53 protein-coding genes and 1 tRNA gene (1 of these 54 running past the window's edge) are annotated in these 57,671 nt (G+C 51.9%); 30 read left to right on the forward strand and 24 right to left on the reverse strand.

The window, feature by feature from the left end; translation table 11 throughout:
* Nucleotides 1–88 precede the first annotated feature (88 nt).
* From AACZ19_RS17535 to AACZ19_RS17560, 6 genes are all read left to right on the forward strand, one after another.
* The gene (locus tag AACZ19_RS17535; RefSeq protein WP_339635812.1) at nt 89–895 is read left to right on the forward strand and encodes a hypothetical protein; all 807 of its coding nucleotides are present in this window, start codon (nt 89–91) and stop codon (nt 893–895) included.
* A gap of 342 nt (nt 896–1,237) precedes the next feature.
* Entirely contained in the window at nt 1,238–1,921 is a 684-nt protein-coding gene (locus tag AACZ19_RS17540; RefSeq protein WP_339635813.1) for a MerR family DNA-binding protein, read from the forward strand.
* Entirely contained in the window at nt 1,918–2,607 is a 690-nt protein-coding gene (locus AACZ19_RS17545; RefSeq protein ID WP_339635814.1) for a cytochrome c biogenesis protein CcdA, read from the forward strand. The genes AACZ19_RS17540 and AACZ19_RS17545 overlap by 4 nt, the downstream gene beginning before the upstream one ends.
* A 13-nt stretch (nt 2,608–2,620) precedes the next feature.
* Nucleotides 2,621–5,071 carry a cation-translocating P-type ATPase gene (locus AACZ19_RS17550; protein ID WP_339635815.1) on the forward strand — a complete coding sequence of 817 codons (2,451 nt, stop codon included), beginning with the start codon at nt 2,621–2,623 and terminating at the stop codon, nt 5,069–5,071.
* Nucleotides 5,068–6,129 carry a lysylphosphatidylglycerol synthase transmembrane domain-containing protein gene (locus tag AACZ19_RS17555; protein ID WP_339635816.1) on the forward strand — a complete coding sequence of 354 codons (1,062 nt, stop codon included), beginning with the start codon at nt 5,068–5,070 and terminating at the stop codon, nt 6,127–6,129. Before AACZ19_RS17550 ends, AACZ19_RS17555 begins: the two co-directional genes overlap by 4 nt.
* A 211-nt stretch (nt 6,130–6,340) precedes the next feature.
* Complete coding sequence (locus tag AACZ19_RS17560) at nt 6,341–6,772, forward strand: hypothetical protein (RefSeq protein WP_339635817.1); 432 nt, start codon at nt 6,341–6,343, stop codon at nt 6,770–6,772.
* 119 nt (nt 6,773–6,891) lie between these two features.
* On the opposite strand, the gene AACZ19_RS17565 is transcribed toward AACZ19_RS17560, so the two are convergent.
* Nucleotides 6,892–7,788 (reverse strand): IS481 family transposase, encoded by an 897-nt coding sequence (locus tag AACZ19_RS17565; protein ID WP_339635819.1) that lies wholly within the window; start codon nt 7,786–7,788, stop codon nt 6,892–6,894.
* 65 nt (nt 7,789–7,853) lie between these two features.
* On the reverse strand, nt 7,854–9,149 hold the full coding sequence (locus tag AACZ19_RS17570) for a tyrosine-type recombinase/integrase (protein WP_339635820.1): 1,296 nt from the start codon (nt 9,147–9,149) through the stop codon (nt 7,854–7,856).
* A 461-nt stretch (nt 9,150–9,610) separates the two neighbouring features.
* Between AACZ19_RS17570 and AACZ19_RS17575 the strand changes: the two genes are divergently transcribed.
* A complete protein-coding gene (locus AACZ19_RS17575; protein ID WP_339635821.1) occupies nt 9,611–10,357 on the forward strand; it encodes a hypothetical protein in 747 nt (248 codons plus the stop codon).
* A gap of 47 nt (nt 10,358–10,404) precedes the next feature.
* Here AACZ19_RS17575 and fumC read toward each other — a convergent pair whose 3' ends face one another.
* From fumC to AACZ19_RS17595, 4 genes are all read right to left on the reverse strand, one after another.
* Nucleotides 10,405–11,793 carry a class II fumarate hydratase gene (gene fumC / locus AACZ19_RS17580; protein WP_339635822.1) on the reverse strand — a complete coding sequence of 463 codons (1,389 nt, stop codon included), beginning with the start codon at nt 11,791–11,793 and terminating at the stop codon, nt 10,405–10,407.
* 43 nt (nt 11,794–11,836) lie between these two features.
* The gene (locus tag AACZ19_RS17585; protein ID WP_339635823.1) at nt 11,837–12,010 is read right to left on the reverse strand and encodes a hypothetical protein; all 174 of its coding nucleotides are present in this window, start codon (nt 12,008–12,010) and stop codon (nt 11,837–11,839) included.
* Nucleotides 12,007–13,206, reverse strand: coding sequence for a GGDEF domain-containing protein (locus AACZ19_RS17590; RefSeq protein WP_339635824.1), 1,200 nt, complete (start codon nt 13,204–13,206; stop codon nt 12,007–12,009). Before AACZ19_RS17590 ends, AACZ19_RS17585 begins: the two co-directional genes overlap by 4 nt.
* A 96-nt stretch (nt 13,207–13,302) precedes the next feature.
* Nucleotides 13,303–14,073, reverse strand: a complete 771-nt coding sequence (locus tag AACZ19_RS17595) for an enoyl-CoA hydratase (RefSeq protein ID WP_339635825.1) — start codon at nt 14,071–14,073, stop codon at nt 13,303–13,305.
* Nucleotides 14,074–14,177: 104 nt separating this feature from the next.
* Here AACZ19_RS17595 and AACZ19_RS17600 point away from each other — a divergent pair, with 104 nt between their 5' ends.
* The gene (locus tag AACZ19_RS17600; protein WP_339635826.1) at nt 14,178–14,999 is read left to right on the forward strand and encodes a NifU family protein; all 822 of its coding nucleotides are present in this window, start codon (nt 14,178–14,180) and stop codon (nt 14,997–14,999) included.
* Between the two features lie 10 nt (nt 15,000–15,009).
* Here AACZ19_RS17600 and AACZ19_RS17605 read toward each other — a convergent pair whose 3' ends face one another.
* The gene (locus tag AACZ19_RS17605) at nt 15,010–16,851 is read right to left on the reverse strand and encodes an adenylate/guanylate cyclase domain-containing protein (protein ID WP_339635827.1); all 1,842 of its coding nucleotides are present in this window, start codon (nt 16,849–16,851) and stop codon (nt 15,010–15,012) included.
* Nucleotides 16,852–17,034: 183 nt separating this feature from the next.
* On the opposite strand from AACZ19_RS17605, the gene AACZ19_RS17610 reads away from it, so the two are divergent.
* The 3 genes from AACZ19_RS17610 (at nt 17,035) to ggt (ending at nt 19,533) form a co-directional block, all read left to right on the forward strand.
* The gene (locus AACZ19_RS17610; RefSeq protein WP_339635828.1) at nt 17,035–17,514 is read left to right on the forward strand and encodes a hypothetical protein; all 480 of its coding nucleotides are present in this window, start codon (nt 17,035–17,037) and stop codon (nt 17,512–17,514) included.
* A gap of 97 nt (nt 17,515–17,611) precedes the next feature.
* Complete coding sequence (locus AACZ19_RS17615) at nt 17,612–17,827, forward strand: DUF4170 domain-containing protein (protein WP_339635829.1); 216 nt, start codon at nt 17,612–17,614, stop codon at nt 17,825–17,827.
* 116 nt (nt 17,828–17,943) lie between these two features.
* Complete coding sequence (gene ggt / locus AACZ19_RS17620; protein ID WP_339635830.1) at nt 17,944–19,533, forward strand: gamma-glutamyltransferase; 1,590 nt, start codon at nt 17,944–17,946, stop codon at nt 19,531–19,533.
* An 8-nt stretch (nt 19,534–19,541) separates the two neighbouring features.
* On the opposite strand, the gene fbaA is transcribed toward ggt, so the two are convergent.
* Together fbaA and argS are read right to left on the reverse strand one after the other, a co-directional pair.
* Entirely contained in the window at nt 19,542–20,624 is a 1,083-nt protein-coding gene (gene fbaA, locus AACZ19_RS17625) for a class II fructose-bisphosphate aldolase (RefSeq protein ID WP_339635831.1), read from the reverse strand.
* A gap of 70 nt (nt 20,625–20,694) precedes the next feature.
* On the reverse strand, nt 20,695–22,464 hold the full coding sequence (argS, locus tag AACZ19_RS17630; RefSeq protein WP_339635832.1) for an arginine--tRNA ligase: 1,770 nt from the start codon (nt 22,462–22,464) through the stop codon (nt 20,695–20,697).
* Between the two features lie 302 nt (nt 22,465–22,766).
* Here argS and groES point away from each other — a divergent pair, with 302 nt between their 5' ends.
* Together groES and groL are read left to right on the forward strand one after the other, a co-directional pair.
* The gene (gene groES / locus AACZ19_RS17635; protein WP_293963646.1) at nt 22,767–23,054 is read left to right on the forward strand and encodes a co-chaperone GroES; all 288 of its coding nucleotides are present in this window, start codon (nt 22,767–22,769) and stop codon (nt 23,052–23,054) included.
* 30 nt (nt 23,055–23,084) lie between these two features.
* Nucleotides 23,085–24,734: a chaperonin GroEL gene (gene groL, locus AACZ19_RS17640; RefSeq protein WP_339635833.1), complete on the forward strand. Its 1,650-nt coding sequence runs from the start codon at nt 23,085–23,087 to the stop codon at nt 24,732–24,734.
* 90 nt (nt 24,735–24,824) lie between these two features.
* Here the strand turns inward: groL and AACZ19_RS17645 are convergent, their stop codons facing one another.
* The 5 genes from AACZ19_RS17645 to AACZ19_RS17665 all read right to left on the reverse strand — a co-directional run bounded on the left by AACZ19_RS17645 (nt 24,825) and on the right by AACZ19_RS17665 (nt 27,557).
* Nucleotides 24,825–25,448: a DUF938 domain-containing protein gene (locus tag AACZ19_RS17645; protein ID WP_339635834.1), complete on the reverse strand. Its 624-nt coding sequence runs from the start codon at nt 25,446–25,448 to the stop codon at nt 24,825–24,827.
* Nucleotides 25,445–25,924, reverse strand: a complete 480-nt coding sequence (locus AACZ19_RS17650) for a periplasmic heavy metal sensor (protein ID WP_339635835.1) — start codon at nt 25,922–25,924, stop codon at nt 25,445–25,447. Before AACZ19_RS17650 ends, AACZ19_RS17645 begins: the two co-directional genes overlap by 4 nt.
* Nucleotides 25,911–26,363 carry a hypothetical protein gene (locus tag AACZ19_RS17655; protein WP_339635836.1) on the reverse strand — a complete coding sequence of 151 codons (453 nt, stop codon included), beginning with the start codon at nt 26,361–26,363 and terminating at the stop codon, nt 25,911–25,913. The genes AACZ19_RS17650 and AACZ19_RS17655 overlap by 14 nt, the downstream gene beginning before the upstream one ends.
* On the reverse strand, nt 26,360–26,977 hold the full coding sequence (locus AACZ19_RS17660; RefSeq protein ID WP_339635837.1) for a sigma-70 family RNA polymerase sigma factor: 618 nt from the start codon (nt 26,975–26,977) through the stop codon (nt 26,360–26,362). Before AACZ19_RS17660 ends, AACZ19_RS17655 begins: the two co-directional genes overlap by 4 nt.
* A gap of 82 nt (nt 26,978–27,059) precedes the next feature.
* Nucleotides 27,060–27,557 carry a polymer-forming cytoskeletal protein gene (locus AACZ19_RS17665; protein ID WP_339635838.1) on the reverse strand — a complete coding sequence of 166 codons (498 nt, stop codon included), beginning with the start codon at nt 27,555–27,557 and terminating at the stop codon, nt 27,060–27,062.
* Between the two features lie 274 nt (nt 27,558–27,831).
* Here AACZ19_RS17665 and AACZ19_RS17670 point away from each other — a divergent pair, with 274 nt between their 5' ends.
* Nucleotides 27,832–28,035, forward strand: a complete 204-nt coding sequence (locus tag AACZ19_RS17670) for a DUF2842 domain-containing protein (protein WP_339635839.1) — start codon at nt 27,832–27,834, stop codon at nt 28,033–28,035.
* Nucleotides 28,036–28,363: 328 nt separating this feature from the next.
* Here AACZ19_RS17670 and AACZ19_RS17675 read toward each other — a convergent pair whose 3' ends face one another.
* On the reverse strand, nt 28,364–29,098 hold the full coding sequence (locus AACZ19_RS17675) for an alpha/beta hydrolase (RefSeq protein ID WP_339635840.1): 735 nt from the start codon (nt 29,096–29,098) through the stop codon (nt 28,364–28,366).
* Nucleotides 29,099–29,144: 46 nt separating this feature from the next.
* On the opposite strand from AACZ19_RS17675, the gene AACZ19_RS17680 reads away from it, so the two are divergent.
* From AACZ19_RS17680 to infC, 3 genes are all read left to right on the forward strand, one after another.
* Nucleotides 29,145–30,329, forward strand: a complete 1,185-nt coding sequence (locus AACZ19_RS17680) for a glycosyltransferase family 4 protein (RefSeq protein WP_339635841.1) — start codon at nt 29,145–29,147, stop codon at nt 30,327–30,329.
* Nucleotides 30,330–30,490: 161 nt separating this feature from the next.
* Nucleotides 30,491–32,422, forward strand: a complete 1,932-nt coding sequence (gene thrS, locus AACZ19_RS17685; protein WP_339635842.1) for a threonine--tRNA ligase — start codon at nt 30,491–30,493, stop codon at nt 32,420–32,422.
* 115 nt (nt 32,423–32,537) lie between these two features.
* A complete protein-coding gene (gene infC, locus AACZ19_RS17690) occupies nt 32,538–33,074 on the forward strand; it encodes a translation initiation factor IF-3 (RefSeq protein WP_339635874.1) in 537 nt (178 codons plus the stop codon).
* Between the two features lie 63 nt (nt 33,075–33,137).
* Here the strand turns inward: infC and AACZ19_RS17695 are convergent, their stop codons facing one another.
* Complete coding sequence (locus AACZ19_RS17695; RefSeq protein WP_339635843.1) at nt 33,138–34,097, reverse strand: hypothetical protein; 960 nt, start codon at nt 34,095–34,097, stop codon at nt 33,138–33,140.
* Nucleotides 34,098–34,214: 117 nt separating this feature from the next.
* Here AACZ19_RS17695 and AACZ19_RS17700 point away from each other — a divergent pair, with 117 nt between their 5' ends.
* The 7 genes from AACZ19_RS17700 (at nt 34,215) to lepA (ending at nt 40,904) form a co-directional block, all read left to right on the forward strand.
* A complete protein-coding gene (locus AACZ19_RS17700) occupies nt 34,215–34,400 on the forward strand; it encodes a hypothetical protein (RefSeq protein ID WP_339635844.1) in 186 nt (61 codons plus the stop codon).
* Nucleotides 34,381–34,578: a 50S ribosomal protein L35 gene (rpmI, locus tag AACZ19_RS17705; RefSeq protein ID WP_339635845.1), complete on the forward strand. Its 198-nt coding sequence runs from the start codon at nt 34,381–34,383 to the stop codon at nt 34,576–34,578. The genes AACZ19_RS17700 and rpmI overlap by 20 nt, the downstream gene beginning before the upstream one ends.
* 12 nt (nt 34,579–34,590) lie before the next feature.
* Entirely contained in the window at nt 34,591–34,953 is a 363-nt protein-coding gene (gene rplT, locus AACZ19_RS17710) for a 50S ribosomal protein L20 (RefSeq protein WP_339635846.1), read from the forward strand.
* A 92-nt stretch (nt 34,954–35,045) separates the two neighbouring features.
* The gene (gene pheS / locus AACZ19_RS17715) at nt 35,046–36,122 is read left to right on the forward strand and encodes a phenylalanine--tRNA ligase subunit alpha (protein ID WP_339635847.1); all 1,077 of its coding nucleotides are present in this window, start codon (nt 35,046–35,048) and stop codon (nt 36,120–36,122) included.
* Complete coding sequence (pheT, locus tag AACZ19_RS17720) at nt 36,119–38,521, forward strand: phenylalanine--tRNA ligase subunit beta (RefSeq protein ID WP_339635848.1); 2,403 nt, start codon at nt 36,119–36,121, stop codon at nt 38,519–38,521. Before pheS ends, pheT begins: the two co-directional genes overlap by 4 nt.
* A 66-nt stretch (nt 38,522–38,587) precedes the next feature.
* Nucleotides 38,588–39,025 carry a PaaI family thioesterase gene (locus AACZ19_RS17725; RefSeq protein WP_339635849.1) on the forward strand — a complete coding sequence of 146 codons (438 nt, stop codon included), beginning with the start codon at nt 38,588–38,590 and terminating at the stop codon, nt 39,023–39,025.
* Nucleotides 39,026–39,101: 76 nt separating this feature from the next.
* Nucleotides 39,102–40,904, forward strand: coding sequence for a translation elongation factor 4 (gene lepA, locus AACZ19_RS17730; protein ID WP_339635850.1), 1,803 nt, complete (start codon nt 39,102–39,104; stop codon nt 40,902–40,904).
* On the opposite strand, the gene AACZ19_RS17735 is transcribed toward lepA, so the two are convergent.
* Entirely contained in the window at nt 40,901–41,218 is a 318-nt protein-coding gene (locus AACZ19_RS17735) for a hypothetical protein (RefSeq protein ID WP_339635851.1), read from the reverse strand. The genes lepA and AACZ19_RS17735 overlap by 4 nt on opposite strands.
* Before the next feature lie 196 nt (nt 41,219–41,414).
* On the opposite strand from AACZ19_RS17735, the gene AACZ19_RS17740 reads away from it, so the two are divergent.
* A tRNA-Ser gene (locus AACZ19_RS17740) sits at nt 41,415–41,504 on the forward strand.
* 429 nt (nt 41,505–41,933) lie between these two features.
* Here the strand turns inward: AACZ19_RS17740 and AACZ19_RS17745 are convergent.
* The 3 genes from AACZ19_RS17745 to AACZ19_RS17755 are packed head-to-tail and all read right to left on the reverse strand — an operon-like array spanning nt 41,934 to nt 44,217.
* Nucleotides 41,934–43,526, reverse strand: coding sequence for a recombinase family protein (locus tag AACZ19_RS17745; protein WP_339635852.1), 1,593 nt, complete (start codon nt 43,524–43,526; stop codon nt 41,934–41,936).
* Nucleotides 43,523–43,939, reverse strand: a complete 417-nt coding sequence (locus AACZ19_RS17750; RefSeq protein WP_339635853.1) for a DUF2924 domain-containing protein — start codon at nt 43,937–43,939, stop codon at nt 43,523–43,525. Before AACZ19_RS17750 ends, AACZ19_RS17745 begins: the two co-directional genes overlap by 4 nt.
* A complete protein-coding gene (locus AACZ19_RS17755; RefSeq protein ID WP_339635854.1) occupies nt 43,936–44,217 on the reverse strand; it encodes a DUF3489 domain-containing protein in 282 nt (93 codons plus the stop codon). Before AACZ19_RS17755 ends, AACZ19_RS17750 begins: the two co-directional genes overlap by 4 nt.
* A gap of 199 nt (nt 44,218–44,416) precedes the next feature.
* Between AACZ19_RS17755 and AACZ19_RS17760 the strand changes: the two genes are divergently transcribed.
* From AACZ19_RS17760 to AACZ19_RS17770, 3 genes are read left to right on the forward strand one after another with little or no spacing between them, the layout of a single operon-like run.
* Nucleotides 44,417–45,694, forward strand: coding sequence for a DNA methyltransferase (locus AACZ19_RS17760; RefSeq protein WP_339635855.1), 1,278 nt, complete (start codon nt 44,417–44,419; stop codon nt 45,692–45,694).
* Nucleotides 45,691–46,263, forward strand: a complete 573-nt coding sequence (locus tag AACZ19_RS17765; RefSeq protein WP_339635856.1) for a DUF5681 domain-containing protein — start codon at nt 45,691–45,693, stop codon at nt 46,261–46,263. The genes AACZ19_RS17760 and AACZ19_RS17765 overlap by 4 nt, the downstream gene beginning before the upstream one ends.
* A complete protein-coding gene (locus tag AACZ19_RS17770) occupies nt 46,260–46,826 on the forward strand; it encodes a DUF5681 domain-containing protein (protein WP_339635857.1) in 567 nt (188 codons plus the stop codon). Before AACZ19_RS17765 ends, AACZ19_RS17770 begins: the two co-directional genes overlap by 4 nt.
* Before the next feature lie 162 nt (nt 46,827–46,988).
* Here the strand turns inward: AACZ19_RS17770 and AACZ19_RS17775 are convergent, their stop codons facing one another.
* Together AACZ19_RS17775 and AACZ19_RS17780 are read right to left on the reverse strand one after the other, a co-directional pair.
* The gene (locus AACZ19_RS17775) at nt 46,989–47,783 is read right to left on the reverse strand and encodes an enoyl-CoA hydratase (RefSeq protein WP_339635858.1); all 795 of its coding nucleotides are present in this window, start codon (nt 47,781–47,783) and stop codon (nt 46,989–46,991) included.
* A gap of 97 nt (nt 47,784–47,880) precedes the next feature.
* Nucleotides 47,881–51,222: a carboxyl transferase domain-containing protein gene (locus AACZ19_RS17780; protein ID WP_339635859.1), complete on the reverse strand. Its 3,342-nt coding sequence runs from the start codon at nt 51,220–51,222 to the stop codon at nt 47,881–47,883.
* Between the two features lie 255 nt (nt 51,223–51,477).
* Here AACZ19_RS17780 and AACZ19_RS17785 point away from each other — a divergent pair, with 255 nt between their 5' ends.
* Together AACZ19_RS17785 and AACZ19_RS17790 are read left to right on the forward strand one after the other, a co-directional pair.
* Nucleotides 51,478–52,176, forward strand: a complete 699-nt coding sequence (locus AACZ19_RS17785; protein ID WP_339635860.1) for a TetR/AcrR family transcriptional regulator — start codon at nt 51,478–51,480, stop codon at nt 52,174–52,176.
* Nucleotides 52,177–52,403: 227 nt separating this feature from the next.
* Nucleotides 52,404–54,740: a CoA transferase gene (locus AACZ19_RS17790; RefSeq protein ID WP_339635861.1), complete on the forward strand. Its 2,337-nt coding sequence runs from the start codon at nt 52,404–52,406 to the stop codon at nt 54,738–54,740.
* Nucleotides 54,741–54,867: 127 nt separating this feature from the next.
* On the opposite strand, the gene AACZ19_RS17795 is transcribed toward AACZ19_RS17790, so the two are convergent.
* Together AACZ19_RS17795 and AACZ19_RS17800 are read right to left on the reverse strand one after the other, a co-directional pair.
* On the reverse strand, nt 54,868–56,805 hold the full coding sequence (locus AACZ19_RS17795) for a TRAP transporter fused permease subunit (protein WP_339635862.1): 1,938 nt from the start codon (nt 56,803–56,805) through the stop codon (nt 54,868–54,870).
* Nucleotides 56,806–56,908: 103 nt separating this feature from the next.
* A protein-coding gene (locus tag AACZ19_RS17800) for a TAXI family TRAP transporter solute-binding subunit (RefSeq protein ID WP_339635863.1) crosses the window boundary here: on the reverse strand, nt 56,909–57,671 show its 3' portion. The gene runs 437 nt beyond the window's last position; the window shows 763 of its 1,200 coding nt (coding positions 438–1,200); the start codon falls outside the window, past its right edge — the gene reads right to left on this strand; it ends in the stop codon at nt 56,909–56,911.

Raw genomic sequence — 57,671 nt, forward strand, 5'->3', positions numbered from 1 at the left:
AAACACTCCTTAATTCACAACATCAATTTGGTGACATTGGTGCTGACGGGGAACACTTCCAGTTGTTGATCAAACCGACGATTATGTCATGTGGTTTCTCGCGGCAATGCATGAAGGATATCATTGCATTTCGGCAAGCAAGAGTGCTTTGGACGAATGGGGAGTAGCGGCTCGTGAAACAATTGCCGATGTTGGTGCAGTGAATAAAGCCCTTACATCCGGCATAAAGGTTGATAATCTCATTGCGATGGCAGACTGGCGAGCGATTAGATTTGCCTCAGGCATTGCCGACGTTGTTGCGGGACGGATCAACGGGAAAGATATTTATTTCCGGGCATCCCCTGCCCATATGAGCACATTGGCGATCAAAAGGCTGTTGGCGACGGGCCCCGTTGATACATATGAACAAATCCAGAAACTGGCGCTTTCGAATACATTTCAGGGTTTGTACGGTGAGAAAAAGCAGGCGCAAAGACTGCTGACACGGATTTTGCTTCTCTACAAAAACTTGGAAATTAGGGCACGCTTTCCAAATGCAACAATTCAGGATGCAGACGACATCCTTTCTTTTATTGGCGCTCCGCAAGAAATAGTGGAAACCGTAAGGGATTCCGTTTCCAGATACTTATCGAAACTTGATTGTCGAAGCTCCGGTAATCGCCGAAATAATAATCAAGCGCTTGATCTCGTGTGTCGGCAAAGTGACAACAGCTTTATATATTCGGATACGTCGCTATTCGGGCCAATTCCGAAATCAACGGTCAACAACGAAATATTTGCGCCTAACTCAAATGCACTCGACAATGTTAATGAAGATAACGCAAAACTTGCGTTCATCGATGGCAGAAAAGTCAATTTTCCAAGCCACGTTCAATATCATCTGGCTCGACAATGAAGACATAACGGCACCATTGGATGAACAACAGAATTTTCGGTCAAATTATCGGGATAGCTTCCGACATTTGATAAGCCAATAACAAGAAATTCGAGATCTTCACGCTTTACTCCAAAGCAGATCTGGTATCTCAGGAAGATAACTATTGATATTTGAGGAAATCGATACTTTTTCTATAATCCATTGCCATCCTCCTCGCCTCAAAATTGATCTAATCTATCTAATTTTTGCTCTAAACATGGGTTCAAAACCGGACCCGCCGGGCTTAAATCCTTCACCTTTCTACTATTCTCTTGACTCCGTACTATACTACGGAGTGCAAAGTCTGCATGGAGGAATAGCATGACACAATTCACTATCAGTCGCGCCGCGAAAGCGGCAAATGTCAATGTCGAGACCATCCGCTTTTACGAACGCAAGGGGCTGATTGTTCAACCGCCCAAGCCCGTTGACGGCGGTGCGCGTGAGTACGACCAAGGAACAGTCACCCGGATCCGTTTCATCCGCCAGGCCCAGGAAATCGGTTTCTCCCTGCAGGAGATATCCGAACTTCTGTCGCTACGGGCAGATCCCGGCGCCGACTGTGCCGACGTTCGTAGCCGAGCCGTCGAAAAAAGGGACGAAGTTCAGGAGAAACTCCGCCATTTGTCACAAATGCGTGACGCGCTCGATGAGTTGATTGCGAGTTGTCCCGGTGGGGGAGATGTTGTCGCCTGCACTATCCTCGACGCCATGGCACGGGGGACCCCATCCACAAGTCCGGAAATAACGAATGCCCGACAAACACCATTAGAAGGAACCAAAATCATGAAAACCACCATCCTGCACATCGATGGCATGCATTGCGATGGATGCGCACTTACCATAGAGGCCCTGTTGTCACGAACCCCCGGTGTCCGTAAGGCCGAAGCATCTTATGACGAGCGTCGTGTCCGCATTCTGCACGATCAAGCAGAAGCGCCAGTAGCAGATCTCCTGACGGCGATCGCCAAGGGTGGATTTAAAGGGAAGGTCACCGATCAATGATCGAGGCAAGTTTCATGGGGCTCGTCGCCATTCCCGCCGGACTTGGCTTGATCGGCTTCATCGAGCCCTGTTCGATCGGCTCCAGCCTCGTCTTCATCAAGTATCTTGAGGGCAAGAGCAGAACCGCAAAGCTCGTGGAGACGTTGTTGTTCGCACTGACGCGCGCGCTGTTCATCGGCTTGCTCGGTGTCCTCGCGGTACTGATAGGAACCGTATTTCTCGATCTGCAGCGAAGTGCCTGGTTACTTCTTGGAGCGAGCTATGTTTTGCTTGGTTTGCTGCTTGCAACGGGACGGGCGGGAGGCCTGATGGTATCTCTCGGCCCGAGTTTGCGACAGTTGAGCAACCGTGGCGGTTCCGTCGGGCTCGGGCTTCTGTTCGGCCTAAATATTCCTGCCTGTGCAGCGCCACTTCTTTTCGCGCTTCTCGCGGGCGCAGCAGCATCCGGGAGTACAAACGCGCTCAGCGGCTTCATTGCACTCGGAGTCTTCGGCTTTGCTTTGTCCCTGCCGCTGGTCGTAACGGTCCTGGTTCCGGGCGCCAAGAGCTTGCTCGATCGTTTAGCTGCGCTTTCGGGACGCTTTCCTGTCTTTGCCGGCTTGTTTCTCATAGGGCTCGGTGCCTGGTCGATCTGGTTTGGTCTTTTCGCGACCACCAGTCCGGACATCACTGCTCTACAATCATAAAGGTTCATTTATCATGGATATGACACCGGCCACCGACGCGAAACTGGAACTTTGGAACGAGGAACCCGCTGAAAATCCGGACAGGGCCCGCATTCGGGCGCGTATCGGCGGGCTGCATTGCTCGCTTTGCACCGGCACGATCGAAAAGGCTCTCGGCCGTCAGAAGGGTGTTGACAAGGTGGCGGTCAGCCTGACCCACGAACAGGCACTTGTTGAATTCGATCCCAAGGTAACGACCCCCGAAGCCCTGCTCCAGACATTGAAGGATATTGGTTATACTATTCACGATCCTAACAAGTTGCGCCCGTTCGAGGAAGAAGAGCAAGAACTGGTCAAGGAAGGACGCAGGTTCCTCATCGCAACAACCTTCAGCCTTCTGTCTATTGCACTGATAACCGACCCGGATGGCCCTCTGTCTCTGGTTTTGCCCGTTGTGGCCACGGTCAGCCTGGTCGCCTTTGTGTTCCTGGTGCTAAGGGCGCGGGGCGTTTGGCCGGCAATTGCTGGCGCAACCATTCTTGGAACTACAACAGCGGGACTTCTTGCGCTCAAAATTGCAGGGATGCTGATCGGTATTACGCCTTGGCTAGTGGCGGGTCTCGCCGCCGCGCTCGTTTTCGGAGTTGCACGGCATATTCTCATTATGGCACTTCAGGCGGTGCGCCGGGGAATACTCAATCAGCATGTCCTTCTTGAAGCGGGAGCTTTTGCAGGGTTGAGCGGCGGCCTGATCGGTCTTGTTCTCGACCGGCCAGGATATCCAACAGCCCCGTTCTTTGCCGTTGCCGTTATGGTCGTCACCTATCATATCTTTTCTGAGTGGCTATCGCTGATCGTCAAAACCCGTTCCTCGCAGGCGGTCAAACGTCTTCTGGATCTTCAGCCCGATATCGCCCGGATCGTCAGAGATGGCCGTGAAATTGACATTCCTATCGATGAAGTGACCCGCGGCGACCTGGTTCGCGTCAGGCCCGGCGAGCGTCTGCCCGTTGACGGTGAGGTCGTCGACGGTCGATCCACAGTTGACCAGTCACTCGTGACCGGAGAACCGATGCCAGTCGAACGACTGATCGGCGACACCGTAATCGGCGGCACGATCAACGGGAACGGAACGCTACTCATCCAAGTAACCGCCGTTGGTGCCGAGAGCTTCCTGCAGCGCGTGGCGCGTGAAGTCGAAGATGCCCGCGCCCTGAAGCCTGGTCTGCTCCATATCGTCGACCAGGTCCTGAGAATTTATACGCCCGCCGTGTTGACGATTTCAATTCTTGCCTTCGTCGGCTGGGCGGTTTTGCCGCAGATATTCGGCTTTCCGCCTGAACTGCAGCGCGCCGTGTTTGCAGGGTTGAGTGTGTTGGTTATGGGATATCCCTGCGCTGTCGGAATATCAGCGCCGTTGTCGATTGTGCGAAGTGCTGGCGAAGCTGCCGAACTGGGTATTCTGATGCGCACTGGGGAGGCATTTCAGGGCTATCGATTAGTTAAGCAGATTGCCTTTGACAAAACCGGCACGTTAACTGAGGGGAATCCGAAGGTCCACGAAATCGAAGCACTCTCGGATCACACGGACGAATTACTGATGATGACGGCAGCTGCCGAGGCGTCATCGGAACATCCTCTTGCTGCGGCTGTGGTTGAGGCGGCGTTCGATGCCGGATTGTCACCCCCCAGTGCAGAGTTCTTCGAGGCAATTCCCGGCAAAGGCGTTATTGCCCGGATCAATGATGCCGATGTCCTGGTGGGAAGCCCGCGTTTCATGATCGACCGCGGGATTGACCTGACGGCTCTCGAACCCCGCGTCACCGCATATGAGGAAATGGGCCGCACTGTCATCGTGACCTCCCGGGATGGCATACTTCTCGGTCTGCTCGCACTCGGTGATGCACTTCGTGAAGATGCTTTGAAGACGGTTAGCGAACTTCGTGCCGCAGGCGTGCGTACGATCCTCATCACGGGTGACAACCGGCGCAATGCTGAACGAGTTGCCCGGGAACTCGGGCTAGACGAGGTCCATGCAGAAATGCTTCCCGGCGAGAAAGCGGATATCATCCGGGAGTTGCAAAAGCAGGGCCGGACCGCGATGGTGGGTGACGGTATCAACGATGCTCCTGCATTGATGCAGGCCGACGTTGGCATCGCCATGGGATCGGGAACCAACGTTGCCATCGATGCCGCAGACATCATCATCCTCAATAACCGGATATACAATGTCGTCAAGGCACGCGAGATCAGCCGGCAAGGCTATCGAAAGATGCTGCAGAACGTTTCCCTTGCCTTCCTGTTTAATGGTATCGGCGTGCCTGTCGCCGCCAGCGGCCTACTCTATCCCGTCTGGGCAATGATTGCGATGGCGACCAGTGTAACGACCATCTTCACCAATTCCCTGTGGGGCCGCCCCCGCCTGTTCATAGACGCAATCCTCAGCGTCGGTCGGCCGCTTCCAGAGAATGAGGAACAAGCTTGAAAAACGAAAGGGCATCCGGCATTGAAAATCCACGCCGCGCCAGATGGCGTTGGTTCAACTGGTTGGGCAGCATCGTTGGGGTCGGCCTGATAGGATTTCTTTTCTGGCGCCTTGACTGGCGCCAGCTTTTTGGCATTCTTCTTTCTGCACGCCCTGAATATGTGTTTGCCACATTCATCACGATCACTCTGGAACAGGTTGTCCGAGCCTGGAAGTGGCGACAGATCCTTATACCCCTTCGCGCCATCAAAACATCACGACTTTTCGGGGCGACAATGGCTGGCTACCTCGCCAATCTGCTGCTTCCCCTCGGGCTCAGCCCTTTCGTGCGATCCTGGCTCGTTGCAAAGAAACAGGACCTTGCAATGAGCAGCGTGCTTGCCACCGTCGCTATTGACCGATTAGTAGACGGGATTGTATTCACTGCCCTTGTCATCATCGTGGTGCTCTTTGCCGTTATCCCCGACCCCGAAGGAAATATCGGATTCGGCTTGACAGTTGCTGCCGTAGGAAGCGCGCTGGCCATTCTCTGTGCGTTCATCCTGCTCGCGTGCCATAAACGTCAATCTTTATTTGGTGCCGGGTTCCTGATTACTCTCGCGGATCGTTTGCCGGGCCGACTGGCGGCTCGCGCGCGCTCGGCTGCAGTTACATTTGCCGATGGAATTGTCTGGCCACGCGAGCACTGGCGGAGCAACGTCATCATCCTTTCGAGCATCGTTATCAAGCTTCTTGCGGCATCGCATCTCTTGTGGGCGGGGCTCGCTTTTGACGTGCTTCTCGCACCCCTCGCCTATTTCGCCTTACTTGCTATCCTTGGCTTCATCGTTATTCTCGCCCAAGCTGCGAGAGTACCGGCGGGCTTTGTTGTCGGCGCCATATACGCTCTCAGTCTATTCGGAGTAAACGACGTAACTGCGTTTGCTATGGTTATGACGGTCATGGCGACAAACATACTGGCGGTTGCGGTATTCGGAAGCTGGGGCCTCTGGGTTCACGGCGTCGGCTTTGCGGAACTCAAAGGGCCGAAGAAGGTGGAAATTGATGCATCCCACTAAACACTCTGGTCGATTTACACGTATTGTGATCGCTGGTGCGTTCTTCCAAGGCGGTGCCGCTGCAGTCGATACGGGCACTATCATGGCGAGCCTCGTTCAAATTTTAACAGGGAGTTCCCTGGCTGTTGGCGTAACGGCGTCCATCGCCTGATACGGCTGGCTATTTCCACAAATCTTCGTCGCCTACATCGTCCGGGGCCGCCGTCGGCGCATGCTCTTTTATGCAATTGGCGCGTTCGGCCATGTTTTCTGCCTCGTCAGCGTCGCCACGGTTGTCCTGATTTCAACTCCGATGCCAAGTTCGATTTTGATCTTGACATTTTTCACCGCATGGGTCTTGTACGCGTTTATCAGTGGTATTCTTGCAACTCCCTACAACGATATCGTCGCCCGGTCAATTCCATCCAACCGCCGCAGCCGACTCCTTGCCTGGCGGTTCTTCGCGGGCGGGATTTTGGCACTCGGGGTCGCCATCGTTGCCGGTCAGGCCATCGGCGCGATGGCGTTCCCCGTTGGGCACGCAATAATCCTGTTTATGGGTGCCGGATTGTTGCTAATCTCCTCGGTTGTATTCATTTCAGCGGGTGAACCGCCAACGTCGGATTTACCTGAAGTGAACGGTTTTTTGGCGATTTCTCCATGATGGGCTGGACGTGTTCCGGCGCGATTACCACTTTCGTTTGTTCGTGATTGTAAGTTGGCTCAACGGCACTGTCATGATAGTGCTGTAATAGACACTGACTCATGGTACTCTTCGCAACCCTATTGTAGTTTTCCCCTGAGGGATTCATAGGGTGTTTTTCCGCCATGCGCGCCATGCGGCCTGACGAAGTTATAGAAGGCCTCCCATTCAGCGAGTTTGGCCTCCAGATCGACATCATCTTTGTATTTCATCAATTGATAGAACTTCTGCTGATCAGATCTGCGTGAACGTTCGACCTTGCCGTTCAACTGAGGCGTTCGGGCTTTGATATAGACGTGACGAATGCCGAGATCCTCAACGTGCCAATGGAATAGTGATTGGAATTCATGGCCTCGGTCGGTTCTGATTTGCTGGATCCTGAAGGGGAATTTCTGAATGATATAGGTGACGAAGTTGATGGCACTTTTCTGTGTGTGCCGTTCATAGATTTTCAAGGCGCGTACACGCGTTGCATCATCGATTGCTGTATATTGGTATCGTTTGATTTTCCTGCCGTCTTTAGCTTTGAATATCAGGAACTTGACATCCATCTGGATATGGTGGCCTGGCACCTGCTTTTCATATCTTTTGGTATGAACCTTGCGCCGCCCTACATTACGCGGCAATCGACTGACACCGTGTCGCTTCAATACTCTGGATATGGTTACATCAGAGACCTTCAGGTCATGATAGCGAGCCATGTACCACATGATCCGCATTGGGCCGAGATGATATTTTTTCCGCAGATATAAGATCTTTTCAACAATCTCATCGAAGGTACGGTTCGGATGGGTGCCTGGTATGGGTTTTCTATTAATGAGGCCGTTATCACCCTGCTCGCGATACAGCTGGCGCCATCGATAGAAGGTAGACTTTGGCACGCCATAATATCTGTAGGCTTTGGCGGCACTCCCGATTTCTTCAGCTCTTTCAATTACCCGTAGTTTACGTCTTATCTCACTTTCTTCATTGGTCATCGTCAAATCCTCCGTGCAATTAATTTTACACGAAGAGCCCCACAAATTCGTATATTTCTACAAGATCAATTTCTCAGATCATTATAGATTTCTTGTACTTCGTCAGATACTGATCGACGTGCATCTACTATCAAATGTGCATAACGTTCCGTAGTAGAGCTTCTTTTATGACCAAGATTCGCTCCTATCACTTTCAGCGGTAGACCTGCATTGATTGCGAAGGAAGCATATGCGTGTCTTAAATCGTGTATTCGAAAATCGTCCAATTCAGCCGTCCCAACTATTTTGGCCCAAGAGTGGGAAAGGTTTTGAATATACCCCTTTTTACATATTCGTGAGGAAGGAAAGACAAAGTTGACGTCACCTTTTATCTGTGCCCGTCGCCTTTTAAGTATCTGAATACATTCATCTGTGAGCACGATGACTTTTGGCTGGTTTACGCCTCCCGTTTTGTGGCGTATAGGCGGGAGAACCAGAAATCGTCGTTCGAAGTCGATTTCATTCCATCGCAAGGCCTGTATTTCACCGCGACGGGCTGCTGTGTAAGCAATTAGTTCGATGCAATCGACCTGACTTTGAGTGATCTCCTGGCGTTCCAGGAGTTTATCAATGGTATTGAAAAAGCACTGGGCTTGCTCTCGGGTTAAATATCGCTCTCGGGTGCCATCCTGTATTTTTCGAACCTGCCCACATGGGTTTGTTTTAATAAGTCCCCTGTACATGGCCCATCCAAAAAGAGCGGATAGGGATCTAATTGCATGCGCCGCGGCACCTCGGCCTCCTCTTACTGGACCACCTTTAGTCGAGGATGCATTTCCAGAGAGAGCAATTCCCCCAGTTTTCTTGCGACGAGATATTCCTTTCATTACATCGTTTTGGAACTTAGATAAATCGCTGGTTTTAAGTTCATCAATTAAGAATTTTCCCAACAAGGGCCGGGCATGGTTGTTTAAATTTCCCTTATCAACTTTCCAACTTGATGCTCGCTTATCCGGTTTATCGAGTGGGCCTTCGTCCAAGTAGAGATCGATCAATTTTGAAAGGGTAAGTGTATTTGTGTAGGCTCGTGCAGCCTTCTTCGCAGGTGAGATTCCTCTTGCATTATCACCAAGTATTTCTTTGGCTTTTTCCCTTGCATTATCAGGCGACCAAGGATCGCCGTGTTTTCCTATCGTGTACCAACAGTATTGCTTGCGTCGATTTCGATACCCTACCAGATAAACCTTTCTACCGCTTGGATATGCACATAAGCAAAACCCTTTAAGATCCGTGTCCCAAAGACGTGACCGATTTTGACCGTAACATTTGAAAGCATCTACGGACCGCTTTGAAATTCTGGCACGGTTTTTAACTTTCTGCATGTTATAGCTCCGTAAGTATTGGCAGAATTCGATGCTAGTAGTTCATTAATCCGCCTCAAGCGGTATAGCAAATAGCTAGCAAAAACGAGGAATTCGTATCCAAAGCAGCACATTTCTATCATTTTTACATTGGATTAGCATACGCAATAATTCATTGAAAATAAATATAAAAATAGAAAATATTTCGTGGTTTCAAGCACTTATGAAACTGACAGAATAAAGCTTCCCAAGCTTACGACGAGGGTTCGATTCCCTTCGCCCGCTCCAGTTCCGTCTAACCAACACTTTCTGAGAATTTTTTTGCTTTAAAAGTAGGTTGAAATTCGGCACAAATATTAGAGCAAGTTTCATTCCCAAGATTTTATCATCTTCATAGAAGCTTCCATGAATTAGATTTATTGAATAAAATGAAGCGCTCTTTTAAGGTGAAAGCGACCAAAATCCCATATCGGGAGTAAGAAATGACAAAAAATTTTATTAGTCTTACTAAGGACGAGCAGGTATCAGCACTTGCTGACGCGATGTATAGTTCAAGTGTGAACGCTGCAATCGATAGTATAAACAAAATCGAAATCAGCTTTGATGAATTTCCCGATATATTCGTAAGGTTGCTGGGAGAATCTCTGGCAGCTCAGATTTTGATTTTTTCGTCATTTATTGAAAACAAACTCTTTGAGTTGATTAAATTAAGACTCTTCGATTTGAAATCTAAGAGCGAAGAGCGTCGGATGTTCGCTGGTAATGGTCCATTTAGCAATTTTGAAGGTCGCATATTTCTTTCTTATCACCTAGGTTGGTTGACATCAAATCAAGCAAAAAAGTTAAACGCTTTCAGAAAAATGAGGAATGAATTCGCTCACAATGCTTTTAAAACGAATTTTGAAGACCCAAAAATACAAGGGTTTATAAAATCAATGGACTATGATTTAGAAGAATACTTGAGGCCAGCCCGAAGCAAATTAATTGAGGATGGAAGCGATTTATTTCTTAAAAAAGAAGATATTAGTATTGAGAGAGAGTTTTTAGCAAATTTAAGTATCTTGGCCTATAAAACATTCTTAGATTACTTGGTTTTACCTGCGGCTTTAGAGCACCGTGTATCTCCAAACGATATAGCGGGAGTTGACTTTGACGCGCAGCCAATTGTAACAAAAGAAATTATTCGCAAGCATTCAAAAGTACTTTTAGTTTTGCTGGGAAAAAACTAATTTTTGTAATCCAACATTAAAGTTTAGCCCGCTCCAATGCTTCTGCATTATTCACCCACCATATCTTCAGGCCGCACCCATTCGTCGAATTCCTCTGCGGTGAGGAGACCGAGTTTGATGGCGGCGTCTTTCAGGCTGCTATTCTCGGCATAGGCTTTCTTGGCGATTTTTGCCGCATTGTCATACCCGATATGGGGATTTAACGCCGTGACCAGCATCAGCGATTGCGCCATCAGTTCCGCGATACGTGGTCTATTGGCTTCTATTCCCGTAATGCAGTTATCCGTGAAACTTCTTAATGCATCACCGAGCAGTCGGATGGATTGCAGCACGTTATAGATAATGACGGGTTTGAACACGTTCAGCTCAAAATGTCCGTTTGATCCGGCGATCGTTACCGTGACGTGGTTCCCCATCACTTGCGCGGCAACCTGCGAGAGGGCTTCGCATTGCGTGGGATTCACCTTGCCCGGCATGATGGAGGAGCCGGGCTCATTCGCGGGCAAAATGAGCTCCCCTAGCCCGCTTCGGGGGCCACTTGCGAGGAAGCGAATATCATTGGCAATTTTCATGCAGCTTGTCGCGATAACATTCAGGACACCTGAAAGCTCGACCATTGCATCATGGGCGGCAATCGCCTCGAATTTGTTTTTAGCGCTGGTGAAAGGGAGGTCGGTAAGGTCGGATAAGGTTGTAACGAATGTATTCGCGAAGCCCGGCGCGGCATTCAGGCCCGTTCCGACCGCTGTTCCGCCTTGCGCAACTTCCATCACACGCGGAAGGCTGTCTTTCAGACGCGCCATCCCAAGCTCAATCTGACGGGCATAACCGGAAAATTCCTGCCCCAGTGTGATTGGCACGGCATCTTGTGCGTGGGTTCTGCCGATTTTTATAATATCCTTGAATTCAAAATATTTATCCGTGAGAGCCTGATGGCAATGATTGAGGGCGGGCAGGAGATGGTGGGAGACTTGCTCCGCCGCGGCGATGGACATGGCGGTTGGAAAGCTATCGTTCGAGCTTTGACCCAAATTGACGTGGTCATTGGGATGAACCGGCTTCTTCTGGCCGAGCGGCGATCCGAGAATTTCATTGGCGCGATTTGCAATCACTTCATTGGCGTTCATGTTGCTCTGGGTGCCAGAGCCTGTTTGCCAGATAACCAACGGAAAGTGGTCGATGAGCTCCGCGCTTATTACTTCATCCGCGGCCATAACAATGGCATCCGCCAGCCGGGCTTCAAGTTGTCCCAGAGTTTGGTTACTAAGGGCAGCGGCCTTTTTCTGTAGACCCAGCGCCCGAACGAGAGGCTGCGGTAACCGCTCTGTGCCGATCTTGAAATTTTCCAGCGACCGTTCTGTTTGCGCGCCCCAATAGCGATCCGCTGGAACAGCTATCTCACCCATGGTATCGGTCTCGATACGTGTTGACGTCATGATTTCCTCCAGTCAGGCAATTGGCAATGCTTATTGATATGGGTCATGATAAACCATAGAAAACAAGCATTTGCAGGCCAAGGTAAATACCAATGGCAATCAGGAAAAGATTCAAGGTGCGATCGGCAGCCTTGCCCATCTCTTTGAGTTTCTTGGCGAATAAAATCCGGGCGATAAACAGGATAATAAACGCAATGGAAAGAAGTTTGAGGATCATGTGGACGCGGCAAGCTCCTCTTGTGCCGTTTCTGCACCTGTTGCATCTGAGGATGAATATACCGCGATGTCATTGCCACCTTTCGATTTTACCGCATACATCTGGTTGTCCGCAATTTCGACAAGAGCGGACCAGTCACCAACATTGGCGCTTTGCCGATCGACGATGCCGAAGCTGGCTGTCACCATTTTTCCGTCGGGACGTGTCCCAAGACCGATATTGCGCAATCGCCGGATCGATTTCAACGCGCCCTCCGCATCCGTATATGGAAGAAGAATGACGAATTCCTCACCGCCCCAGCGGATCAGCACATCAGATCCGCGCGCGTTCCGGCGAATGTTTGCTGCGGCTGTGGAAAGAACACGGTCCCCCGCTTCATGGCCATATCGATCATTGACGGATTTAAAGCTGTCCAGATCCGCAAAGACAATAGAGAAGGGGGTGTTTTGCCGTTTGGATATTTTAAACTGGACATCGATAATCTCCTCCCCACTGTTCCGGCTGTAACATTGGGTTAATGTATCGATGGAGGCCTGATCGATAAGCAGGGACATGTAAAGTAACTGACTTATCGCGGCGAAAGCGCTTAGGACGGCTGTTGCGGTGAGGGTCAGCAGCATTCCGAGTTGAAGGTCAGGATCTGCATTTTCAGGCATCAGGATCAGAACCAGCATCTGGATCACGAAAAACAGGATGAGCGTGAGCACGGCTTCCTTGATCGTCAGCGGAAAGATCGCAATACAGCCGACGATTAGAAACGGGAATAAAGCGTACCCGGCGGCGACCAGGCTCGTGATGGAGAGAATATCCGTGACGTCCAGAAGCGGCTGATACATCGTTTGGAATGTCAGCAGGATGGCGAAAAAGATACCGAGTGCGCGATAGGCGTCGCGCATGGTTTCTCCGCTGCTGATGCCGAAGAAGAGGGCAAGGAAAAGGACCGCCATCAATACGCGCGTTATCCCGAGTGTGACGTAGGTCTCGGTATCGAAAGTCAACATATCCAGCAGGAAACCCAGCGGAAAAGCGACGACACACAGCAGGCTCAAAAACCGGATGCGGGATATAATTACACGCGCACGTCGGCGATTGAGTACCGGGGAGTGGCTTTGGTTGGAAATAAGACGCTCCAGACCTTCTGGCGACGCTGATTGCCGCCCGCTTCCGGAAAAAACGTCATATAAATAAACCAGCACTGACTGCCCACCCCTCGACCTGACCGATGGACCTTTCATAACAAATAAACTCTATGAAAGGTATCTATTTTGACCTTTCGGGGTTGCGCGCATTGGCTACCGCGGGCGATTGATGAATTTCTCCATCAGCCGTTTCGGCTCGTCACTCTCATAGGAACGCGCGAAGGCTTCAATGCCAAGCTGGATGCTGTCTCGAAGGGAGTTATTCTCCCAATCATTACATAGCTCTTTCTGGATCACCATGGCATTACGCCCGCCAGCCAGAATTTCAGAAACAACATTATCCACTTCCGCATCAAGTGAGTTGTCTTCAGTCAGCCGCTGAACAAGACCGGCTTCGCGCGCTTCGGCAGCGCTCATGCGTCGTCCAGTCAGCACAAGATCGCGGGCGAGGTTATACCCTATAATGCGCGGCAACAGTGCTGCGTCGATAACAGACGGAATCCCTACGCGGACTTCTGGCATGGCAAATTCAACACTTTTACAGGCGACGATCATGTCACAGGAGGCGGCGAATTCCATGCCCGCCCCGAGACAAAAGCCGTTTACCCGGGCAACAACAGGCGCGTGGAAATACCGGACCTTTTGACAGACGTGGTGCATGTTTGTGATGAATCTGCGGGCAGATGATGGATTTAACTCTGCCATTTCGGTGATATCCGCGCCGCCTATAAAGCTTTTGCTTCCGGCCCCGGTTACAATGAGAACGGCGATGTCCCTGTCTTTATCGAGGGCAGTGATCGTCTCGTTCAGCTCCCGGATAACAGTTGAATTCAGCGTATTGAGCTTTTGCTGGTTATCGATGGTCAGACGTGCAACTTTGCCTTCCGGTCGGTCCTGCAGTTCCGTGAGAATAAATTTCTCCATTGTTTTCTCCGTTATTATTATTAATTTACTACTGTATAGATGCTGATGCCATCGGCCTTAGCATGACAATCAGTCTTCACAATAGTGATAATAGAGACAAAAAAATGTTTATTCAGACAAAGCCAGGCGACAATGCGACCGAGCTGGAATTTTTCCCGGCCGAGACTGTTTATGAAAATGGTCCCCTCGAAGTCTCGCAAGAGGATGCGGCGAGCAAGTCGCCGCTTGCGCATCGGCTTTATGAGATTGACGGTGTCGCTGCCGTAACATTGAAATCGGAAAGTATCGTTGTCTCGAAGACGGATGCGCGGGACTGGTCGTCCCTCCGGACTGAAATTTTCGGAGCGATTGTCGCGCATTTTCAAAGTGGCGAGTCAGTGGTAAGTGAAAACACGGGTACTGAGGCCCCCGGCGAATTTGACGCAGAGATCATTGATCAGATCAAGGATTTGCTGGCAACACGGATTGTCACGGCGGTGACGCAGTCGGGCGGCGATGTCTCGTTCCACAGCTATAAGAATGGCAAGCTCTTCCTGAAATTCCAGGGGCCCGCTTTCTCCATGCTGACGGGCATCCAGAATATGCTGCGACACTATATTCCGGAAATCAACGCCGTCCTCGATTATCGTGAAGCGTTGCCAAAGCCAGGCTTGAAAACACCGGAAGGGATTGCTATCCGCAAGCTGCTTGAGGAAAAGGTCAATCCGTCAATCGCAGCACATGGCGGACGCATCACGCTTGTCGATCTGCAGAAGGACCGTGCCTATGTTCGTCTGGATGGCGGCTGTCAGGGTTGTGGGATGGCGGATGTGACGTTGAAACAGGGGGTTGCGGTTGAAATCCAGAATCTGGTTCCGTCGGTTACAGAGGTGCTGGACGTGACCGACCATGCAGACGGCACCAATCCCTACTATCAACCAGCCTAGCGCCATCACTTCAGGTCAATTGATAAATCGTCACCGGGTCCTGCCGACCCTTTAGCTGGTAGTCGCCAATTTTTGTCGCGTTGGTATCCGGTGCTGCGTTGTAGGTTGCGTCGGTCATCAGGGTGAAGACCTCATCCGTCTGGTCGGGGGAGAGGGTTTTGCCATATTGTTCCATTCGCTGGGCAATGTTAACGGTATCCCCTACCACAGTATAGTTTAGCCGGCCCGCCGCGCCAATATTGCCAACAACAAGCGGTCCGGTATGGATCCCAATTCGCATGTGAACGTCAGGAAGGCCATCATCGCGGCGTTTTTCGTTATCCGCGATAATGGCCTGCTTTATAGCCATAGCCGCACGACAGGCGCGTGCCGCATGATCTTCCTGTACTTCCGGCGCGCCCCAGAAAGCCATGACGGCATCGCCGATGAACTTGTCGACGGTTCCTCCCTCCGCTTCGATGCAGCTTGTGACCAGCTCAAAATGATGATTGAGGAAGTTCGCAACTTCTTCCGTTTCCATGCTTTCAGCCTGCGGGGTAAAACCCGCTATGTCCGTAAACATGACGGTTACGATCCGCTCTTCGGAATGAGCCTCTCCGCTTTCCATGAGTTTGCGAACGAGGGATTTCGGAACGTAGGTTTCGAACCAAGTCAAACCGCGAAGCATGGCATTGTAGGCGTCATTTGCCTCATTAACTTCGGTGAACCGGCTTCTGGGTAAGGATTTGACCGCTTGAAAATCGAGTTTTGAAATTTGCCTAGAGGCGTCCGATAGCATTAGGACGGGCCGGGAAATCCGCCGCCCGATAACGATTGCGACCACCGCACTTAACAGCATAATCACAAGGCCGGCAATTCCTGCAATAGCCAGGCGGCGAAGCTCTGCAGATACATCCTCATCCCGGATCCAGTAACCGATTGTGAAGGTTTTGTCCGCATACCCGTCAAGATGCTTGTAAATAAAGATATAGCCATTGCCATTTATTTGTAGATAGTGGCTCTCAAATGCAGTCGGATTTCCTAGAAGTTCAAGTTCGTCACGGTCTTCAGACCAGATTTCCTTAAGAATGGGATCCTCAATCTCTTCCAGTTTCGGAACGACATTATCTACGCTCAAGCCGTTCATGGGTCTGTTCATGCCCTGCTGCAAGAGTACGTGGTCATTCCCGTAAAGTATAAAGCGTTTTCCATTCGTGAGAGATTGTGCCGCATTCATTCGATTGTTGACCGTTGTCACCGTGATCGTCGCAATCAAGGCGCCGACAAATTGCCCGTCCCGGATGACGGGCTCACGAAAACTGAGAATGGTTTCCTGAAGTGTCGGCACATAAATGAGCTGCCCCCAGCTCCCTTTCTTCTGGCTGGAAATTTCTCTGATGGCTAGTCTTGCAACAGGATCCCTGCTTTCATCAAAGGTGATGATACGCTGGTGATCACGATTGGATGCCATGCCTTGCAAATTGGGGCCCACAAACGAGAGAGTGGAAATCTGCGGTGTTCCGGCAACCGCAGCCAAAAGGTAGTCTGTAAGTTGCTCGCGGTTATTTACGTCGAGCTGACCTTCGCTTATCGCCTTCGCGATGTACTGCGTCTGATATGCGGCGGGGTTGAGCAGTTCCGTCAGGTCGTTTTCAGCTGACTCCATTGCTGCGCTGGCTTTGTCGATCAGAAGGTCCCGTGTGTTGGTAAGGCCGGATGTGAGGCTGATACCCAGGACAATGACAACCGTAATGATAACCAATGTGCCGAAGCTGACGGCCAGAACAGTCGCGATTGGCAATGTCTTGACATGTTTTTGGGGGCTGGTCGAAATTGCACTTCTCCTGATCGAGGACCGATACTCCGATAGCATAGGCAGGCACTATATACAAAGTTAAACGCTATATGGGCCAGTAGACAAAGCCGTGCAAGTCGATATACTTCCTGCATGAATCTGGTTGTCGCGTTTGAAGCAATTTTGGTTGTTTGTTGCCTGATTTCTCTTAATCTGGCGCGGCAGTCTTTTTTTCCGGCAAGTCTTTTTTGGGCATTTGGCGTGGTCACAATCGGTGTCGCCGCGACATTGGGCGGATTCAAGTTCGCCGGTTTCAGCGGCGTGGAATCCTATCATACGATCGCGAAGCATTTTGCTGGATCTGTCGGCATTGCGTCTTTAGCTTTAGGGGCCATCGCAGGCTTGCTAGCAAACTTCTTTATTCGCTTCCACTGGTGGATACTGCTCGTTGTGATCTTATTGTTGTGCGGGGCACTATTGTTGGGTCATTGGCGGTTTCCGGCGCAAGTTCAACTCGGTCTGGTCGGGCTGATCCTTCTCGTTGGTTTGATCCGCCTTATATCATCTGGAATGCTCGCCATATATCTGTTGCTTGGGGTCGCCTGCCTCGTCTTGTCCGACATCGCCATCAGGTGGCTTGCCGTTAACACAGGAATGGCAGAGGTAAATATATACCATGTGCTGCTATCGCTTGCCGTTATTTCATTCGGACTGGCTGCATCGCGGGATAATTGGGAGTAGTATTTTATTATGTTGATTGGCGACATGTTGATTCTTTCTCGCATCTCGTTATAACCGGCCGACGGTGTGCGATCTATTTTGATCAAGAAAGGGTGTCATGGCAGAAGCAAATTCAAAAACGGCCAAGGAATTGTTTGTGGTTTTTGGCGGCAAGGTGACAGATACGCGGGGCCGGGATTTTGCTGATCCGGACAAACTGGATGTTCGCGGTTTTTTTGAAAACTACGACAGCGCCATGTCGGCATGGCGCGCCGCCAGCCAATCACAGGTGGATGACGCCTTTACGAAATATGTGATTGTTCGCCTCTGGTAATCAACAGACGTTTCCATACCGCGGAAAAGCTGTCGAAACATGCAGTGTAATTTTGCACAACTGCATGAGATGGCGTATTGTGAACCCTTCTGAATTTTATTGAAAACAGGTGTTCCGTGCGCGATTTTTTCCACCCCGGCCGTTCCGTAACCTATGGCTTGAACGGCGCCGTCGCTGCTTCCAGCATGCATGCTTCGCAGGTAGCTCTTGGCATCTTGAAATCAGGCGGTAACGCCATGGACGCCGCCATTGCCGCCTGTGCCGTGCAATGTGTTATTGATCCCATGCAGACTGGCATCGGCGGGGACTGTTTTGCACTCGTCGCGATGGGAGGCGGTAGCAAGGTCGAAGGACTAAATGGATCGGGCAAGGCGCCTGCCGCGTTGACCGCTGACTATCTTCTCTCCAACGGCATCAACAAAATGGACGCGACCAGCGCCCATTCAGTGACTATTCCCGGCGCCATCGACGCCTGGGTGCGGCTGCACGAAAAGTATGGTAGCATGGAATTTGCGGATATTCTCAAGCCTGCCATTGATTGCGCGGAGAACGGCTTTGTTGTGACGGACCGTACCTCAGTCGATTGGAAGATGGGCACAGCAAAGCTCCTAAACAACGAGGCGGCAAGCGAGATATTCCTTAAGAATGGCAAGCCGCCAGCAGCCGGAACGACTTGGCGTTTGCCGAAGTTGGCCGCAACTTTGAAAACTATTGCTAAAAACGGGCGTGCTGCTTTTTATGAAGGGGATATCGCCGCGCAAATGACCGAGGCTCTGAAAGCCGCCGGGGGATTGCACGAGGCAGCGGATTTCGCCGAGACTGGCGCCGATTTCGTGGCACCAATTCATAGTGAATATCACGGACATACAGTTCACCAGATTCCCCCGAGTGGTCAGGGAATTACGGCCCTTATCATGCTCAATATCCTGAAGCGGTTTGACATGGACGGGCTGGACCCCCTGGGGGCGAAGCGGTTTCACCTGGAGGCGGAGGCAGCACGCCTTGCCTATCTTGCCCGGAATAAATATGTCGCCGATCCACTGAAAGCGGACGTGCCGGTAGAAATGCTGCTTTCCGACGAGTTTGCCGAGCATCTCTGCGGATTTATCGAGGTGGGAAAGGCCGGCGACCCTACTGGGGCCAACGCACTGGAACGCCATCGTGACACAGTATATCTGACTGTCGTTGACAAAGATCGTAACGCTGTATCTTTCATTAATTCACTGTTTCAGGGGTTCGGCTCCGGTATTGCTTGTGCCAAAACGGGAGTTTTGTTCCAGAACCGGGGGTTCGGTTTTGTTGTCGATCCGGAACACCCGAACTGCATTGCCCCCGGCAAACGACCGATGCACACAATCATCCCCGGCATGGTAACGAAGGATGGCAAGGCAACCATGAGCTACGGCGTCATGGGCGGCGGCTATCAACCGGTCGGCCATGCGCATGTTCTCATGAATATCTGGGACTATGGAATGGATGTCCAGGAGGCGCTGGACTGCCCGCGCGCGTTTTATGATTCTGGGTTTCTGGATGTTGAGAAGTCTATTCCGGCCTCCGTACGCCAGGAACTGGCGAACATGGGCTATCAGCTGAGAGATCCTGATGTTCCTCTTGGGGGCGGGCAGATCATAGCCATCGATCCGGAGACCGGCGTTCTTTCTGCCGGCTCCGAACCAAGAAAGGATGGTTGCGCTCTCGCGTATTGATTTAGTTTTTAGGCTTCGGCGACGGAATTGCCGGTTGCGCCGAGTTCCCTGCATGCCTGCTGAACTCGCTCCGCCATGGATTTTTCGCATTCCCGCAGCCAGGCGCGCGGATCGTACTGCTTTTTGAAAGGCGTGCCGTCAACCGGATCGATCTGGTATTTGAACGCTTTCGGATGCTCTTCAACATAGGCGCCGACCGGCTTGGAGAAGGCGAACTGCGTATCGGTGTCGACATTCATCTTGAAGACACCGTAGCTGACGGCTTCCGCGATTTCTTCGGCGCTTGAACCGGAGCCACCATGGAAGACGAAATCGAGCGGTTTCTCCTTGGTGTCATATACGCCCTGCACATGTTTTTGCGAGGCCAGCAGGATTTCCGGTCGTAGCTGGACATTGCCTGGTTTATATACGCCATGTACATTGCCAAAGGCAGCCGCAACGGAGAAATGGCCGATGGAAGAGAGGCGCTCATATGCCTGCAGCACTTCCTCGGGCTGGGTATAGAGTTTGCTGTTATCCATAACATCAACATCACTGCCGACGCCGTCTTCCTCGCCGCCGGTAACGCCAAGTTCGATTTCAAGGCTCATGTCGATCTTGGCGAGCCGTTTCAGGATGCGCTCGCAATCAGCAAGATTTTCTTCAATCGGTTCTTCAGAGAGGTCAAGCATATGGGAGCTGAAAAGCGGCTTGCCCGTTGCTTCATATTCCGCCTCGCTGGCGTCGATCATGCCTTCGACCCAAGGAATAAGGCCCTTGTTCGCATGGTCAGTGTGCAGAACGACGCAGATTCCATATTCCTTGGCAACTGTATGAATGTGACGGGCCGCGGAAATGGCGCCAACGATGCGTGCTTTATCAACATCCTTGATACCCTTGCCGGCAAAGAATTGCGCACCGCCATTGGAGAGCTGAATGATGATGTCAGATTTGCTGAGCATTGCTGCCTCCAGCGCCGCATTCACAGTATTGGTGCCGGTGACATTAATAGCAGGAAGCGCAAAGCCCTGCGTCTTGCAGTTCTGAACAAGGGTCAGGTAATCCCGTCCTGTAACGACACCTGGTTTCAGCTTCTTGATTTTTTCTTGCACGTCTTAATTCCTCTTGATGACAGTTTTCGCGATTTGCAGGAGAAGATAGGAGACAAATATTTAAAATTCTTTACATCCGGTCGGGAACGTCAATTCCGAGAATATACAAAACCTTTTCCATTTGCCGCAACGTAATGCCACAAAGCCGCAGACGGGACGCGCGAATATCAGGGTCGGCCTCCACAAGAACCGGGCATTCATGATAGAAGGTATTGAATTCCTGACTCAGGCTGTAAACATGATCGCACAGAATGTTGGGAGCATTTTTCTCTGCCGCGGTGGCGACCGCTTCCGGAAGGGCGGCAATCGCCAGCATCAGGTTTCTTTCCGCATCATGTGTCGGAAGCAATCGGCCTTCTGACAGATTTTGTTCTGTCGCCTTGCGAAGCATGGATTTGATACGAACGGCGGCATACATCTGATACGGACCGGTGCGTCCTTCGAACTTCGTAAATCTTTCAAGGTCGAAAACATAGTTCGACATTCTCTGGTTTGAAAGATCCGCGTATTTTATGGCGGCAATCCCGACTTTTGTCGAGATATCATCGAGTTCCGCCGTGTCGAACCGCTCGGACATCCCTGTTTCGGCAATGACTTTGCGCGCCTCGCCGATAGCATCCTCAATCAGGCTCCGCAGCCGGACGACGCCGCCATCACGGGTTTTAAGTGGCTTGCCATCCTTGCCATTAACCGTTCCGAAGCCGATATGCTCAAGCTGGCAATCGGGGCCAATGCTGTGGCACTTGCGGGCCGCGCGGAAAACCTGCTCAAAATGGAGGCTCTGGCGGGCATCGACAACATATAGAATGGCATCCGGGTCATGCTCTTCACGTCGCATTTCGATGGTAGCCAGATCTGTCGTTCCATACATCACGGCCCCATCGGATTTTTCCAGGATCAATGGCGGCATTTCCTTCCTGTCGCTATCCTCTGCCACATCAACGACAATTGCTCCTTCCGAGAGCTCGGAGCAACCCTCCTTCGCGAGTCGGTCCATCATCAGGGGGATATGATCATTCGTGTCGGCTTCGCCTTTCCATTCGGTGAAATGGGCGCCAAGCAAATCAAAATCAGTTCGGGTTTCGGCAATGGAAATATCGCGCATATGTTGCCAGAGCGCCAGATAGCCGGGGCGACCCTTCTGCAATTCAAAGGTTGCGTTGCGGGCGCTTTCAAGAAAGACCGGGTCTTCCTTGCTTCGGGCTGATGCGGCGGGGTATATCTCCTGAAGCTCCTCCACAGTCACCGGCGAGGTTTCGGGATATGGGCCGCTGAAACTAGCGTCGAAATAGGGAAGTTCAGGCTGTCGCCGTTCGATTTCCTTGATGAGCAAGCCCATGGGAAGACCCCAGTCGCCAAAATGGACATCGCTGATCGCGGCATCTCCCAGAAATTCGCGAAGGCGGCGCAGACTCTCTCCGATGATGGTTGCCCGCAGATGGCCGACATGCATTGCCTTGGCGACATTCGGTCCGCCATAATCCAATATGACCTTCAGGGGGGTATGGCGGGTCCGACATCCGAAATAGGAATCTTCAGCGAGATCGTTAATATGACCGACAAGAAAATCGTCATTCAGTCGAATATTGATAAATCCCGGCCCGGCCAGGGTAAGTTCTAAGAACAGCCCGGTTTTTTCAAGTTCTGCCAGAACTTCTGTCGCAATCTCTCTGGGGTTTCGCTTTGCCTGTTTCGCGGCGGCGAGGGCACCGTTGCATTGAAACTGTCCCAATTCCCGTCGTTGTGAAGGAACGATCATACCATAAGATGTATCAAGGCCGACCGTACTGAAGGCCTGTCCGGCAATTTGGCTCAGCTGGGATAAAAGCGATACTGTCACGGATTTTCCTGACTTTTTTGGTTCCTGGCTTGTATAGGCGTCTTACCAATCATATGTACCGGGCAGACGGTGAGGTCCTATCTACTGGAAAATCCGTTTGGGGCCAAGAATTTTGGGATCGCTCGCAGGCAACAGGTGAAAAATATTTGCCCATCTGGATTATTTTGCGAGGCGAATTTTTTACATCCCTTGACAGCAATCCGACTTTTCATTACATCCCTAGCGAAACTGTTAGCACTCTCTTCAATAGAGTGCTAATTAGAGAATGAAACGGTTACTCAACAAGCATGAGGGAGACTTTAATGAAATTTCGTCCATTGCATGATCGCGTATTGGTCAAGCGTATCGAGGCTGAAGAAAAAACAGCCGGTGGCATTATCCTTGTGGATAGTGCGCAGGAGAAGCCATCCCAGGGCGATGTTCTGGCAGTAGGAAATGGTGCCATTTCTGAAGACGGCAAAGTTCGTCCACTCGACGTAAAAGTGGGCGATAAGGTCGTTTTCGGCAAATGGTCCGGAACCGAAATCAAGGTCGAAGGCGAAGACGTCTTGATCATGAAAGAATCAGACATCATGGGCATTTTGGCCTAATCAACACATTTGTGATTGAGGAATAAAGATATGGCAAAAGAAGTCAAATTTAATACAGACGCGCGTCGGCGTATGCTCAAGGGTGTAAATATCCTGGCAGATGCGGTTAAAGTAACCCTCGGCCCGAAAGGCCGGAACGTGGTTATCGATAAATCATTCGGCTCCCCGCGTATCACCAAAGATGGTGTGACTGTCGCCAAGGAAATCGAACTTGAGGACAAGTTTGAAAACATGGGCGCTCAGATGGTCAAGGAAGTTGCTTCCAAAACCAACGACATCGCTGGCGACGGAACAACAACGGCAACTGTTCTTGCCCAGTCCATCATTCAGGAAGGTCTGAAGGCCGTTGCGGCTGCGATGAACCCGATGGATCTGAAACGCGGTATCGATCTTGCTGTTGCAAAAGCCGTTGAATCTATCAAGGAAATGTCCAAGCCGGTTTCCGGCCAGGATGAAATTGCACAGGTCGGCACAATCTCAGCAAACGGTGAAGCCGAAATCGGCAGCATCATTTCCGAAGCCATGCAGCGTGTTGGAAACGAGGGCGTGATTACGGTTGAGGAAGCCAAAGGCCTCGCAACCGAGCTTGACGTTGTTGAAGGCATGCAGTTCGATCGTGGGTACCTTTCTCCATATTTCGTGACCAATGCAGAAAAAATGATTGCCGATATGGACAATCCTTACATCCTGCTGCACGAAAAGAAGCTGACCAACCTGCAGCCAATGCTGCCGCTGCTTGAAGCAGTTGTTCAGGCTGGCAAACCACTTCTTATCATTGCGGAAGACATCGAAGGCGAAGCGCTGGCAACTCTGGTTGTCAACAAGCTCCGTGGCGGTCTGAAGATCGCCGCTGTAAAGGCTCCTGGCTTTGGAGATCGCCGCAAGGCAATGCTTGAAGATATCGCGATCCTGACCGGTGGCCAGGTGATCTCTGATGATTTGGGCATCAAGCTGGAGAATGTCGGCCTTGATATGCTGGGAACGGCAAAATCCGTTTCCATCTCCAAGGAAGAAACAACGATTATCGACGGAGCCGGCGAAAAAGCGGACATCGAAGGTCGTTGTAACCAGATCCGTGCTCAGGTCGAGGAAACATCCTCTGACTATGACCGTGAAAAACTTCAGGAACGTCTTGCCAAACTCGCTGGCGGTGTTGCCGTGATCAAGGTTGGCGGTGCGACGGAAACCGAAGTGAAGGAACGCAAGGACCGCGTTGATGATGCGCTGCATGCAACCCGTGCTGCGGTTGAAGAAGGTATCGTTGCCGGTGGCGGTGTTGCCCTCCTCTATGCTTCCCGTGCGCTGGACGGCCTCACTGGTGAGAATGAAGAGCAAAACGTTGGCATCAAGATCGTTCGCCGCGCCCTTCAGGCTCCTTGCCGTCAGATTGCTGAAAACGCTGGCTCCGACGGAGCGGTTGTTGTCGGCAAGTTGCTGGAACAGAAAAGCGTAACGTTTGGCTTTAACGCCCAGACTGGCAAATACACTGATCTGCCGAAAGACGGTGTTATTGATCCGGCTAAGGTTGTTCGCGCCGCTCTTGAAGACGCGGCGTCTATAGCCAGCCTTCTGATCACGACGGAAGCCATGATTGCGGACCTGCCGGCAAAAGACTCCGGTGGCGGACATTCCATGCCTGATATGGGCGGCATGGGCGGTATGGGTGGCATGGGCTTCTAAGCCACATAATACATCCATGCATTAAAAGAATAGGGCCGCCCTTCGGGGCGGCCCTTTTTGTTTGTTCTTTGTATTATGAATACAGAAATATCAGGTCTTTTTGAAGATATGGATATAGTTATTGGCGGGCATTGAATGATCGGCCATATGCTCAAGGCCATTCTTGCGGGCTTCGTCGCAAACGACCTCTATGTCCCGGACAGCAAAATCAGGGTCCAGTGATTTAAGCCATGTTTCAAATTTTTCGTTGCTGGGTGCAGTATGCTGACCGTTTTCTTTAAAGGGTCCGTAGAGAAAAAGCTGCCCGCCGACGGGGAGGACCCTTTGTGCGCCTGCCATTAATCCTTCACATGCTTGCCATGGAGAAATATGGATCATATTGGCGTTGAATATTGCTGTAATTGGCCCGCCGCCATAGTCTGACGTCTCGACAGGCCAGACAGACTTTGTCACATCCAGGGAGATCGCGGGAAGAAGATTGTCGGAGGGTTGGTGGACAAGCCAGTCTTCAACGCTGTCAAGCTGTTCGGGATCATAATTGCTTGGCTGCCAGTTCAATGGGCGTAGTGCCGGCGCGAAAAACACCGCATGTTCCCCGCTGCCACTGGCGATTTCCAGAACTGTGCCTGTATCGGGAAGGTGGTCTTTCAGGATTGACAGGATTGGGCCGCGATTGCGCTCGGTCGCCGGGGCAAACTGCCGCCGATCTGTCATTTTTCATCCCCTTTTTTTGAATTGCGCCATTTTTTCCGATGTTCAAACCCTTTTTCGAAAAACGCCGCGCGTTTGTCTTCAGGAAGCGACTTGGCGAGCTCAATCATGGAAGCCTGTATGAAACTTTCGATCTGGATCTGCGTTGCAATCATGTCAGCGTAAGTCTGGTTGATCGCGACAAGATCGAGGGTTTCAGCACTGAAAAGTTCCGCGAGTGTTTCGCGGTGCTGGCGAAACTCCCGGAAGAAGGGACGGAGGCTGCCTCGGTTATCCTTCCATAGCTGACGAAATTTCTCTTGCTCCTTTTCGTCCAGAATGGAGACGGCTTCTCTGCGGTCGAAGTGAAATTTGCCATGCCGACGTTTATCCCCGCCATGGTCGATCCATTGGGTGATGAGGAAACCACCAATGATGAGGTTGACCGCGACCGACAGGACCAGCGCGGCCGATAGAATTTTTTGCCTAGAGATTCTCATATTCGGCTTCCAGATCAGACAATGTGGCACCACTGAAGGATGGCTCGCTTAACGCATATTCATCACTATTTTCGAGAATGTTGGGGCTGGTGAAGCCAAGCAGAATACCAAGGCAGGCGGCCATCGCCATTCCCGCAGCAGGCTGCCATATGGACCCAAAGGGCCAGAGGCTCTTCAGGAAGGAGCCTTGATTGATATCTTCGGCATTCATCAGGACCCGCCCCATAAGGCCGGACGGCGCAACTATGGGGTTGGATTTGTCGCTGAGGAGCTGGTCGAATTTTGCTTCCTGACGGAGCAGGCTGCGTGCAACGTCCGAAGAAGCAAGAAGCTTTTGCATCATGGGAAGGTCCGCTTTCGGCCAGCTCTCCACGCGCGCGCCGTAGGTTTCCACGACAGTCTTGAAGCGTGCGAGTTCTTTTGACAGAGTTTCCTTCATATTGCCTCTCCATCCATTAGCCGCCGGGTTGGCTGCAATAACTCTTTCAGCTTTCTGCGTCCCCGGGCAAGTAAGGATTCCAACGCATCAACCGATATTTCCATTATTGCCGCAGCCTCTATATTTCCATATTCCTCAAAATGTACTAGCGAAATAGCAATGCGTTGCCGCGCAGGAAGCTTTTGTAGGGCTTCGGTCACTTTATCGCCGAGTTGCTGTTGTTCCTTCAGTTCAAGAACTCCCGGTCTTGTGTCTTCCATTTCAGGCATTTCATCGTCACTGTAGCGTTTTTGCTTTCGAAGATAATCAACGCATAAATTGTGAGTGACGCGATGCAGCCAGGTTTTTATCTGTGCTTTGGCTTGCCACTTTGGCGCCTGCTTCCAAAGCTTGATAAACGCTTCCTGAGCCATATCTTCCGCAAGACTGCTGTCCCCCAGAATACGCAAAGCCAATCGAAATGGTCCATCCAGATAAAGTTCGGCCACCAAGCGGCTTGCTGTCGCGTTCCCGTTGGCGACCTCTAGCATAAGTGCGGCATCTTTTTCAATCTCGCTTGGGTTATGCATTGCCACCTGACGGTTTCCAAAGAACGGCTGTTTGCCGCCCGTCACAATTACCTGTTATACGGGCGGCAGTGTCAAATCCGTCGCAATTAGTTTTTGCTATAGCGGAATATGAAGAGAGGGCTGAGTGTTAGACTGATTCTTTTTCGCTTTCGGCATCGTCAGTCTTTTTCGCCATATCCTTGCCTTTTTCAATTTCCGTCAACAGGTTTGGCTGCTCCCCGGCAATTTTCTTCAGGGTGCCGCCTACTTCTCCGCCGGGCTCAATCTCTATCTCACCATAGCTGATGTCACCGGTGACCCGGCCGGTTTTCCGAACGACGAGGCGCTTGCGGGCTTTCATGGTGCCGTCAAACTCGCCCGAAATATCGGCGGTATCGATATCGACAGTGCCATTGAACACGCCGCTCTGGCTGATTTCGATTTCCTTACTGGTCATCGACGCCTCGACCTTCCCTTCAACGATCAGCCGATCACAGGCGGTAATTTCACCTTTGAGATGGATATCGGCGCCAACATGAAGTTTGCTGCCTTCCTTTTTCTCTTCAGGCGCCGCACCGTGAGATGATGGTTTCGGGCGTAGGCTGTTATCAATACCAAAACTTCTTGTTCCGCCAGTTGTTGTCATCGGTTTAACCCTGCTTTCCAGTTTTTGTTCAGAAGGAGGTGGTGTCTCTTTGTTACTCTCGGGTGTGTCGGTCAATTTCGGTTTCTTTTGAAACATATTCTTCCCCAATAGTGCTAAATTCAGTATATGCCGGATTTGGCCATAAAATAATGTCCGGCATGCGTTTGTACTTTGTCAAAAATGTGGCAATAAATGAGAGTTTTCCTTTAACGGCGCCTCTGCTGCAACTACCATATTCGTTTGAAGGCGAAACTTTAGAATCTGAAGGATAACGATGCAATCACGAAAAATTATTGGCCTGCTTGTGCTGATAACGCTTCTCGCCCTGTATTGTGGAATTTGCGTTTTTATCGCCGTGCAGTTCCTTCCCGACAGTAAGTTGGCAGAGCTGATTTTTTATCCTGTTGCAGGTGTTATCTGGATTTTTCCGGCTATGAAAATCATCCGCTGGATGCAATCAACGTCGGAAGTTGATTAAAGTCATAAAAAAAGCCGGATCGAGAGGGGGGATCGATCCGGCTTTACATTGCCTTTCAATGGGAGAGGGGGACTTTCCCAAGGATCAGCAAAAGTTTGATAGCGTCTGTACTAAGCTATACACCCTATCTGGTGTTTTTTTTATTAATTTCCAGTGATCAATATCACTCTTTTCTCCGGTTCAGTGCTCGACTGGAACCTCAAATTACCGAGAACAGAAAATATCATTATTTTATAGCTGGTTAGTGCTCAATGAGCAGTTTAACCCAGCGTCTTTCTATTCCAATAATATGACCGTTTTACGGCGATTTGAAAAATTTTCTATCAATTTATTGCATGTTCCCGATGCTCTCGGTTGCCAGTATGAGCCGGCTAATGTCGTCGGGCTCAGAAAGACGATGATCTCCGTTTTTTATAAGCGAAACGATCACATCTTCGCTAACAAGCGCGTCTTGAATTTTAAGGGCGGTCTCCCAGGGAACGCTGTCGTCTTTCATGCCCTGCAAAAGATGCGCTGGACAGGTCACATCGATCGCACCGTTAAGCAGGAAATTACGCGGCCCATCATCCAGCAGCTTCTTGGTAATTATATAGGGTTCTTCCGAATATTCCGAAGGCTGTTCCCAAACCCCGTTTTTTTTGATCGATTCCTTTCCTGATTCTGGCATATCGTCCCACATTCGGGTGGTGAAGTCCGGCGCCGCGGCGATACCGACGAAACCGGCAATACGTTCCGGGCGGAGCAGAGCCATTCTGAGCCCGATCCATCCTCCCATGGACGATCCGACAATGATCTGTGGTCCGGCCGTACAGTCGTCCAGCACCGCTAAAGCGTCGTCCGTCCAGCGGCTAATGGTACCCTCCGTGAAATTGCCGGTCGATTGCCCGTGCCCAAGATAATCAAATCGTGTATAGCTACGATGAAGGCTGGTCATTGCCTTTTCAAGCGCCAGTGCCTTGGTTCCTTCCATATCGGACATGAAACCGGAGCAAAAGATCACGCCGGGAGAAAAACCGGCATGGTGATGATAGGCAATGGATTGACCATCAGGCCGGGCGAGCATACTAGGTGAGTCAGTTGAAGTCATTTTTGAGTAACAGAAACCGTTGATGAACATTATGGACTCTGAGCATAACACTCCTTCCCCCGTGAGCAAAACCCGTCATCCGACTGTCTTGCAGATACTTCCAAGTTTGAACGGCGGCGGGGTCGAACGCGGCACGGTCGAGATGGCGTCGGCACTTAAGGAAAGGGGCTGGACGCCAATCGTTGCTTCCTCGGGTGGGCTTATGACCCACGAGTTAAAACGGATCGGCGTGCGCCATCTAACACTGCCGGTTGGCTCCAAGAATCCCTTAGTTATGCGCCGGAACATAACGCGCCTTGCGGCGATCATTCGTGAGTATGGCGTTGATATCATTCATGCGCGGAGTCGGGCCCCGGCCTGGAGCGCCTATTATGCGGCAAAAAGAACCGGTGCACATTTCGTCACAACCTTTCATGCGGCCTACAATCGCGGCGGCTTCTTGAAAAACGCCTATAACGCAATCATGACCCGAGGGGAGCGAGTGATCGCCATTTCCGACTTTATTGCCGATCATATTCGCCAACACTATAATGTTGCGCCGGAAAAAATCGTGACAATCCCGCGCGGGGTGGACTGCCGGAAATTCAATCCAGCCGCCATCCATGCCGAGCGGATTATTGATATGGCGCGAAGCTGGGGCCTTCCCGACGGCGTTCCGGTTATCATGCTGCCCGGGCGGCTCACTCGCCTGAAAGGACACCAGACGTTTATCGAGGCGCTGGCCAGGATAAAAGATAAGGAATTTCTTGCGCTGCTGGTGGGGAGCACTGAAGGGCGGGATGCTTATTGTAACGAGTTAAACGCCATGGTGAAGTCCCATGGACTGGAAGGCAAGGTCCAGATCAAGGGTCATTGTGACGATATGGCCGTGGCCCTCATGCTTTCGGATGTGGTTGTATCGGCGACGACGGTGCCGGAAGGCTTTGGCCGTATCGCTGTAGAGGCGCAGGCTATGGGTCGTCCGGTTATCGCCACGGCGCATGGTGGTTCTATGGAAACCATTATCGATGGTGAGACAGGCTGGCTGGTGCCAGTCGGTGATGTTGAGGCAATGTCGTCGGCGCTGGCAGCGGCGATTGACTTGCCCTGGGAGGCGCGCGAAGCTGTTGCAACACAGGCGCGGGAGCATGTGAAAGCTCACTTCGATATTGAAAAAATGTGCAGCTCCACCATCGCACTTTATGGGGATATCCTTGGGGACCGTTAGCATGGTGCTGTATTTCTGCTAAATACAACGTTTATTTCGCTAAATACGGCGCTGTCGCGTCTATCGCTTGACATGTATCCCCAGTTTTCTAAAGTCCCCGGCATGATCGTGGATTCAGGGCAGGGTGTTGCTCGGAGCCGGTCATGGAATGGATGGTAAAAATGGCAAACGGACAAGTACAGATTACGCTTCCAGATGGAAGTAAGCGGGTTTTCGACAAGGCGGTTTCAGGCGCAGAGTTGGCGCAGGATATCGGCCCGGGACTCGCAAAAGCGGCGCTGGCGCTACGCATCAATGGGGAAATGAAGGATCTCAAGACAAGCCTTGATTCCGATACGCCCGTAGAAATTGTGACGGCGAATGATGACGACGATGCTGTGCTTGAACTGCTCCGTCATGACGCGGCTCATGTGATGGCGGAAGCCGTGAAGGAGCTTTATCCGGAAACCCAGGTGACCATAGGGCCGGCCATCGAAGATGGCTTTTACTATGATTTTGCCCGCAAGGAGCCATTTACGCCGGATGATCTTGAAAAGATCGAGAAGCGGATGCATGAAATCGTCGACCGCGACGAGGAAATTACGCGAGAGGAGTGGTCCCGCAGTGAGGCGGTCGATTTCTTCAAGAGTGCCGGCGAGCATTACAAGGCAGATATTGTCCATGCGATCCCGGAAGATCAGCCGATCGGTATTTACCGTCAGGGTGATTTCCAGGATTTATGCCGGGGGCCGCATCTACCGTCGACCAAAAAACTTGGCCACGCCTTCAAGCTAATGAAACTTGCGGGCGCCTATTGGCGTGGCGATTCGCGCAATGAAATGCTCCAGCGGATTTACGGCACTGCATGGCGGAACGAAAAAGAGCTGAAAGCCTATCTTCACAGACTGGAAGAAGCGGAGCGTCGTGATCATCGCAAGCTCGGCCGTGAGATGGATTTGTTCCATCTTCAGGAAGAAGCAGTCGGTATGGTGTTCTGGCATGAAAAGGGCTGGACTCTCTACCGGACGCTGGAGAATTATATTCGCCATAAGCTGGAAGAGGCGGATTATAAGGAAGTGAAAACGCCGCAGCTTGTGGATCGCAAGCTGTGGGAAGCGTCCGGGCATTGGGAAAAATTCGGGGAACACATGTATACCACCGAATCGGAGGAGCGGACTTTTGCGCTCAAGCCGATGAACTGCCCTTGCCATGTACAAATCTTCAATCAGGGAATTACCAGTTACCGGGATCTGCCGCTCCGGATGGCGGAGTTTGGCTCATGCCATCGTTATGAGCCGTCGGGCGCGTTACATGGAATCATGCGTGTGCGCGGCTTTACGCAGGATGATGCACATATCTTCTGTACCGAAGATCAGATTATGTCGGAAACCGAGGTTTTCTGCGAACTCCTGCTTGATATATATAAGGACTTTGGCTTTACCGAGGTGAAGGTGAAGTTCTCTGATCGTCCGGCGGTTCGGGCCGGAGAGGATGCCATTTGGGATAAGGCGGAAGGCGCCCTGCGCGATGCAATTGAGGCAACGGACATTGCCTATAGCATGAATCCTGGGGAAGGGGCTTTCTATGGTCCAAAACTGGAGTTTGTGCTGACGGATGCCATTGGCCGGGATTGGCAATGCGGGACTCTGCAGGTGGACTTTGTTCTGCCAGAACGGCTGAACGCCAATTATATTGGTGAAGATGGCGCGAAGCATCGACCGGTTATGTTGCATCGGGCTATTTTCGGCTCGATGGAACGGTTCATTGGTATCCTGATCGAAGAGTATGCCGGACGCTTCCCGCTATGGCTGGCGCCAGTGCAGGCAGTCGTGGCGACAATCACCGATGAGGCTGATGACTATGCCCGTGAAGTGCTTGCTGCGCTGAAAGCCAAGGGTATACGTGCTGAGCTTGATCTGCGCAATGAGAAGATCAATTACAAGGTCCGCGAACATAGCCTGGCGAAGGTGCCGGCACTTCTGGTGGCGGGAAAGCGCGAAGCAGAGGAGCAGACCATCTCGATCAGGCGTCTTGGTGAAAAACACCAGAAAGTACTGTCGCTTGATGAGGCAATTACCGAGCTTGTGAAGGAAGCCGCTGTTCCTGGCCAGTGAATTATAACCTGTGCTGAAAGTAGCGGTGGAAATAAATCGTTAAAAATTATAGAATAACATAGTTTAACCCTCCGATTGGGGAGGGAATTGGATCAATCATTCAAGGAGAAAGTAAATAGCTCGTCCACAAAGAAATACGGTACCCTCGAAGGATGGGCCGCGCACAAATGAAGATATCAACGTTGCCAACGTTCGATTAATCAATGACGAAGGCGATAATATCGGTTTGGTAAGCATTCAAGCTGCATTTGGGCTGGCCGATGAAGCGGGTCTTGATCTGGTAGAGGTTTCTCCCGGTGAGACGCCGGTCTGTAAGCTCATGGATTTTGGCCGCGCCCGGTTTGAGGCTCAGAAGAAAGCAGCTAAAGCCCGGAAAAAGCAGAAGACATTCGAAATCAAGGAAATCAAGATGCGGCCGAATATCGACCAGCATGACTATGATGTCAAAATGCGGGCGGTAAACAAGTTCCTTGAAACCGGCGACAAGGTGAAGGTGACCATGCGGTTCCGCGGGCGTGAAATGGCGCATCAGGAACTCGGCATGAAACTCCTGCACAAGGTTCGCGATGAGACCGAAGAACTTGCAAAAGTCGAGCAGCATCCGAAAATGGAAGGCCGACAGATGACGATGGTCATTGCGCCGACGAAATAAACCCAATCAATATGGTTTAAATTCAAGCCTGCAATCTCATCGGTTGCAGGCTTTTTGTATGCCTTAACAGCTTGGAGCTGGAGGTCGGTTTTCCGTAAGGGAGGTGAAATCGAAAGGTGCCGATATATTTGATGGGTCAACGGATACTACGGCTGCGTCAATTAATCCATAATCCCCTGTGGAGTTGAACCGCCAGAGATTGGGGGCAGCGGCACCGCCAAATCCTCTATCCAGGCAGTACGGGTAGGTGTCGCCATGCATCAGTAGAACGGGTTTTTTGAACTTTGCCGACAAAAACCGAAGATGCAGGCTGAAGCCGGCAAACGCGTCACACTCCTGCCGCCGTTCCTCTGTGCAGCGCGGCTTGTATTTACTGTGGGTTACGTCTGCTTGTGTTGCGATGACGACTGCATTGACCCCGATTTTTTCCGCCTCGATAAATGCCTGGCTTAGCCAAACATAATTGGCCCTGTCCCGTGCATCTGTCAGCGTCAGGGTGAGATCCACATCACTAAGCAGGATTTCTTCGCGACCATTATTCGTGGAGACAAGATGAACGGTTGCGAAGAGAGTGTTTTTATATACCCATCGCATATTCTCCGGGAACAGGGCTTGGCGGGCATACAGCCATTCGGGGGGCAGTGACATGGGGGCGTCATAGAAAAGGTGCCTTAGTAAATCAAGGCGATCGAGCTCTGAAAAGCGTTGAATGATCTCTGTGCGGTCGCAATCCGTCCAGTCATTGTCACCGGGTGTGTAGAAAACACGACCAGGATGCAACGCCATGATCTGGTTGCGCCTTTCGGTGAGCAGTGCGGCAGTGCATGGTAGAGCACTGTTCTTGAAATCTCCCATGAATATGACGAAGGGAAGAGTGCTGGACTTGATGGCAGGTTTTGTGCGCTGCTTGAGAATATAATCTTCCTTTGATGAATAGGGCATGTCTGAATTGGCAAGAAAACTGAAGGGCTCTGCCGTCCTAACTTCTTCGGCCGTTGTCGTGGCGGCCGTAAGAAGAAACATTAAGAGGGTCCAAAGCAAGACTATTTGCGCTTTAAATGAAAAACTGATTTGCATTGTCTCTGTCCGCACGGATTTTCGGGTGATTTAGGTACAGCTGGACAAGCCAGGCTGTCCTTGATGACGCGGGAGATAAAGTTTTGTGACGCAGGTCAAAAAAAGCCTTTCATGGGGCTTGTATTTGCGTTTGTGCGGCTGTATAAACCTCGCTTCGCTGAGCGTTCCGGCCAATTGGGGCTGCCGAGTTTGCTCAATCGCTTCAACGTTATTTTAGAGGAAGCCAGAAATGCCCAAATTAAAGACTAAGAGCAGCGTGAAGAAGCGTTTCTCTCTCACCGCAACGGGTAAGGTTCGCGCAAACCAGGCTGGTAAGCAGCATGGGATGATCAAGCGGACGCAGAAGCAGATCCGGAATCAGCGCGGAACAACCATTCTTGCTGATCAAGATGCCCGTATCGTCAAAAAATTTATGCCTTACGGCTAAGGAGAGAGAACCATGGCACGTGTTAAACGCGGCGTCACCACGCACGCCCGCCACAGAAAAGTTATAAAGGCTGCCAAAGGTTATTATGGCCGCCGCAAGAATACCTTCCGCGTTGCAGTACAGGCCGTTGAAAAAGCGGGCCAGTACGCCTATCGCGATCGCCGGACCAAGAAGCGGAATTTCCGCGGCTTGTGGATTCAGCGTATCAACGCAGCCTCGCGTGAACTCGGCATGACATATGGCAACTTTATGCACGGCCTCAAGCTGGCCGGTATTGAGGTGGACCGCAAGGTTCTGGCCGATATTGCCGTACGCGAGCCTGAGGCCTTCAAGGCATTGGTTGATGCAGCACAGCAGGCTGCCTCCAAAGCCTGATAATCCGGGCCCTCGAAAAACTAGACATTTTCGTAGACCACTTTATTAAAAGGGGGCCCCGTTTGTGGCCCCTTTTTTATTTGCGAGTTGTGATGCAGGATATTGAAAAGCTTGAACAGGAATTGCTGGCGAAGATTGGAAGTGTTACCGATCTTGATTCGCTGGAGTCTTTGCGGATTTCCGCGCTCGGCAAGAAAGGCAGTGTCAGCCTGATGATGCGGGGTCTGGGTCAGATGGATCCGGCAGAACGCCAGGAAGTTGCGCCAAAGCTCAACAAGTTGAAGATCACGGTGGGGAATGCCATTGACGAGGCAAAATCCGGACTGCACGCGGCGGCGCTGGATGCGAAGCTGCAGCAGGAAAAGATAGACATTACCCTGCCGGCCCGGCCGGAGCAGATAGGGCGTATTCATCCCATCAGTCAGGTAATGGATGAAATTACCGAAATTTTTGCCGGGATGGGATTTGATATTGCCGAAGGCCCGGATATTGAAAATGATTTCAATAACTTTACCGCACTGAATATTCCGCCGGAACATCCGGCCCGGCAGATGCATGATACCTTTTATCTGCCGGAGAAAGAGGATGGCTCTCGCCAGCTTTTACGAACTCACACGTCGACGGTGCAGATTCGTACAATGCAGTCACAAAAGCCACCGCATCGTATTGTCGTGCCGGGACGAACCTTCCGGAGCGACTCCGATCAGACCCACACGCCGATGTTTCATCAAATCGAGGGGTTGGTTATCGACAAGACCAGCCATATGGGGCATCTGAAAGGTGTGCTGGCGGAGTTCTGCAAGGCTTTCTTCGAGCTGGAGGAAGTCACAATGCGGTTCCGACCGTCCTATTTCCCCTTCACCGAACCGTCGGCGGAGATGGATATCCGCTGCACCTTCGCTGGTGATCATGTGAAAGTTGGCGAGGGTGATGACTGGCTTGAGATTCTTGGCTGCGGCATGGTCAATCCGAGGGTATTGGAGCATTGCGGACTTGATCCGGCGGAATATCAGGGCTTTGCCTGGGGGATGGGAATAGACCGGATTGCAATGCTGAAATATGGTATCCCGGACCTCCGTGCTTTCTTTGATTCTGATTTACGCTGGCTTAAGCATTACGGATTTGTGCCACTCGATGTGCCAACACTCGGGGGAGGGCTGTCACGATGAAATTCACGATTTCCTGGCTGAAAGAGCATCTTGACTATGATGCGACACTGGATGACTTGACAGATCGGCTGACCTCAATTGGATTGGAAGTGGAGGACGTTTCGGATCGAGCGAAGGAATTGGCGGACTTTAGGGTCGCGCATGTGGTCGAGGCTGTACAGCATCCGGATGCGGATCGCTTGCGTGTCTGCAAGGTTGATACCGGTAGCGAGGTTGTGCAGGTTGTTTGCGGTGCGCCGAATGCCCGGACTGGCATGAAGGGCGTGTTTGCCCCGTCCGGTGCCTATGTGCCGGGGACAGATCTCTGGCTGAAGCCGACAAAAATTCGCGGCGTCGAGAGCAATGGCATGCTGGTCTCCGAGCGTGAGATGGGTCTTTCCGATGAACATGACGGGATCATTGAAATGCCGGAAGATGCCGAAATCGGCGCTTCGTTCGCGGCTCTGTCGGGCCTTGATGATCCGGTCATTGAAATTGCGATTACACCAAATCATCAGGATGCGCTTGGCGTCTATGGTATCGCCCGCGATCTTGCAGCGAGCGGTTTCGGCACATTGAAACCGCTGGACACCAGCCCAGTTGCGGGAAAGTTTAAAAGTCCGATTGGGGTCAACCTTAATTTTAGGAATGTCGATCCGCTTCCCTGTTCAAAATTTGTCGGCCGTTATATTCGCGGAGTTAAAAACGGCCCCAGCCCCAAATGGCTGCAGGACAAGTTACGCGCTATCGGGCTTCGGCCGATTTCGGCATTGGTCGACATGACAAATTATATGACGTTTGATCTCGCCCGCCCGCTTCATGTATTTGATGCGGACAAGATCAATGGTGATATTCAGGCGCGGTTGTCTGAAGCCGGGGAAACGCTGCTCGCACTTGATGGGGAAGAGTACAAGCTTGATGCAGAAACATGCGTGATTGCGGACGATAAAACCGCCGTCGGTCTTGGTGGTGTTATGGGCGGCGAAGTGACAGGCTGTTCCGAAGATACCGTGAATGTGTTTATCGAGGCGGCCTTGTTCGATCCCGTGCGTATAGCGACCACGGGGCGCAAGCTTGGGATTGAATCCGACGCCCGCTATCGTTTCGAACGCGGAGTTGATCCGGATTTCGTCGAACCCTCAATGGAAATTGCGACACGGCTCGTGCTTGATATCTGTGGCGGTGAGCCTAGCGAGGTGGTTGTTGCGGGCGATGGACCCGCCTGGCAAAAAACAGTTGAATTGCGAAAGGCCCGTGTAAAAGAACTTGGCGGTGTTGAAGTCCAGCCCTCGGAAATGATCGCAATTCTCGACAGACTTGGATTTGCCCCGGAAGAGGCTGGTGACGTTATCCGAACACAGGTTCCCTCCTGGCGGATGGATGTCGATGGTGAGGCGGATCTGGTGGAAGAGGTTCTGCGTATTTACGGGTATGACAATATCCAACCGGTTCCGTTACCGATGGAAAATGTCGTGGCGAAACCGGCAGTCAATGCAAAGCAACGGCGCGTCCGGATTGCCAAGCGTTCGCTCGCTGCGCGCGGGATGATGGAGGCGGTGAGCTGGTCATTCCTTCCGCGATCCCATGCAGATCTGTTTGGTGGCGTGCCGGACGAGATTGTTCTGGTCAATCCGATCAGCGCCGACCTTGACGCCATGCGTCCCTCCCTTCTGCCAAATCTGATTGCGGCGGCAGGACGGAATATGTCACGTGGCTTTGCAGATATCTCCCTGTTTGAAGTTGGTTCGGAGTATCATTCGGATCAGGTTGATGGGCAAGTCACCGTTGCGGGCGGCATTCGTGTCGGGCAGACATCACCGCGCCATTGGGCGGGCAATGGCCGTAAGTTCGATGCCTTTGACGCAAAAGCAGATGCGCTGGCGCTGCTGGATGCGGTAGGCGGTCCTGCTGACTCTGTTCAGATCGTGACAGGGGCTCCGGACTGGTACCATCCGGGGCGTTCCGGTGTCATGCAACTCGGCCCAAAGAACCGGTTGGCGGCGTTTGGGGAATTGCACCCCCGCGTACTGGACGCCATGAAAGTGAAAGGGCCGATGGTCGGGTTTGAAGTTTATCTTGATAACGTGCCGCTTCCAAAAGCGACCGCAACGGCTCGCCCGCCTTTGATCGTCTCGGATTATCAGGCGGTAGAGCGCGATTTTGCTTTTGAGGTGGATGCAGATACCCCGGCGGATACCATTATTCGGGCCGTGAAGGGCAGCGATAAAAAGCTGATCAAGGATGTTTCCATCTTTGATATCTATCAAGGCGGCCGAATGGCGGAAGGCCGGAAATCTGTGGCCTTTTCTGTGCGGCTGCAACCGATGGACCGGACTCTGACAGAAGAGGAAATCGATGCGGTTGCGGCCAAGGTCATCGGGAGTGTCGAGAAAGCGACAGGCGGCAGCCTACGCAATTAAAAAGGACGACCGGAAGAAAAAAGGGGAGCGATTTTTGCTCCCCTTGTTCCGTTTCTGGAGAGAAGAATGACGAATAATGCACCAGAAGGGTTTAAAGAGTTCGAGGGCAATGTCGGATTTGTCGAACTGACAGGCCTGCTGATGGTAAAAAGGGTCGAGGGGGATGCCTATCTCGGACTTCGGATCGAGGACAAACATTGCAATATTGCCGGAATATGCCACGGCGGAATGCTGATGACATTTGCCGATATGCAACTTGGTGTCGGGGCTTTGGCCTTATCCGGGCTTCGGAAATTCATTCCGACGATACAGATGTCCTGTGATTTTGTGGCGCCGGTGCAAAAAGGCGCCTGGCTGGAGGGACGGACCCAGCTTGTAAAGCAAACCCGTGGCCTGTTATTCGCGACATGTATCCTGACGGCAGACGGTAAGACAGCATTTAGCGGCTCGGGGATTATGAAAATTCCATCGGATAAAGGTAGCTATTCGGACGCGTCAATTTGATTTACATGAATTCGATTGAATTTGCCCCCAAAGCTGCTAGTTGGATGAACAGCCAGGACACTTGAAAAGTACCCAAATGACAGAACTCAGTAAAATCCGGAATTTCTCGATCATTGCCCATATCGATCATGGTAAATCGACGCTTGCCGATCGCCTGATCCAGATGTGTGGTGGTCTGGATGATCGCGAGATGCAGCATCAGGTTCTGGACAGCATGGATATCGAGCGCGAGCGTGGCATCACGATCAAGGCGCAGACGGTTCGGTTGCTGTATACAGCGAAGGATGGCGAAACATATACCCTTAACCTGATCGATACGCCCGGCCATGTGGATTTTGCCTATGAGGTGAACCGCTCACTCTCCGCCTGTGAAGGTTCGGTGCTGGTCGTCGATGCCAGCCAGGGGGTTGAAGCGCAAACCCTCGCCAACGTGTATCAGGCAATAGAGGTTAATCACGAAATCCTGCCGGTGCTGAACAAGGTGGATCTGCCGGCGGCAGATGTCGATCGGGTTGTCGAGCAGATTGAGGAAGTAATTGGTATTGACGCAAGCGGGGCGATCCCGATTTCTGCGAAAACCGGCCAGGGTATTGAAGAGGTGCTTGAGGCTGTCGTCGCCCATATCCCGCCTCCAAAAGGGGATCGCAACGCACCGCTGCAGGCGCTTCTAATCGATAGCTGGTATGACGCTTATCTGGGTGTTGTCGTGCTGTTCCGCGTTCGTGCGGGCGTCATCAAAAAAAGCCAGAAAATCCGGATGATGGAAACCGGTGCGAGTTACCTTGTTGATCGGGTGGGCGTCTTCACGCCAAAAGGTCTGGTGGTGGATGAGCTGGGGCCGGGCGAAATCGGGTTCATGACCGCCGCCATCAAGCAGGTTGCGGATACAAAGGTCGGCGACACGATTACTGATGATCGCAAGCCCGCATCTGAGCCACTCCCCGGCTTTAAACCCAATCAACCGGTCGTCTTCTGTGGCCTCTTCCCAATTGACGCGGCGGACTTTACCGAGTTGAAATCTAGTCTTGGCAAGCTTCGCCTCAATGACGCGAGCTTTTCTTTCGAGGCCGAGACATCTGCTGCGCTTGGTTTCGGCTTTCGATGTGGTTTCTTGGGGTTATTGCATCTTGAAATTATTCAGGAGCGACTGGAGCGCGAATTCGATCTCGATCTCATTACCACAGCGCCTTCCGTTGTCTATCATCTGTTTATGCGGAACGGTTCGATGGTAGAGATGCATAACCCGGCGGATATGCCCGATGTGATGCAAATTGACCGGATTGAGGAACCCTGGATCAAGGCGACGATCATGGTGCCGGACGAATTTCTTGGACAGGTTCTGAAGCTCTGTGAAGACAAGCGCGGTGTGCAGGCTGACCTGACCTATGCCGGCAACCGGGCCATGGTCGTCTATAAATTGCCGCTTAATGAAGTTGTGTTTGATTTTTATGATCGCCTGAAATCGGTTACGCGCGGATATGCCAGCTTTGACTATGAAATTGACAGTTATGTCGAAAGTGATCTGGTAAAGTTATCCATCCTTGTGAACAGCGAACCCGTAGATGCGCTTGCCATGATTGTTCATCGCGATCAGGCGGAAGCGCGCGGCCGTCAGCTGTGCGAGCGGCTTAAAGACCTTATCCCCCGGCAGCTCTTCAAGATTGCGCTACAGGCAGCGATCGGCGGAAAAGTTGTCGCACGGGAGACAATTTCGGCCCTTCGGAAGGACGTGACAGCGAAATGCTATGGCGGCGATATTACCCGAAAGAAAAAGCTTCTGGAAAAGCAGAAGAAAGGCAAAAAGCGGATGCGATCCGTCGGCAATGTTGACATCCCGCAGGAAGCATTTCTGGCGGCCCTCAAAATGGGGGATGATTAATTCAAGAAGCGGCGACTGTTAGCGGGCCGTCTCTTGCGAAAGAGTAAAAGAAACACGACACCAGGTGCGAGAAAAACCAACCAGGCAGGCCACAACAGCACCGTCAGGATAACCGGATCCCATAGCATGGGGGTCAGGTAGCGCTGGACGATAGCCTGCGTTAAATTCAGACCTTCTGGATTAAGATTATACCAAAGCTCTCCCAGTAAAATGGAGTGCCAAGCTTCGGTATTCAGATATAGCAGGATATCGTGACCGAGCACCAGAAAGGCACAGCCGACTAAAATCCAGCCTATGAGGCGACCGATTATCACTGTTTCATTCCACCAGCATGTATCATGCGTCGGATGGTACGTTGAAATACACAAGAGTTCAAAGCTTCTCTCATGTCTTCACCCGATTGTCATCATGGTGTTATTAATTTGCCAAAGTCAGGTTTGACCCCTTGCATTCTCGCCCTTCTCAAGTATATTCCCCGCGCGCCCTCCAGTTAAAATAGGGCGCGATTGCGGAGGGGTGGCCGAGTGGCTGAAGGCGCACGCCTGGAAAGTGTGTATACGGGGAACCGTATCGGGGGTTCGAATCCCCCTCCCTCCGCCACGCACCCCTGACAATCCGTCTCCGATCCTGGCCGTTACCTGTAACCGCCCGTATCAGGGCGTTTATACGCCGCCAATCCCTTTCCAGGCATCGTCTCCGGACCGTCAGATAACGGCTATTAGGATGCAAATTGCCCGCCCGTCTCTGCCTGTTTGATGGTAGGGTGAGTTTCCCTTGAACAGGGACATTAACAGGGAATTTTTTATAAAAATGACCGTTAACAGGGTAAAATAGATGTCTGTTCTCGAAAGACAAAATATTTTATGAAGTAAAAACAGTGCATTACAGATGTGTTTCGCCACTTTCCTGTTTTTCCGTCATAACAGGGTGATTAATTGCCATAACAGGGCCTGTTATTGGTATTAACAGGGTGTTTTAAGCGTATTTACAGGTGACTTAAGGGATTTTCTTTAGGGGCTCAAGCTGGCATCAATTCGCGCTGTCTATGGCGAACTTGCGATGCTGTTCCGACCAGAGCAACGGGACCTCTTCCTTCATCAAAAGCGCAAGTGTCAAATGATCCGGCTGACCTCCATTCAGGATGAGGCGCTGGATATCGGGGGCCAGAAAAGCAAGCCGGACCAGGTTGCGCCGCCAGGGAGAGGTGGGTGCTGCCTGTAGGGTCGGAGCTTTTCTGGGCTTTTGATCAAGCATCGCATGAGCGCTGCGCAAGGCCCGGATCAAGGACGGATCCGGTTGCGGCGTGTTTTTATCGCCGGCAAGGATGTCAGTCCGTCCCCCGCGCGTCTGCATCCGCCAGGGCAGGGTCAGCCGCAGCTGATCCGGCTCCGTCAGATCGCGCACAGCACGCTCACCGGTATTAAGGTTTTCCCCGATCTTGCCGATAAACTTGAGGGTTAGAAGTACATCGACACGCTTTGCGTGGATTTCGATGCGTCGTGCAAGATGAAACGGTTCATCCTCAAGGTCAGGGAGAAGACGGATCAGTGTTTTAAGCAACCGAGCCTCGAGTGCCGTTGCTGATACACGCCGCGGTGCATCGTCTTGCTGGTCCCGCTTTGCGCCGCGCTGCAAAGAGGCGGACACATAATATCGATACAGCTTGCCTCCACGACCATAGGCAAAGGTCGGAGACATGGGCTGACCGTCCGTATCAAATATCCGCCCCGCGAGCGGTGATCGCGCCACGCTCTTTCCAGTCGCCCTGCGACGTCGGCTGTTCTCATCCAACTGCACCTGCACGGCTTCGAACAGTTCCGCCTCGATTATTGCGTCATGCAGTCCGGGATGAGATTGATCCTTATGGGGAACCTCGCCAAGATAGACACGGCTTCGGAGCAGATGAAAAAGCGCGCCGCGGCTGAAGGGCTCGCCGCCAATGGTTCTTCCTTTAAGCGTCGTTCGGGTCTTTGATCGAACACCTTTCTTATCAAGCTCTCTTACCAGGGCATGGACGGATTTGAGCTCAAGATAACTTTCAAAGACCCAGCGGACTGTCTCCGCCTCGGCTTTGTTTATCCGTAAGCTATGGGAGCCTGCCTCCGGCAGATCATAGCCAAGCGGCGGGCTGCCGCCCATCCACATCCCCTTCTTCTTGGAGGCGGCGATCTTGTCGCGGATACGCTCTCCCGTGACCTCGCGCTCGAACTGGGCAAAGGAGAGCAGCACATTGAGGGTCAGCCGTCCCATGCTGGAGGTGGTGTTAAAGGATTGCGTGACACTGACAAAACTGACGGCATGCTGTTCAAACAGCTCCACCATGCGGGCAAAGTCCGCAAGTGCACGGGTCAGGCGATCTATCTTGTAGACGACCACAATGTCGATCTTTCCTGACGAGATATCGAAGAGCAGTTTCTGAAGCCCGGGACGTTGCATACTGCCACCGGAATAGCCACCATCGTCATAGCGGGCGGGGAGGGCACGCCAGCCTTCACTTGCCTGGCTCTTGATATAGGCTTCGCAGGCCTCCCGCTGGGCATCGAGGCTGTTAAAACTTTGTTCAAGCCCTTCCTCGGAGCTCTTGCGGGTATAAATGGCGCAGCGCCGGACGGGGGGCTTCATCGGCTGCCCTCGCGCAGACCAAAGAAGCGCGGCCCGTTCCAGCGGGTGCCGGTCGCTGCCCGGGCGACGGCGGAAAGGCTCGGATAGGATTTTTCTTCCCAGAAAAAGCCCTCCGCCTTGACCACAACTTCGATCTGCCGTCCCTGCCAGTCTCGTCGTAGGATCGCGCCGTCACCAAGGGCACGGCCTTCGGAGGCAATGGCTCCGCGACGATTGAGAAGACGACGTGTTTCGGGCGTGATCCCACCCAGAGCCTCTGCCTGCAGACGCCAGGCCAGCATCAGACGCAACAGCTCTTCGGAGCGTAATTTGGGCGGTGGTCCGAAACGGGCGGCCCAGAGCGCGCGGAGATCTTTCAATCCAAGCCTCTCCAGCGACCTGACCTCTTCATCAAGATTGGAAATGCTTTTCATGAAGGATCTCCGATGCGGTAGCGGCGAACACTGTCGATCTTCTCAGACGTTATCAGATGACCCTTCTTCTTTAATGAGCCGGCTATCGCACCGCGTACCGAGTGGGACTGCCAGCCAGTGACCTTGCAGAGCTCCTCGAGAGAAACGCCATTCTTTTGACGGAGAAGTATGATCATCCGATCAAGTTTGGAGGGCTTGGCTGTTGAGGTTTTACGGGCCGCCGTACTGTTTGCTTTGCCCTGCTTGCGGTTTGAAGAGTAGGGAGTGTGGGATGCCATGAGTTTAGTCTCCTGCTATCGGGCGGAACCATTCCGTCCGTACCGACAACAGCCCGGCAAACGGGCACAGAGACAGTGACGCTCCTTTGCGCACCAAAGTCCAGTCCTTCGAGATTGTCGTCTCATATAGATCTTGGCAGGGGCTTTATTCCTCTCTAATATACCACATATGGTGCAATCAGATTATTGAACATACGAAATGAATGAAGGGCCCAAAATTAAAAACCAGTTGACCGTGACCTATCGTCCGGTGAGTGATCTGGTGCCGGATCCCCGGAATACGCGCACCCATTCGAAAAAGCAGATCGAGCAGATCAGAGCCTCGATTGATGAGTTTGGTTTTACCAACCCGATTCTGGTTGATCCGGAAGGTCTATTGATTGCCGGGCACGGGCGCCTGCTTGCAGCAAAGGCGATGGGTCTTGATGAAGTGCCGGTCATTACCCTAACAGGGCTCACGGATACGCAGAAGCGGGCGCTGCGGCTCGCGGATAACAAGATCGCGCTCAATGCCGGATGGGATATGGAAATCCTCAAGCTGGAACTCTCTGACCTCGCCACCCTTGATGTCGATATGGATGTGACCCTGACCGGGTTCTCGACCGGTGAGATCGATGTAATTCTGGAGGGGCAGGCAGATCCCGACGATGAGGTCATTCCGGCTGTCCCGGAAACCCCGAGAACCAAAGCAGGAGATATCTGGATACTCGGGGATCACCGCATTGGCTGCGGGGACGGTCGTGACCTCGCGTTTTTACAAAAGGTGGTTGGCGCAGATACACAAATCGATGCGGCCTTTCTGGATCCACCCTACAATGTCCGGATCAGCGGACATGCCAACACCAGTGATCGACATCGGGAGTTCGCCATGGCGTCCGGCGAGATGAGTGAGACGGAATTCCGGACTTTCCTTAAAGAGACACTGGGGGCCTGCAAAACTGTCTCCCGGGATGGGGCCGTTCACTTTATCTGTATGGACTGGCGCCATATGGAGGATGTGACTGCTGTTGCTCATGATATCTATGGCGCCTTTCTCAATCTTTGCATCTGGAGCAAATCCAATGCCGGGATGGGCTCGCTCTATCGCTCAAAGCATGAACTGATATTTGTCTATCGGGTCGGGGAGGCAACACATCTCAATATGGTGGAGCTTGGCAAACATGGTCGCAATCGGACCAATGTCTGGGATTATGCCTCGGTCAACTCCTTCCGCGGCAGCCGGCGCGAGGATCTTGCGCTACATCCGACCGTCAAGCCGACGGGGCTGGTCGCGGATGCGATCAAGGATGTGACCCGTCACGGCGATGTAGTTCTCGATATCTTTCTGGGCTCGGGCACGACCCTGATTGCAGCTGAACGGGCAGGGCGCCGCTTCCGCGGTGTCGAGATCGATCCGGCCTATGTCGATGTTGCCCTCGAGCGTTGGTGCGCGCTCACCGGAAAAGAGCCCCGCCTTGAGGAGAGGGCAGCTCAATGAATGACAAACCAACGAGGGGCAACCCTCCCGTCTCGGGGCGGTTCAAGCCAGGCCAAAGCGGCAATCCAAAGGGCCGCCCGAAATCCAAAGTCGAACATCGCAGTGTGTCCGCTATTAATGTGATTATGGACAAGACCGTGACGGTTAATCGTAACGGAAAATTGAAAGAGATCAAAGTAGAAGAGGCGCTGCAGCAACGCACCTTTCAGGACGCATTGGACGGTAACCGGATGGCACAGCGTGAGATCCTGAAATGGATTGTAAAACGCGACAAATACCTTGCGGCAGAGAACCGGAAGAAATCACCGAAGGCAGTGGCTCTTAAATATACGGGTGACCCGAGCAATGCGGATGATGCCCTTTTGCTGCTTAAGGTTACGGCCCTCGATCCGCGGCGTCAGGACTTTAAAAGTGACCGCCCTCAAATGCTGCTCGAGCCCTGGGCAGTGCAGATGGCCATGGGCAAACGTCGGGGTGTCAAAAAACTGACTGAAAAGCAGACCTTGGAGATCCAACGCTGCACCCGTGATTCGGATAGTCTGAAATGGCCGAGAGGAACACGTAGATGACCAGCGATGGAAAAAGGAAGAACAGAGAGGTTGGATATAAAAACCCGCCTGTCGATACACGTTTTAAAAGCGGCTCCAGCGGAAACAAAAAGGGCAGACCAAGAGGACGCCATAAAGTAGCTCCCTATGAGGCAGTATTGGGGCAGCTGGTGACGATCCGGGAGGAGGGTATCGAGCGGCAGGTCACGGCGGCGGAAGCATTCCTGCTCCAGCTTGCCCGTCGCGGGCTTGAAGGTGATACATCAGCTGCACGCGGCACAATGATGGCAATCGCAGAAGGCAGAAACGCCCAAGTGGTTGATGAAAGGGGATTCTCCAAGATCGCAATAGAAACCGTCTCTCCCGGGAGCGTCAATACTGCTCTTCAACCCTTGCGCATGGCGAAAAAGCTTGATCCATACCGGGCCACTGCCCGCATGGCACTGGAGCCCTGGCTCGTCAAGGCCGCGCTTGAACGCCTTGGCGATGATCATCTTACCCTTGAGGAGCAGCGCACGGTCCTGAAGGCAACGCGGACGCCGAAAAAGGTGACCTGGCCGGACTGGTGGGAGGTGTTGCCGTAGGGACGTCAGGTTCATAACCTGAAGGTCGTAGGTTCAAATCCTTCCCCCGTAACCAATATAAACGCCGCTATATCAAGCAGCAAATTGGTGCGTATCATACTGGCACCTTGTGCCATTTTCCGCTTACGGAGACGAGGGTGCAATCGTCTGATAACAACGCCGTTAGGCGCCTTTAAATACAGGTTTGCGTTTTTCAACAAACGCAGCTGCCGCTTCCATATGATCACTGGTTAAGGCGCATAACGTGTGATGACGGGCTTCTTTATCAAAACATTCCAATAAAGTGCCGCCAGCTTCAGCACATGCGAGATTTTGCTTGATCATTCCAAGTGTCAAAGTAGGCGCGTTTGCAAGCTCAAGAGCAAAGGACCGCGCTTCTTCCATTACTTTGTCCGTCGGGACAGCGCGTGTCACCAGACCAAGATCCGCTGCCTGTGAACCACTGAGAAGAGGCGAAAGCAGGTAGAGTTCCCGTGCCTTTGCCGACCCCAGTATTTGTGAGATAAAATAAGTTCCTCCAAAATCTCCGGAAAGGCCCACCTTCGCGAAAGCAGTCGTGATTTTTGAGTCTTCAGCGCAGATCCGGAAATCACAGGCGAGGGCCAGGGAAAGCCCGGCTCCAGCCGCCGATCCCTCGATTGCGGCAATTGTTGGTTTAGGCATCTCATGTAGATAACGCGCCGCATTCATTCGATCTTTTAGGTTGTGAATTCGCTGGCCCAATGGCGCATCGCGGCCGCTACCTTCATTCATGGCCTTTACGTCACCACCAACGCAAAAATGCCCCCCGGCTCCGGTCAGTAATACAGCCCGTACCTCAGGATCTTCCATCGCCGCTGCAGTTGCATCCCGCAATGCAAGGGTCAGATTTGGATCTAGGGCGTTCCGCCTTTCAGGACGGTTCATAATCAGGGTTAACAAGCCGTTTGTTAATTCGCTCTTTAATACCTCAGTCATTTCAATGCTCCGGTTTTGTTTATTATATTTAAGAGATTTTTCAGCGAAGAACGGCGACCATATATACGTCGCCTGCTTATTGCCTGCAGACCGGCAATTACCATGTGTCAACAAAGGATCGTTTGCGCCCGGATAATGGAGGGCGGAGGCTGGCTGACCTTAATCCGCCCAGTATCCAACAGCGCGTCTCGACCGGGTCAATAACTGCGTCTATTTCAAGAGTGGAGGCGACGGAAATTGCTTTTCCCTGCTCATAATACTCCGCTAGCAACTTGTTGTAGAGTGCCTGCTTGTCCACCGGGTCGGTAAGTGCGTCGAGCTCACGCTTAAAGCCGAGCTTCACGGCACCTTCGAGGCCCATTGGACCAAATTCACCCGTCGGCCAGGAGACAGTGAAAAAATCGTCATATGCGCCGCCCGCCAGCATTGCCTGGGCTCCCAACCCGTAGCATTTGCGCAAAACGATACCAAAGAGAGGAACGCTGATGGAACGGGCTGTAACAAACATTCGGCACACATGCCTTACCAAAGCGGTTTTTTCAGCTTCCGGGCCGACCATAAATCCAGGCGTATCGCAAAGAGAGACAATAGGGATATCAAAGGCGTCGCAAAGTTGCATGAACCGAGACGCTTTGTCTGCCGCCGGGGCATCAATGGCTCCTCCCAGATGTTGCGAGTTATTGGCAATGACGCCAAAGGGCTTACCTTCTATTCTGATAAAGGTTGTGACAATACCGACGCCAAATTCGCGACGTAGCTCAAGGACGGAACCCTCGTCTGCCATGGCTTCGATTATCTGTTTTACTTCATAGACGCGTAGCCGATTTTCAGGAATAGTATGGCGCAGGACCCTCTGATCGGGCTCGGACCAGTCGCTGACGGCTCCCTGAAAGTAAGAAATATATTGTTTTGCGACCTTGCAAGCTTCAGCTTCGTCCTTGACGCGAATGTCAACAACGCCATTTTGGCTCTGAATGTCTATTGGGCCGATGGATTCAGGCTCATAGATGCCAAGGCCTCCACCTTCAATCATGGCAGGGCCCGCCATGCCGAGATTGGTGCTTTCATCAGCAATAATGACATCGCAACATCCAAGAAGTGCGGCATTTCCCGCAAAGCATCGACCTGATACCACTCCGACGAGCGGAACCTGTCCACTCAAATTCGCCAATTTAGTGAATGTACCGTTGGAAATTCCGGCGTATGTCATTCGCTCAGTGTCTCCCGGACGTCCTCCCCCCCCTTCCGCCAGCATAATTAGCGGTAGGTTCTGGTCTCCGGCCAGACTGAAAATACGATCCAGCTTACGGTGATGCCGTTGCCCCTGGGTTCCTGCCAGAACCATATAGTCGTTGATAGCAAATGCACAGCGGGCCTTATCTTCACTAAACTTATCACCATTTATCGAGCCGAGGCCTGTAATGACACTGTCTCCGCTGGTGTTTCGGGTAAGATCGTCAAGCGACCGGCGTTGCCGCTGGGCTGCGATAGCAAACTCTCCGTATTCCAGAAATGTTCCCGCGTCACACAATTGAGCGAGATTTTCCCTGGCGGTCTGATGCCCGCGGCCGTGACGCTTTTCAACAGCTTCAGGCCGGTTTTCATCTAGCCCATAAGCGCGACGCTCTCTCACATCGTCTAGGTCTTTCCGGATCGTATCGAGATCGATCATATCTGATATATCGACCTGTCCCTCCGAGGAGGCGCCCGGTTCGATTGCGAAAACGGGCTCCCCTTCCATAAGTGTTTTTCCTGTTTCAGTCAGAATGGCCCGTATCATTCCGTTACAGGGGGAGCAAATCACATGCTCCATTTTCATCGCTTCAAGGACGGCCAGCTGCTCCCCTGCCTTCACGACATCTCCCTCTTTTACGAATAGCGATATAACAGTAGATTGCATCGGGGCTGACACACCTTCTGTTCCGGGAAGAAGTTCCGTGACCTCCTGCCTCTTTTCGCCAGCGGATGTATCTTCCTCGAAGAAGAGAGGGGGCAATAGTTCCTGAGCTGAGCTGGCCAATTCGGCCGCATGTTGTTCAATGAAGCGAGTGGTAACTTTATTCTCCAACACTTCAGGTCTGTTAATCAGGGCCTGTAACCATTGCAAGTTGGTTTCAAGGCCCAGAATACGGAATTCTTCAAGTGCTCGCGCTGCTTTTCTGAGGACTGAATCAAAACCGGGGAGATTTGAATGAACGACGAGCTTCGCGAGGAGGCTATCAAAACTCGATGAGCTACGGTATCCGGCATAGGCAAATCCGTCGACCCGTATTCCCGCACCGGTAGGCGGTTCATATACTTCAATCTTGCCACTCGTCGGCAGCGTATTTCCGTTGATGTCCATCCGCTCCATATTGACGCGAAGTTGTAAGGAATAGCCTCGCGGAGACGGCAAATTTTGTTGATTGATACCTAGACCTGACAGAGTATTCCCGGCCGCAATTTCCAGCTGCAGGCGAACAAGATCGCAATCAAATACTTCTTCCGTTACGGTATGTTCGACCTGAATTCGAGGATTGGCTTCAATAAAGAATAAATTTTCACTGCCTTTTGCGTTTACATCGAGAAGAAACTCGAATGTCCCAAGAGAGCGATAAGACTGACTCTCCGCCAGCTTCACAGCATATGAAGTAATAGTTTCACGTTCCAGCGCGGATAGCGTAGGGCTGGGCGCCATTTCGACAACTTTCTGGTGTCGGCGTTGCAATGTGCATTCACGCTCTCCGAAATGAATGCAACGACCGGTGCCATCGCCTACTATCTGGACTTCCAGATGCCGTGCCTTGGGCAGGAACCGCTCCACATAAACATCGGGGCAACCAAATGCGGCCTCGGCTTCCGATCTACATCGCTCCCATGCAGATGGGAGGTCTTTTCGGGCGGTCACTATTTTCATTCCGCGCCCCCCTCCGCCGGCTACCGCCTTGATGAGCACCGTCACCTCTTCGTCGGGGAGATTATCAAAAAATGCCTGGGCTTCTTTCAAGCTAGTCGCTGAGGTGGTTCCGGGTAGAGTAGGTATACCCATTTTATCGGCAAGATTTTTTGCGGCGATCTTATCGGCCAATAAAGTCAGCGATTGAGGAGACGGTCCGATAAAAATCAACCCTGCCTTTTCTACCTGCCGCGCAAAATTCGGGTTTTCTGAAAGAAATCCATACCCCGGATGAATGGCTTCCGCGCCGCAGGAAATTGCCGCTTGAATCACAGCGTCCATGTCAAGGTAGGCTCTGGCGCCATTGCCCGGGAGTTCGATCGCCTTGTTCGCTCTTTTTACATGCAGGCTGGTCTGATCATCTTGGGAATAGATCGCCGTTGTCACTATTCCCATTTCGGCAGCAGTTCTGGCAATTCTAACAGCGATTTCACCACGATTAGCGATTAACAGGGATTTGATACCTCCGTTATCATTGGGTGAGTCAAATTGACCTTTTGTCATGGCGTATTCCCTCGCTGTTTTTATTTTTTAGTTTTTAAACCGCCTTGATCGCTAAAGGGAGTTGGTGGTGTCCAGCCTGAGTACCTTCTTCGTCTTTCGCGATAACCTGACAAACGTCAGCCTATCGCGGTCTCCATATTTGGTCAAGAGATTGGTTGTGATACCCGGCTCGCTCTAGCGCGCGGTTGTCTTGCGCATATCAGATGCAGATGGTATCGTCAGGCATTAGAAGATTGAATCAATGGGAGTAGTGGCTTGCCGACTGACGATAACGCCGGGTTTGATTTTATAGAGGGCCCTGCGAGCCACCAACTGGACGAAGCTGTAGTCGGAAGCGTGCAGGATACGTCCTTAGTTGAGGAACGCGTTGATCAGATCTGCGATGCCGCTCTCGAATTGTTTTTGCAAAAAGGTTTTGCATCGACAACCATTCGTGACATTTGCGCAAAATCAGGAATTAATCAGGCAAGTATCTATGACTATATCGCCAATAAGAACGATATTTTGCGGCGGTTGTTGAACAAGCTTTGGTTTCGCGCCGATATTCCCACCTTATCTGAACGCCTTAAACAATCTGAAGATGTTTCCCTTGAAGAAAATGTCGCCAGATATCTACGCGATGCGTGGAGCAAAAAGCGAAAAGGAACGCTCTTAGTTTACCGGTCTGTACCGCATCTTTTGGAAGATGATCGTAAAACGATGCGTGCCCGGGACCTGGCTGTAATCGAAGAACTCGCGGGTCAGCTCAAAAACGAAACCGGGCTTGCACCTGACGATCCCCGAAACAGAGTTGTTGCCAATTTAATCCTCTTTCTTTCGGCCTTTGCTCCTATGCGGGACTGGTTGACAAAGGATGTGGATGACGAATTGATTCTGCGTACGGTATCTGCGGGAGTGGCCGCGATGGTGAAACAGATTGCTGCGGACTCTGAATCGGAAGAAGACGCAGAGTAAAGGCTGCCAAAGTCTTCGCCGCTGCGAATGCACTGTATCCCAGGACTTCAGCTCAAACTGGAAAGAAGCATTTCAGTAGATGATTTGCTTTCATTTCTTGCAAACTGACAAATGTCAGGGCTATTATGAGGCCGTAATCCTGCTGGCATGGAGGGCGTGCTTGAGGTTGAGCATATCTTGACACAATGTGTTTGTTTAACTGCCAGGTAATGCCTGAGAGGGAAAAAATGATAACAGAAAAAGGTCCGTTGAAGGGCATATCGGTCGTTGAACTGGGAGGAGGCATCGGTGGTGCCTGGTGCTGCAAAATGCTTCTGGAAATGGGCGCAACTGTGATGAAGGTCGAGGAGGAATTCGAAGACCCTCTTCGGCATCGTATAGAGATCCCGGGGGTGAAAGAAACAGAGAGGCTGCTCTACACATGGCTGAACCAGAACAAGGGGTGGATCCCCATTTCCGACCTTGAGGCAACGGTCGCCAACAGCGATCTCCTGATCAAGGGAGAAGAGGCACCCGGCTACCTGATTTCGGCCAAGCCAAAACGAGCGACGGTGGATTTGAATTGGTTCGGCCGGAGTGGGCCATATGCAAGCTGGCGAGGTGCAGATATAGCCGTCCAAGCCCTGTGTGGCATGATATTTCCGAGTGGATCAACTCAAGGTCCGCCGCAACAACTAGGTGATGTGCAATCCGCTATCGTAGGAGGTGTCACGTCACTGATTGCAGCGTTGGCGGGCCTGTATGCCGGACGCGATTATAGGCATTTTGAAGTGAGTATACTGGAAGCGTGCATGGTTCTGGGTGAATTGCAAGTAGCAGATTCCCAGATGCTGAACAGGGCCGTGCCGAGAATTGGCGTTAATCGGTTTTCACCGACTTGTCCGGTTAGTATACACCGCTGCCGAGAAGGGTGGTTGGGTATAACTGTCATTACTCCAGCTCAGTGGGAGAGCTTTTGTGAGTTGATAGAAGCACCTGAACTTGCGCGCGATCCGGGATTGGCGACAATCTATCTGCGGTCGGAACGTGTGGATGAACTGGAGAAAATTATTGATACAAAGCTAAAATCACGGACAGCGGCGGAATGGGCTGAGCATGGAAGAAGAATGCGCATACCACTTGTAGCAGTGCCTAATGCGGAAGAAATTCTCAACCATCCGATTTTTAAGGAACGCAGATCGCTGGAGGCGGTGAAGGTCGGAAGCACGCAAGTTTTGGCGCCGGGATCTCCTTTGCGGGTCAATGCGGTCGCCGACAACTACGAAGAAAATGCAGCAATGCAAGGACAGTCAGCGAAAGCAGAGGCTCCGTTGGAAGGGCTGCGTATCACCGATTTCTCTATGGGTTGGGCCGGGCCATTGGCAACTAGAATTCTTTCCGATCTTGGTGCGGAGATTATTAAGGTAGAGGCGGGGCGGTATCCTGACTGGTGGCGGGCCACAGACTGGTCGCCGGAAGCCATTGCAAGACAGCAGTTCGAGGAGAGCTACCGTTTTGCAGCCCTTAATCGCGGCAAACAAAGTGTGAGTTTCGATTTAACGACTTCTAGGGGGAAAGAGCTGGCCAGGCGCCTTGTAGCGGAAAGTGATGCGGTTATCGAAAATCATGCGGCCGGTGTTATGGACCGTCTTGGTTTAGGGTGGGACGCGTTGAGCGCCGGAAGGTCTGACCTTGTGATGGCTTCTATGTCCGCATTTGGTTCTGGAAACGCCTGGTCAGACACTCGCGCCTATGGTTCCACGCTTGAGCAGGCTTCGGGCTTGCCAAGCTTCAGGGGAGAGGATGACGGGCCGCCAGTGCTTGGGCATATTGCCTATGGAGATCCGATCGGCGGTCTTTACGGCTGCGCGGCTTTGCTGGCTGCGCTGGTGCATAGACAGCGTGTCGGTGTTGGGCAATGGCTTAATCTTAGCCAGGTGGAGTGTTTATTGCCTTTCACCGCTCCAGCGCTGTTGGCGCGCGGAGTGACCAATCTAGAGCCCGCCCGCCGAGGCAACAGAAATGTGGAGATGGTTCCGCACGGAATATTTGCCGGGAAGGGTGAAGACAGGTGGATTGCAATTGCGGTTGACTCGGAAAGCGCTTGGCGATCTCTGGCTGACGTCCTCGGCCTGGATGTTGAATTCACCGAAGATCTGATTGAGTTAGAGGCACGGCGGACACGGGAAGATGAAATAGAGGGCAGGATCTCTGATTGGATCAAGGGCATGGATGTGGTTGAAGCCGCAAGGATACTTCAGCTTGCCGGTGTGATCGCTGCACCGATATTGAAGCCTGAAGAGACAATGTCGGATTCCCATTTATCAGAGCGTTTGTTCTTTTTTGATACAGAGCGCGAGCATATTGGTCGACAGGCGCAGGTCGCCCTGCCAATGCTCATAGATGGACTGCGTCCGCCGCTTCGAGGCGTTGCTCCGTATCTCGGCGGTGATACAAAGGATGTGCTGTCCCGCATTTTAGGCCTCGGGAATAAGGATTATGAATTGCTTTTGGAGGCCGGAGTTGTGAGTTTGCAACCGACAAAACTTAGAAATAATGAGGCAAGGGTAGTTAATGTGCACTAACCTTGTAAAAATGCGAGTCAATCGCCAGCTTCAGAAGCTTGGAATAGCGAAATCCAATACCTATTCTTCTGAATAAAAAAAAGGTCCCGGAATAATCGGGACCTTCAATTTTGCACTTTAGCGATCGTCAGGAAGCATCTTGTACTGTCATCAGCTTGTTCTTGTGGTCCATTTTAATAATGAACACCAGAATAACCGCCGCCACGCCGCCGATTATGGAACTGAGAACGGACGGGAAGCTCAAGGCAAAGCCCGCAAAGAACAGTGGTGCTCTCAACCAGGGTCTCACCATCCCCGCTCCTAACAGATAGCCCTCCAGCCCGCCGGCTATCAGGATAATCCCTGCGATGATTGAAGGCAGTAGATAAAGCAGGGGCGTAAGGTCACCTTGCATGACGAGGGCCGGTTGAAAGAGGAAGAAGAGTGGTACAAAGTAGATAACAACACCGAGCCGCATTGCGGTGAATGACGTTTGCATGGGTTTCGCGCCGGCGATAGTCGCGGCAAGAAATGCGGCCGCTCCAACAGGGGGGGTGATCACCGATAGCATTGCGTAATAGATAATGAAGAAATGCACGGCAATTACGTTCAATCCGCCTACATCTACCATTGCAGGGGCAAGTGTGACCGCAAGAAAGATATATGCCACGATGGCGAGGCCGGCCATACCCATGATGAAACAGGCAAAGACCCCAAACAGAATGATCAGATAGATATTTCCGCCCCCCAGATTAACCAGTCCAGACGTGACAGAGCCCGTCACACCGGTAATAGTCAGCGCGCTCACGACAAAGGCGATGGGGAGAATAATAGCAGCGGTTTGGGTGACTAGAACCCCTATCTGACGTGCCGTTTCAAACAATCGTATTGGCGTCATACGAGTTTCCGCCCTCAGAAATGAAAGCAAAATCATCAATATGCAGGCATACCACGGGGCGTAATATTCCCACCGCATATAAAGAAGTCCCCACACGAGGAATATCAACACCGACAGGAAAGGCCATCCACGCACCAGAACTGATCTCAGTTTCGGAAGTTGGTCAGTGGTCATTCCCTTGAGACCGGTTTTGGCGGCGAAAGCGTCTACCTGCAACATAAGGCCGAAGTAGAACAAGAGGGACGGCAAAATAGCAGCCACCATGATAGTTGCATAGTCCACGCCGATGGTAATCGCCATTACAAAAGCAATCGCACCCATGACCGGGGGCATGACCACGCCGCCGGTGGAAGCACAGGCTTCGATCGCTCCGGCATAATGTGGCGGGTAGCCGACTTTTTTCATTGTGGGGATCGTGATGGAGCCAGTTCCGGCAATATTGGAAAAGATAGATCCGGAGAGACTTCCAAAAAAGGCACTGGCGACAATGGCAACCTTGGCCGGCCCGCCCCGGTATTTACCAAAGCTGGCATTGGCCAGATCAATAAAAAAATTACCTGCACCCGTTGCGATAAGGACGCCTGCGAAGACAAGAAATCCCAGAATGATCTCCGCGACAATCTTGGTGGTAATCCCCATCATGCCTTCTGACCGGAATATATGAGCTTCGATCATCCTGTCGAACTCATAGGGAATTCCCATGAAAAGGCCGGGGAAGTCGGAGGCGACCAAGGGGTACAGTCCGAGGAAGAAAACCACGAGCAGGAACGGTATGCCGCCGCTGCGCCTGGACATCTCCATCATGAGTACCCACATGATTATTCCCATAGGAATATTGGTCCAACCAGCCTGAACCATATCCCACGCATGGGTCGAGAAGTATAAGCTGATTGCAAGCGCAACGACGGCTGCAATCATGTCATATATTGGAACCTTCTTTTGGTTGGGAAATGCAGGCAGGGCTATGAAGGAGGCGGCTGTAAACAGACCAATAAAGACCCAATAATACTGGCCTTCCAGAAGACGCTTGTCATTCCAGGTGGCGCCGAAAATATAAGCGAGACCCATTGCCAGTCCACAGGTGCAGACGATCACAAAAAGAATGCTTTGCCATGAAAAAAGAGACCCTAAACGGGTGATTTCAGATTGGCTGGCCGACTCATCTTGGGCGGATACGGAATTTGTCATTGCTCCCACTCACAGTAAGGTCATTGAGGTGAAAAGTGACTAAAGGCGATGCTATACGGGACGGTATGGAAGCCGACCCGTATAGTGATATGCTAGCGGGAGATTACAAACGGGACTTGAAGCCCTCGAGGTCCTTGGTGTGTTTCTGCAGTATCTCCAGATAGGCGGCATTTTCGAAATTCATTTCAATGCCTTTTTCTTTCGCTTCCGCCATTCCGGCTTTGCGTGCTTCAATCCAACTATTCATTCTTTCAACATTCTGCTGGTTCCAGACGTCGTCTTCATCGGTCCAAGCGCCAACCTCACGCAGATATTTGACAGTGCCTTCATGAACGGGCATCGGGCTTCTATTAAGATAGAGGCGGAATTGCTCCAGCGACATACGGGCAGCCAATGGATGCGTGCCTTTGTAATTGTCGTAAGCTGTGTGGAACCATTTGGCCATATTGTAGACGAAATCCGCATCGGCATCTGCGGCCACAGAATACATATAGTTAGAAGTTGCTCCGGCGACACCTCGTGCAGTCGAGACGCCAATCCCGATATCGGAGGGAACTAGCATTGGCCGGTGCGCCAGGAAAGCGCCCCATTCTTTAGCGTTGTCCTGCGGCATGGGTATCCATCTGATGCTGCCCGGGGCTCCTTCCATTTCAGAAAGCACGGAGCTGATGGGTGAGCAATATGCCATGTCAACTTTTCCCTCTACCACGCCACGACAGTTTTCAGCGTAGCTGCCCGCGGGGACATATTTAATAACTTTTTCCGCTTCTTCGTCAGTCAATCCAAGATAAGCGGGAACTGCTTTGCGTACTGCAGTTGTCATGGCAGGGGAAAACACTCCTACCGCTAGGCGAACATCTCCTCGC

The sequence above is a fragment of the uncultured Sneathiella sp. genome (genome assembly GCF_963973085.1).
Lineage (GTDB): Bacteria > Pseudomonadota > Alphaproteobacteria > Sneathiellales > Sneathiellaceae > Sneathiella.

Excerpts from the sequence above, each read along its gene's own strand:
- AACZ19_RS17605 (WP_339635827.1), bottom strand. The coding sequence starts at position 16,851 with ATGCTATCGGAGTATCGGTCCTCGATCAGGAGAAGTGCAATTTCGACC.
- rplT (WP_339635846.1), top strand. The coding sequence starts at position 34,591 with ATGGCACGTGTTAAACGCGGCGTCACCACGCACGCCCGCCACAGAAAA.
- AACZ19_RS17765 (WP_339635856.1), top strand. The coding sequence starts at position 45,691 with ATGAATGACAAACCAACGAGGGGCAACCCTCCCGTCTCGGGGCGGTTC.
- thrS (WP_339635842.1), top strand. The coding sequence starts at position 30,491 with ATGGCAAACGGACAAGTACAGATTACGCTTCCAGATGGAAGTAAGCGG.
- AACZ19_RS17615 (WP_339635829.1), top strand. The coding sequence starts at position 17,612 with ATGGCAGAAGCAAATTCAAAAACGGCCAAGGAATTGTTTGTGGTTTTT.
- AACZ19_RS17665 (WP_339635838.1), bottom strand. The coding sequence starts at position 27,557 with ATGACAACAACTGGCGGAACAAGAAGTTTTGGTATTGATAACAGCCTA.
- groES (WP_293963646.1), top strand. The coding sequence starts at position 22,767 with ATGAAATTTCGTCCATTGCATGATCGCGTATTGGTCAAGCGTATCGAG.
- pheS (WP_339635847.1), top strand. The coding sequence starts at position 35,046 with ATGCAGGATATTGAAAAGCTTGAACAGGAATTGCTGGCGAAGATTGGA.
- AACZ19_RS17790 (WP_339635861.1), top strand. The coding sequence starts at position 52,404 with ATGATAACAGAAAAAGGTCCGTTGAAGGGCATATCGGTCGTTGAACTG.
- AACZ19_RS17695 (WP_339635843.1), bottom strand. The coding sequence starts at position 34,097 with ATGTTTCTTCTTACGGCCGCCACGACAACGGCCGAAGAAGTTAGGACG.
- AACZ19_RS17550 (WP_339635815.1), top strand. The coding sequence starts at position 2,621 with ATGGATATGACACCGGCCACCGACGCGAAACTGGAACTTTGGAACGAG.
- AACZ19_RS17535 (WP_339635812.1), top strand. The coding sequence starts at position 89 with ATGTGGTTTCTCGCGGCAATGCATGAAGGATATCATTGCATTTCGGCA.
- AACZ19_RS17775 (WP_339635858.1), bottom strand. The coding sequence starts at position 47,783 with ATGACTGAGGTATTAAAGAGCGAATTAACAAACGGCTTGTTAACCCTG.
- AACZ19_RS17680 (WP_339635841.1), top strand. The coding sequence starts at position 29,145 with ATGAACATTATGGACTCTGAGCATAACACTCCTTCCCCCGTGAGCAAA.
- AACZ19_RS17675 (WP_339635840.1), bottom strand. The coding sequence starts at position 29,098 with ATGCTCGCCCGGCCTGATGGTCAATCCATTGCCTATCATCACCATGCC.
- AACZ19_RS17700 (WP_339635844.1), top strand. The coding sequence starts at position 34,215 with ATGACGCGGGAGATAAAGTTTTGTGACGCAGGTCAAAAAAAGCCTTTC.
- AACZ19_RS17655 (WP_339635836.1), bottom strand. The coding sequence starts at position 26,363 with ATGAAGGAAACTCTGTCAAAAGAACTCGCACGCTTCAAGACTGTCGTG.
- fumC (WP_339635822.1), bottom strand. The coding sequence starts at position 11,793 with ATGACGTCAACACGTATCGAGACCGATACCATGGGTGAGATAGCTGTT.
- AACZ19_RS17760 (WP_339635855.1), top strand. The coding sequence starts at position 44,417 with ATGAATGAAGGGCCCAAAATTAAAAACCAGTTGACCGTGACCTATCGT.
- AACZ19_RS17670 (WP_339635839.1), top strand. The coding sequence starts at position 27,832 with ATGCAATCACGAAAAATTATTGGCCTGCTTGTGCTGATAACGCTTCTC.
- AACZ19_RS17560 (WP_339635817.1), top strand. The coding sequence starts at position 6,341 with ATGCTCTTTTATGCAATTGGCGCGTTCGGCCATGTTTTCTGCCTCGTC.
- AACZ19_RS17540 (WP_339635813.1), top strand. The coding sequence starts at position 1,238 with ATGACACAATTCACTATCAGTCGCGCCGCGAAAGCGGCAAATGTCAAT.
- AACZ19_RS17570 (WP_339635820.1), bottom strand. The coding sequence starts at position 9,149 with ATGCAGAAAGTTAAAAACCGTGCCAGAATTTCAAAGCGGTCCGTAGAT.
- AACZ19_RS17645 (WP_339635834.1), bottom strand. The coding sequence starts at position 25,448 with ATGACAGATCGGCGGCAGTTTGCCCCGGCGACCGAGCGCAATCGCGGC.
- pheT (WP_339635848.1), top strand. The coding sequence starts at position 36,119 with ATGAAATTCACGATTTCCTGGCTGAAAGAGCATCTTGACTATGATGCG.
- AACZ19_RS17755 (WP_339635854.1), bottom strand. The coding sequence starts at position 44,217 with ATGGCATCCCACACTCCCTACTCTTCAAACCGCAAGCAGGGCAAAGCA.
- AACZ19_RS17770 (WP_339635857.1), top strand. The coding sequence starts at position 46,260 with ATGACCAGCGATGGAAAAAGGAAGAACAGAGAGGTTGGATATAAAAAC.
- AACZ19_RS17595 (WP_339635825.1), bottom strand. The coding sequence starts at position 14,073 with ATGGAGAAATTTATTCTCACGGAACTGCAGGACCGACCGGAAGGCAAA.
- AACZ19_RS17745 (WP_339635852.1), bottom strand. The coding sequence starts at position 43,526 with ATGAAGCCCCCCGTCCGGCGCTGCGCCATTTATACCCGCAAGAGCTCC.
- groL (WP_339635833.1), top strand. The coding sequence starts at position 23,085 with ATGGCAAAAGAAGTCAAATTTAATACAGACGCGCGTCGGCGTATGCTC.
- AACZ19_RS17575 (WP_339635821.1), top strand. The coding sequence starts at position 9,611 with ATGACAAAAAATTTTATTAGTCTTACTAAGGACGAGCAGGTATCAGCA.
- rpmI (WP_339635845.1), top strand. The coding sequence starts at position 34,381 with ATGCCCAAATTAAAGACTAAGAGCAGCGTGAAGAAGCGTTTCTCTCTC.
- lepA (WP_339635850.1), top strand. The coding sequence starts at position 39,102 with ATGACAGAACTCAGTAAAATCCGGAATTTCTCGATCATTGCCCATATC.
- AACZ19_RS17650 (WP_339635835.1), bottom strand. The coding sequence starts at position 25,924 with ATGAGAATCTCTAGGCAAAAAATTCTATCGGCCGCGCTGGTCCTGTCG.
- AACZ19_RS17750 (WP_339635853.1), bottom strand. The coding sequence starts at position 43,939 with ATGAAAAGCATTTCCAATCTTGATGAAGAGGTCAGGTCGCTGGAGAGG.
- AACZ19_RS17545 (WP_339635814.1), top strand. The coding sequence starts at position 1,918 with ATGATCGAGGCAAGTTTCATGGGGCTCGTCGCCATTCCCGCCGGACTT.
- AACZ19_RS17585 (WP_339635823.1), bottom strand. The coding sequence starts at position 12,010 with ATGATCCTCAAACTTCTTTCCATTGCGTTTATTATCCTGTTTATCGCC.
- AACZ19_RS17780 (WP_339635859.1), bottom strand. The coding sequence starts at position 51,222 with ATGACAAAAGGTCAATTTGACTCACCCAATGATAACGGAGGTATCAAA.
- AACZ19_RS17565 (WP_339635819.1), bottom strand. The coding sequence starts at position 7,788 with ATGACCAATGAAGAAAGTGAGATAAGACGTAAACTACGGGTAATTGAA.
- AACZ19_RS17725 (WP_339635849.1), top strand. The coding sequence starts at position 38,588 with ATGACGAATAATGCACCAGAAGGGTTTAAAGAGTTCGAGGGCAATGTC.
- AACZ19_RS17795 (WP_339635862.1), bottom strand. The coding sequence starts at position 56,805 with ATGACAAATTCCGTATCCGCCCAAGATGAGTCGGCCAGCCAATCTGAA.
- AACZ19_RS17600 (WP_339635826.1), top strand. The coding sequence starts at position 14,178 with ATGTTTATTCAGACAAAGCCAGGCGACAATGCGACCGAGCTGGAATTT.